At 61.4% G+C, this 56,130-nt stretch carries 53 protein-coding genes and 3 pseudogenes (1 of these 56 only partly in view); 22 read left to right on the forward strand and 34 right to left on the reverse strand.

Features of this window, described 5'->3' with window-relative positions; genetic code table 11:
• Window positions 1-183: 183 nt before the first annotated feature.
• Both N5D53_RS19515 and N5D53_RS19520 read right to left on the reverse strand, forming a co-directional pair.
• Window positions 184-2,610, reverse strand: coding sequence for a TonB-dependent receptor (locus tag N5D53_RS19515; RefSeq protein WP_279840629.1), 2,427 nt, complete (start codon window positions 2,608-2,610; stop codon window positions 184-186).
• A 227-nt stretch (window positions 2,611-2,837) separates the two neighbouring features.
• A complete protein-coding gene (locus N5D53_RS19520) occupies window positions 2,838-3,962 on the reverse strand; it encodes a sigma-70 family RNA polymerase sigma factor (protein ID WP_190869075.1) in 1,125 nt (374 codons plus the stop codon).
• Window positions 3,963-4,093: 131 nt separating this feature from the next.
• Between N5D53_RS19520 and N5D53_RS19525 the strand changes: the two genes are divergently transcribed.
• Window positions 4,094-4,573 carry an LEA type 2 family protein gene (locus tag N5D53_RS19525; RefSeq protein WP_020192401.1) on the forward strand — a complete coding sequence of 160 codons (480 nt, stop codon included), beginning with the start codon at window positions 4,094-4,096 and terminating at the stop codon, window positions 4,571-4,573.
• A gap of 20 nt (window positions 4,574-4,593) precedes the next feature.
• Here the strand turns inward: N5D53_RS19525 and N5D53_RS19530 are convergent, their stop codons facing one another.
• Complete coding sequence (locus N5D53_RS19530; protein WP_003248880.1) at window positions 4,594-4,857, reverse strand: hypothetical protein; 264 nt, start codon at window positions 4,855-4,857, stop codon at window positions 4,594-4,596.
• Window positions 4,858-4,879: 22 nt separating this feature from the next.
• Between N5D53_RS19530 and N5D53_RS19535 the strand changes: the two genes are divergently transcribed.
• The gene (locus N5D53_RS19535; protein WP_223843500.1) at window positions 4,880-5,305 is read left to right on the forward strand and encodes a DUF883 family protein; all 426 of its coding nucleotides are present in this window, start codon (window positions 4,880-4,882) and stop codon (window positions 5,303-5,305) included.
• 22 nt (window positions 5,306-5,327) lie between these two features.
• Here N5D53_RS19535 and miaE read toward each other — a convergent pair whose 3' ends face one another.
• Window positions 5,328-5,945 carry a tRNA isopentenyl-2-thiomethyl-A-37 hydroxylase MiaE gene (miaE, locus tag N5D53_RS19540; protein ID WP_003248869.1) on the reverse strand — a complete coding sequence of 206 codons (618 nt, stop codon included), beginning with the start codon at window positions 5,943-5,945 and terminating at the stop codon, window positions 5,328-5,330.
• Window positions 5,946-6,099: 154 nt separating this feature from the next.
• Here miaE and N5D53_RS19545 point away from each other — a divergent pair, with 154 nt between their 5' ends.
• Window positions 6,100-6,963 (forward strand): universal stress protein, encoded by an 864-nt coding sequence (locus tag N5D53_RS19545; RefSeq protein ID WP_010953172.1) that lies wholly within the window; start codon window positions 6,100-6,102, stop codon window positions 6,961-6,963.
• A 113-nt stretch (window positions 6,964-7,076) separates the two neighbouring features.
• Here N5D53_RS19545 and N5D53_RS19550 read toward each other — a convergent pair whose 3' ends face one another.
• The 10 genes from N5D53_RS19550 to N5D53_RS19595 form a co-directional block, all read right to left on the reverse strand.
• On the reverse strand, window positions 7,077-7,280 hold the full coding sequence (locus N5D53_RS19550; protein ID WP_010953171.1) for a formate dehydrogenase subunit delta: 204 nt from the start codon (window positions 7,278-7,280) through the stop codon (window positions 7,077-7,079).
• A complete protein-coding gene (fdhF, locus tag N5D53_RS19555) occupies window positions 7,277-10,159 on the reverse strand; it encodes a formate dehydrogenase subunit alpha (RefSeq protein WP_190869074.1) in 2,883 nt (960 codons plus the stop codon). The genes N5D53_RS19550 and fdhF overlap by 4 nt, the downstream gene beginning before the upstream one ends.
• Complete coding sequence (locus tag N5D53_RS19560) at window positions 10,156-11,715, reverse strand: formate dehydrogenase beta subunit (protein WP_190869073.1); 1,560 nt, start codon at window positions 11,713-11,715, stop codon at window positions 10,156-10,158. Before N5D53_RS19560 ends, fdhF begins: the two co-directional genes overlap by 4 nt.
• On the reverse strand, window positions 11,709-12,191 hold the full coding sequence (locus N5D53_RS19565; RefSeq protein ID WP_129933657.1) for a formate dehydrogenase subunit gamma: 483 nt from the start codon (window positions 12,189-12,191) through the stop codon (window positions 11,709-11,711). The genes N5D53_RS19560 and N5D53_RS19565 overlap by 7 nt, the downstream gene beginning before the upstream one ends.
• Window positions 12,192-12,593: 402 nt before the next feature.
• Entirely contained in the window at window positions 12,594-13,109 is a 516-nt protein-coding gene (locus N5D53_RS19570; protein WP_064493514.1) for a ProQ/FinO family protein, read from the reverse strand.
• Window positions 13,110-13,232: 123 nt separating this feature from the next.
• Window positions 13,233-13,787 carry an XRE family transcriptional regulator gene (locus tag N5D53_RS19575; protein ID WP_064493513.1) on the reverse strand — a complete coding sequence of 185 codons (555 nt, stop codon included), beginning with the start codon at window positions 13,785-13,787 and terminating at the stop codon, window positions 13,233-13,235.
• 173 nt (window positions 13,788-13,960) lie between these two features.
• Window positions 13,961-15,319 carry an aspartate aminotransferase family protein gene (locus tag N5D53_RS19580; RefSeq protein WP_014591751.1) on the reverse strand — a complete coding sequence of 453 codons (1,359 nt, stop codon included), beginning with the start codon at window positions 15,317-15,319 and terminating at the stop codon, window positions 13,961-13,963.
• A gap of 69 nt (window positions 15,320-15,388) precedes the next feature.
• Window positions 15,389-16,162, reverse strand: a complete 774-nt coding sequence (locus N5D53_RS19585) for a gamma-glutamyl-gamma-aminobutyrate hydrolase family protein (RefSeq protein ID WP_190869072.1) — start codon at window positions 16,160-16,162, stop codon at window positions 15,389-15,391.
• 84 nt (window positions 16,163-16,246) lie between these two features.
• Window positions 16,247-17,593 (reverse strand): glutamine synthetase family protein, encoded by a 1,347-nt coding sequence (locus N5D53_RS19590; RefSeq protein WP_104962187.1) that lies wholly within the window; start codon window positions 17,591-17,593, stop codon window positions 16,247-16,249.
• Window positions 17,594-17,620: 27 nt separating this feature from the next.
• A complete protein-coding gene (locus N5D53_RS19595) occupies window positions 17,621-18,175 on the reverse strand; it encodes an XRE family transcriptional regulator (RefSeq protein WP_014591753.1) in 555 nt (184 codons plus the stop codon).
• Window positions 18,176-18,387: 212 nt separating this feature from the next.
• Between N5D53_RS19595 and N5D53_RS19600 the strand changes: the two genes are divergently transcribed.
• Both N5D53_RS19600 and N5D53_RS19605 read left to right on the forward strand, forming a co-directional pair.
• A complete protein-coding gene (locus tag N5D53_RS19600; RefSeq protein ID WP_004576757.1) occupies window positions 18,388-19,281 on the forward strand; it encodes a LysR substrate-binding domain-containing protein in 894 nt (297 codons plus the stop codon).
• A gap of 99 nt (window positions 19,282-19,380) precedes the next feature.
• Window positions 19,381-20,085 carry an SDR family oxidoreductase gene (locus N5D53_RS19605; RefSeq protein WP_173880840.1) on the forward strand — a complete coding sequence of 235 codons (705 nt, stop codon included), beginning with the start codon at window positions 19,381-19,383 and terminating at the stop codon, window positions 20,083-20,085.
• A 94-nt stretch (window positions 20,086-20,179) separates the two neighbouring features.
• Here N5D53_RS19605 and N5D53_RS19610 read toward each other — a convergent pair whose 3' ends face one another.
• Window positions 20,180-20,665: a hypothetical protein gene (locus N5D53_RS19610; RefSeq protein WP_104962189.1), complete on the reverse strand. Its 486-nt coding sequence runs from the start codon at window positions 20,663-20,665 to the stop codon at window positions 20,180-20,182.
• Between the two features lie 376 nt (window positions 20,666-21,041).
• Entirely contained in the window at window positions 21,042-21,968 is a 927-nt protein-coding gene (locus N5D53_RS19615; protein ID WP_004576754.1) for a LysR substrate-binding domain-containing protein, read from the reverse strand.
• Between the two features lie 186 nt (window positions 21,969-22,154).
• Between N5D53_RS19615 and N5D53_RS19620 the strand changes: the two genes are divergently transcribed.
• The 4 genes from N5D53_RS19620 (at window position 22,155) to N5D53_RS19635 (ending at window position 26,024) form a co-directional block, all read left to right on the forward strand.
• Window positions 22,155-23,501 carry a dicarboxylate/amino acid:cation symporter gene (locus N5D53_RS19620; RefSeq protein ID WP_190869071.1) on the forward strand — a complete coding sequence of 449 codons (1,347 nt, stop codon included), beginning with the start codon at window positions 22,155-22,157 and terminating at the stop codon, window positions 23,499-23,501.
• 10 nt (window positions 23,502-23,511) lie between these two features.
• The gene (gene ttdA, locus N5D53_RS19625) at window positions 23,512-24,420 is read left to right on the forward strand and encodes a L(+)-tartrate dehydratase subunit alpha (RefSeq protein ID WP_104962192.1); all 909 of its coding nucleotides are present in this window, start codon (window positions 23,512-23,514) and stop codon (window positions 24,418-24,420) included.
• Window positions 24,417-25,025 carry a L(+)-tartrate dehydratase subunit beta gene (ttdB, locus tag N5D53_RS19630; protein WP_190869070.1) on the forward strand — a complete coding sequence of 203 codons (609 nt, stop codon included), beginning with the start codon at window positions 24,417-24,419 and terminating at the stop codon, window positions 25,023-25,025. The genes ttdA and ttdB overlap by 4 nt, the downstream gene beginning before the upstream one ends.
• Before the next feature lie 132 nt (window positions 25,026-25,157).
• Window positions 25,158-26,024 carry an isocitrate lyase/PEP mutase family protein gene (locus tag N5D53_RS19635; RefSeq protein WP_004576750.1) on the forward strand — a complete coding sequence of 289 codons (867 nt, stop codon included), beginning with the start codon at window positions 25,158-25,160 and terminating at the stop codon, window positions 26,022-26,024.
• 75 nt (window positions 26,025-26,099) lie between these two features.
• On the opposite strand, the gene N5D53_RS19640 is transcribed toward N5D53_RS19635, so the two are convergent.
• The 4 genes and pseudogenes from N5D53_RS19640 to N5D53_RS19655 form a co-directional block, all read right to left on the reverse strand.
• Window positions 26,100-27,077, reverse strand: coding sequence for a DMT family transporter (locus N5D53_RS19640; RefSeq protein ID WP_190869069.1), 978 nt, complete (start codon window positions 27,075-27,077; stop codon window positions 26,100-26,102).
• Window positions 27,074-27,637 carry a TetR/AcrR family transcriptional regulator gene (locus N5D53_RS19645; protein ID WP_190869068.1) on the reverse strand — a complete coding sequence of 188 codons (564 nt, stop codon included), beginning with the start codon at window positions 27,635-27,637 and terminating at the stop codon, window positions 27,074-27,076. Before N5D53_RS19645 ends, N5D53_RS19640 begins: the two co-directional genes overlap by 4 nt.
• Window positions 27,638-28,075: 438 nt before the next feature.
• Window positions 28,076-28,540: a hypothetical protein gene (locus N5D53_RS19650; RefSeq protein WP_190869067.1), complete on the reverse strand. Its 465-nt coding sequence runs from the start codon at window positions 28,538-28,540 to the stop codon at window positions 28,076-28,078.
• 186 nt (window positions 28,541-28,726) lie between these two features.
• Window positions 28,727-28,843: pseudogene (locus N5D53_RS19655) on the reverse strand (IS5/IS1182 family transposase); the annotation flags it as partial.
• Window positions 28,844-29,008: 165 nt separating this feature from the next.
• Between N5D53_RS19655 and N5D53_RS19660 the strand changes: the two are divergent.
• On the forward strand, window positions 29,009-29,635 hold the full coding sequence (locus tag N5D53_RS19660) for a LysE family translocator (protein ID WP_190869066.1): 627 nt from the start codon (window positions 29,009-29,011) through the stop codon (window positions 29,633-29,635).
• Window positions 29,636-29,680: 45 nt separating this feature from the next.
• Here N5D53_RS19660 and N5D53_RS19665 read toward each other — a convergent pair whose 3' ends face one another.
• Window positions 29,681-29,989, reverse strand: a complete 309-nt coding sequence (locus N5D53_RS19665) for a chorismate mutase (RefSeq protein WP_012053142.1) — start codon at window positions 29,987-29,989, stop codon at window positions 29,681-29,683.
• A gap of 306 nt (window positions 29,990-30,295) precedes the next feature.
• Here N5D53_RS19665 and N5D53_RS19670 point away from each other — a divergent pair, with 306 nt between their 5' ends.
• On the forward strand, window positions 30,296-31,087 hold the full coding sequence (locus tag N5D53_RS19670) for a PDZ domain-containing protein (protein ID WP_162996137.1): 792 nt from the start codon (window positions 30,296-30,298) through the stop codon (window positions 31,085-31,087).
• A 221-nt stretch (window positions 31,088-31,308) separates the two neighbouring features.
• Here the strand turns inward: N5D53_RS19670 and N5D53_RS19675 are convergent.
• A pseudogene (locus N5D53_RS19675) lies at window positions 31,309-31,581 on the reverse strand (transposase); the annotation flags it as partial.
• 123 nt (window positions 31,582-31,704) lie between these two features.
• Window positions 31,705-31,977 (reverse strand): annotated as a pseudogene (locus N5D53_RS19680) (site-specific integrase); the annotation flags it as partial.
• 98 nt (window positions 31,978-32,075) lie between these two features.
• On the opposite strand from N5D53_RS19680, the gene dusA reads away from it, so the two are divergent.
• From dusA to N5D53_RS19695, 3 genes are all read left to right on the forward strand, one after another.
• Entirely contained in the window at window positions 32,076-33,068 is a 993-nt protein-coding gene (gene dusA / locus N5D53_RS19685) for a tRNA dihydrouridine(20/20a) synthase DusA (protein ID WP_190870156.1), read from the forward strand.
• 156 nt (window positions 33,069-33,224) lie between these two features.
• On the forward strand, window positions 33,225-34,151 hold the full coding sequence (tal, locus tag N5D53_RS19690) for a transaldolase (protein WP_108190590.1): 927 nt from the start codon (window positions 33,225-33,227) through the stop codon (window positions 34,149-34,151).
• Between the two features lie 179 nt (window positions 34,152-34,330).
• Window positions 34,331-36,184, forward strand: coding sequence for an alkaline phosphatase D family protein (locus N5D53_RS19695; protein WP_279840622.1), 1,854 nt, complete (start codon window positions 34,331-34,333; stop codon window positions 36,182-36,184).
• Between the two features lie 145 nt (window positions 36,185-36,329).
• Here N5D53_RS19695 and rssC read toward each other — a convergent pair whose 3' ends face one another.
• Window positions 36,330-36,812, reverse strand: a complete 483-nt coding sequence (rssC, locus tag N5D53_RS19700) for an anti-sigma factor antagonist RssC (protein ID WP_010953152.1) — start codon at window positions 36,810-36,812, stop codon at window positions 36,330-36,332.
• A complete protein-coding gene (gene rssB, locus N5D53_RS19705) occupies window positions 36,809-37,990 on the reverse strand; it encodes a two-component system response regulator RssB (protein WP_010953151.1) in 1,182 nt (393 codons plus the stop codon). The genes rssC and rssB overlap by 4 nt, the downstream gene beginning before the upstream one ends.
• Before the next feature lie 270 nt (window positions 37,991-38,260).
• On the opposite strand from rssB, the gene N5D53_RS19710 reads away from it, so the two are divergent.
• The gene (locus N5D53_RS19710; protein WP_014859666.1) at window positions 38,261-38,560 is read left to right on the forward strand and encodes a PilZ domain-containing protein; all 300 of its coding nucleotides are present in this window, start codon (window positions 38,261-38,263) and stop codon (window positions 38,558-38,560) included.
• A 34-nt stretch (window positions 38,561-38,594) separates the two neighbouring features.
• Here the strand turns inward: N5D53_RS19710 and N5D53_RS19715 are convergent, their stop codons facing one another.
• Window positions 38,595-39,302, reverse strand: a complete 708-nt coding sequence (locus N5D53_RS19715; protein WP_064491079.1) for a VacJ family lipoprotein — start codon at window positions 39,300-39,302, stop codon at window positions 38,595-38,597.
• Between the two features lie 201 nt (window positions 39,303-39,503).
• Between N5D53_RS19715 and N5D53_RS19720 the strand changes: the two genes are divergently transcribed.
• Both N5D53_RS19720 and N5D53_RS19725 read left to right on the forward strand, forming a co-directional pair.
• A complete protein-coding gene (locus tag N5D53_RS19720; RefSeq protein ID WP_012053149.1) occupies window positions 39,504-40,067 on the forward strand; it encodes a hypothetical protein in 564 nt (187 codons plus the stop codon).
• A gap of 122 nt (window positions 40,068-40,189) precedes the next feature.
• Window positions 40,190-40,453 carry a DUF4404 family protein gene (locus N5D53_RS19725; protein WP_003248815.1) on the forward strand — a complete coding sequence of 88 codons (264 nt, stop codon included), beginning with the start codon at window positions 40,190-40,192 and terminating at the stop codon, window positions 40,451-40,453.
• Between the two features lie 35 nt (window positions 40,454-40,488).
• Here the strand turns inward: N5D53_RS19725 and queF are convergent, their stop codons facing one another.
• Window positions 40,489-41,319: an NADPH-dependent 7-cyano-7-deazaguanine reductase QueF gene (gene queF / locus N5D53_RS19730; protein ID WP_279840623.1), complete on the reverse strand. Its 831-nt coding sequence runs from the start codon at window positions 41,317-41,319 to the stop codon at window positions 40,489-40,491.
• Window positions 41,320-41,387: 68 nt separating this feature from the next.
• On the reverse strand, window positions 41,388-41,915 hold the full coding sequence (locus N5D53_RS19735) for a cupredoxin family protein (RefSeq protein WP_279840624.1): 528 nt from the start codon (window positions 41,913-41,915) through the stop codon (window positions 41,388-41,390).
• 200 nt (window positions 41,916-42,115) lie between these two features.
• Here N5D53_RS19735 and cinR point away from each other — a divergent pair, with 200 nt between their 5' ends.
• Together cinR and cinS are read left to right on the forward strand one after the other, a co-directional pair.
• Complete coding sequence (gene cinR, locus N5D53_RS19740) at window positions 42,116-42,796, forward strand: two-component system response regulator CinR (RefSeq protein ID WP_010953145.1); 681 nt, start codon at window positions 42,116-42,118, stop codon at window positions 42,794-42,796.
• Entirely contained in the window at window positions 42,793-44,145 is a 1,353-nt protein-coding gene (gene cinS / locus N5D53_RS19745) for a two-component system sensor histidine kinase CinS (RefSeq protein WP_198748145.1), read from the forward strand. Before cinR ends, cinS begins: the two co-directional genes overlap by 4 nt.
• 39 nt (window positions 44,146-44,184) lie before the next feature.
• Here cinS and N5D53_RS19750 read toward each other — a convergent pair whose 3' ends face one another.
• Genes N5D53_RS19750 through N5D53_RS19760 form a run of 3 tightly spaced genes read right to left on the reverse strand, consistent with a single transcriptional unit; the run spans window position 44,185 to window position 47,428 of the window.
• On the reverse strand, window positions 44,185-45,426 hold the full coding sequence (locus N5D53_RS19750; protein ID WP_026031816.1) for a lipoprotein-releasing ABC transporter permease subunit: 1,242 nt from the start codon (window positions 45,424-45,426) through the stop codon (window positions 44,185-44,187).
• Window positions 45,427-45,486: 60 nt separating this feature from the next.
• Window positions 45,487-46,170 carry a lipoprotein-releasing ABC transporter ATP-binding protein LolD gene (gene lolD / locus N5D53_RS19755; RefSeq protein ID WP_172830932.1) on the reverse strand — a complete coding sequence of 228 codons (684 nt, stop codon included), beginning with the start codon at window positions 46,168-46,170 and terminating at the stop codon, window positions 45,487-45,489.
• 7 nt (window positions 46,171-46,177) lie between these two features.
• On the reverse strand, window positions 46,178-47,428 hold the full coding sequence (locus N5D53_RS19760; protein ID WP_010953141.1) for a lipoprotein-releasing ABC transporter permease subunit: 1,251 nt from the start codon (window positions 47,426-47,428) through the stop codon (window positions 46,178-46,180).
• A 93-nt stretch (window positions 47,429-47,521) separates the two neighbouring features.
• Here N5D53_RS19760 and N5D53_RS19765 point away from each other — a divergent pair, with 93 nt between their 5' ends.
• On the forward strand, window positions 47,522-48,106 hold the full coding sequence (locus tag N5D53_RS19765; protein WP_064491085.1) for a PilZ domain-containing protein: 585 nt from the start codon (window positions 47,522-47,524) through the stop codon (window positions 48,104-48,106).
• A 31-nt stretch (window positions 48,107-48,137) separates the two neighbouring features.
• Entirely contained in the window at window positions 48,138-48,854 is a 717-nt protein-coding gene (locus N5D53_RS19770) for a glycerophosphodiester phosphodiesterase family protein (protein ID WP_003248799.1), read from the forward strand.
• 48 nt (window positions 48,855-48,902) lie between these two features.
• On the opposite strand, the gene sthA is transcribed toward N5D53_RS19770, so the two are convergent.
• From sthA to N5D53_RS19785, 3 genes are all read right to left on the reverse strand, one after another.
• Window positions 48,903-50,297, reverse strand: a complete 1,395-nt coding sequence (gene sthA / locus N5D53_RS19775) for a Si-specific NAD(P)(+) transhydrogenase (protein WP_010953139.1) — start codon at window positions 50,295-50,297, stop codon at window positions 48,903-48,905.
• A gap of 204 nt (window positions 50,298-50,501) precedes the next feature.
• Window positions 50,502-51,500 (reverse strand): FAD:protein FMN transferase, encoded by a 999-nt coding sequence (locus N5D53_RS19780; protein ID WP_279840627.1) that lies wholly within the window; start codon window positions 51,498-51,500, stop codon window positions 50,502-50,504.
• A 180-nt stretch (window positions 51,501-51,680) separates the two neighbouring features.
• Window positions 51,681-53,144: a glyceraldehyde-3-phosphate dehydrogenase gene (locus N5D53_RS19785; protein ID WP_279840628.1), complete on the reverse strand. Its 1,464-nt coding sequence runs from the start codon at window positions 53,142-53,144 to the stop codon at window positions 51,681-51,683.
• 167 nt (window positions 53,145-53,311) lie between these two features.
• Here N5D53_RS19785 and mfd point away from each other — a divergent pair, with 167 nt between their 5' ends.
• Window positions 53,312-56,130 carry the 5' portion of a transcription-repair coupling factor gene (mfd, locus tag N5D53_RS19790; RefSeq protein WP_010953136.1) on the forward strand. It continues 631 nt past the right edge of the window, so only the first 2,819 of its 3,450 coding nucleotides appear in the window; it begins with the start codon at window positions 53,312-53,314; its stop codon lies beyond the right edge, outside the window.

Consider the following 56,130-nt stretch of genomic DNA (forward strand, 5'->3'; position numbering starts at 1 on the left):
CGCTACCGTATTCGCGGGTAAACCCGCTCCTACGCCGGATCGGTGGTGGACACGCATCGGTGGCTGGGCACAGGCACCGTCGTGTAGGAGCGGGTTTACCCGCGAAGGGGCCGGCCCTGCTGGCCAATTTCCACCCGCCGTTCACCGTTGCCTCCGCGAACAGGCCCGTTCAGGCCACCACAATCAGTAAGCCATGCTCCAGCTCAGCGTATAGGTCCGCCCACGCCCCTGGTAGTCATACAGATACGCCGGCCCGTAGGTCGGCGAATAGAACAACGTCGCACGCTGTCCCCATACCGTGCTGTACTGCTTGTCCAGCAGGTTCTGGATACCGGCACTGAAGGTGCCGAAACCGGTGTCCTGGCTGCCCAGCAGGTCGAAGGTGGTGTAGCCGTCAATCTCGTGATCGGCATCGTCCTTCAGGCTGAAGGCATGGTTGGCCTGCAAGCGTGCACTGCGGCCATCGCCCTTCCAGCCGACAAACGCGGTGGCCTTGGACAACGAGGCATAACGGGCATCGCGCTTGATCCAGCCGCCGTCTTCGGCCTCTTCCTCGGAGCGTGTCATGTGCAATGTGCCGCCAGCTTCCCAGCCGGTCTGGAAGTGCCGGGTCAGTGCACCTTCAAAGCCGAAGTCGCGGCTTTTCTGCTCTTCCACGTCGATGGTCAGCGTTTGCGAATCGACGTTGATGATCTTGTCCGACCAGATGTAGTACAGCGCTGCCTGCGCATCCCAATCCAGGTCGGCATAGCGCCAGCCCAATTCCACCTGGCGGCTCTTGATACCGGCCAACGGGTTATCGGCCACGCTCAGGCCCGGCTTGCCGTAGTACTTGGCCGGGTCAGGCAGGTCGAAGCCTTCGCCATAGTTGCTCCACACCTGGTGGCCGTTCTTGAAGTCGTAGATGGCACCGACGTTGAACAGGTTGACCTGATAGTCGTTACTGCCACCTGGCACGCCCTTGAAGTCGCTGACATCCACGTCCATCTGCTGCCGCCGGGCACCACCGGACAATGTCAGGTTGTCGGTGGCATGCCAGTCCAGCTGGGCATACACCGACACACCATCCACCCGGTAGCTGGGGTAGCGTGCGGCCTTGCTGTCTTTTTCCAGTTCCAGGCCACCCGACTCGGACGAGGTCTGGGCGTTGAAGGTGGTCTGCTCTGCGTTGAAGCGCTCGCGGTCCAGGTCAACGCCGTAGGTCAGCTTCAGCGTATCCCACTGCTTGGCAAACAGACCCTTGAGGCTGGTGACTTCGAAGTTCTGCTGCGAGGCGGCAAAGTACACCCCGCGCGAGCCGGTGGGTGTGGCACGGTTGTAGTACGGGAACGGGTAGAAGTTGTCGTCTTCCTTGCGGTACGAAGCCTGCAGGTAGAAGTCCTGGCCCAGCACGTCGGTGTGGTGGTAATTGGCGTTGAGCAGCAAGCGCCGCGTACGCGGCTCCAGGTCCGATGAATAACCGCTGCGCAGCTCGGCGTCTTCCAGGTCGGATGGCGCGTTGTAGTTCAGGTTGGGGAAGTAGATACCCGTGCTGCCGTGGTTACCCGAGTCGTAGTACTGGGCCAACAGGTCGAGGCTATGCTGGTCGTTCAGTTGCAGGCCCAAGGTACCGAGTACGTCGATGGTGCGATTGTACTGCAGGTCGGTCTGGGTGTTGTCGATGAAGATCTGGTCGCCAGCACCATCGTAGAAGGCTTCGTTCTGCTCACCGGAAATACCCAACCGGGCATTGACCCGCTCGTTACCACCGCTGACGGACTGGGCGAAGCGGGTGGCCAGGTCGTCGCTGTTGTTGAAACCACTGCTGGCCCCCAACTGGGTCTCGAAGCGCGCCGGGCCAGGCTCGCCCTTCTTGGTCACGATGTTGATGATGCCGCCGGTGGCGCCACCGCCGTAGATGGCGCTGGCACCAGACAGTACTTCGACGCGTTCGACGTTGAACGGCGAAATGCTGTCGAACTGGCGCGACAGGCCGCGAGAGCTGTTCTGGCTGACCCCGTCGATCATCACAAGCACGTTGCGCCCACGCATGTTCTGGCCGTAATTGGTGCGCCCTTCCGGCGCCAGGTCAAGGCCCGGCACCAGCTTGCCGATGGCTTCCTTCAGGCTGACGCCGCTGTCGATCTGCTCGCGCAATTGCTGCTGGTCGACCACCCAGACGGTCCCGGGGATTTCGCTGATGGCGGTGCTGGTGCGCGAGGCTACGCTGACTTCGATCGGCTTGAGGTTGACCGCCTGCGGCGCGGCCTCGGCCTTGCGCAGGGTGACGGTGCGAGCCTCGCTGAACTGCCAGCTCATGCCGCTGCCGGCCAGCAACTGCTGCAAGGCCTGCTCGACACTGTAGTTGCCTTGCAACGCCGGGCTGACCTGGCCGACGACATCGCCTGTGGTGTACAGCAGGTGCAGGCCGGCCTGGTCGGCGAAGGTGGTCAGCGCCTGGTCCAGCGGTTGGGCTGGCAGGTCGAGCTGGACCTGGCGAGCTTGCATCTGGGTCTGTTCGGCAGTCGTCGCGGCCCCTGCGTGCAGGGGGCCGAGCAACAGGGCAACGGCACTGCAAGACATCAAGGCATGGTGAAAAGAACCGCGACGGCGGTGCAAGGGCTTGAGCATCAGAGGCACGAATGAGCTTCCTGACAAGTCGTAAATGAGAATGGGTTGCTGATCAGTCTCACTACGACGATCTGGCTTGCAGGAACTTGCAGTGCCAAATGGAAAATATTTTTATTTCTGTCCGGCCTCTTCGCGGGCAAGCCCGCTCCTACAACGACTGCGCCCGCCTGAAGATTGTGCGATCTGTGCAGGAACGGGCTTGCCGCTAAGAGGCCGGCACAGGCTGATCAATGCACCACGGCCAACCACGGCAGGTAAGTCACCTTCAGGCCATACCGCTGCTCCAACGTCCGCAACAGGGCCTCAGGTTCATCCAGGTCAAACACCCCGCTCACTTCCATCGCAGCCAGCTTGCTGTCGGACAACACAATGCGCCCATGCCGGTATCGCTCAAGCTCGGTCAGCACCTGCCCCAGCGGCTTGCCGTTGAAGATCAGCTTGCCACGCTGCCAGGCCATCTGCGTGCCGGCATCGGCCGCCACTGCCAGTTCATGTTCACCCACCTTGGCTTCACCGCGAGCCAACACGACGTGGCCATCGCGCTGCACGCTGAAGGTGGCAGCATTGCCCTGCACCTGCGCACCGGCCGTTTCGACCACAAACGGACGTGAATCATCGGCGGTCTCGAACAACGCCTCACCCGCATCGAGTACCACACGCCGCTCATGCTCGCTGAACGCCACGCTCAAGGCACTGGCGCTGTTCAGCGTCACCCGTGTGCCATCTGTCAGGGTAATGACCTGCCGCTCGCCCACGGCGGTGTGGTAATCGGCCAGCAGCATCGGGGCTTGCTGCCAACCCGCCACGGCGGCGACCAGCAACACCACCGAAGCCGCCACACCCGCCTGCTTCAGCCGGCCGCGGCAATGGCGCAAGGCCTGGCCGATATACTTTGCCACCATGCTCTCGGAAACCCCCAGGCGTTGAGCGACCTGCTTCTGGGTCAGGCCCTCGACACGGTTGAGCAACAGCGCCTGGCGGGCATTGTGGGGCAACTGCAACAGCGCCTGGTCAAGAATCTGCAAACGCTCGCGGGCCAGCAACGCCGCCTCAGGGGCGGGCGCCGGGCAGGCCACCTCACAGGCTCCGTCGCTGTCGTCGTGGCTGGCGGCGATGCGTTGCTCACGGCGCAAGGCGTCAATCGCCAGGTTGCCGGCGACGCGGAAGATGAAACTGCGTGCGTGCAACACCGGCACCGCCTGCTCGTCGATGTTCACCAGCTTCAGGTAGGTTTCCTGCGCCACATCGGCCGCGCGCTGGCGGTCGCTCATGCGCCGTGTCAGAAACTGCAGCAGGTCGTCGTAGTGCTCCTGGAAACTTGCCAGCAGGCCCGACATGGGTGAAGTCAGCATGATTGGGGAACAGCCAGTAAGAGAGGTTATCGAGCGTTAATGAGAAACAGTATCTTTCATATGAACCGATACTTTCAACGCCGACGCGCATTTGCCACACTGCCAGCTCCATTCCGGCAAGGTCACAGCCCATGACTGCCCGTCTTTACCGCTACACCCGCCTGTTCCTGGTCCTGCTGCTGGCCTGTGGCCTGGGGGCCTGTGCGCTGTTCCAGCCACGCGACCCGGTAAACATCAGCGTGATCGGCATCGAACCACTGCCCGGTCAGGAGCTGGAACTACGCATGGCGGTGAAAATGCGGGTGCAAAACCCCAATGAGGCGCCGATCGATTACAACGGCATCGCCTTGAACCTGGAAGTGAACGGCCAGCCGCTGGCCGCTGGGGTCAGTGACCAGCAGGGGCATATTGGCCGCTACGACGAAGCGGTGATCGTGGTGCCGGTAAGCATCACGGCATTTTCCTTCCTGCGCCAGGCCTATGGGCTGGGCAAGCTGGATTCGCTGCAGGGTCTACCCTACAAGCTGCGCGGCAAACTGGCCGGCGGGCCGCTGGGGACCGTGCGCTTTACCGATGAAGGCAAGCTGGACCTGCCCAAGGGCACCTACTGACAAGCGCCGGGCGGGTGTGCTCAGCGGTTGGCGCTGGCTGCGGCCATCAGCTTGTTGACTTCGCTGCGCACCATGCTGGCGTATTCAGGCGGCGTCATGCCGTCCAGTTCGGCGCGCACCCACTCGGCCCATTTGCCCTTGCGCCGTGGCTTTTCGGCAATCAGCCGGGCGGCTTCGCCCTTGGCTTTGCCCAGGTTGTTCTGCCACATCTCGAACAGCCGGGCCTTCTCTGCCTCGATCTGCGCCCGTTCCTCGAAGCTCATGTTGGCCAGATTGAAACTCATGAAGTTACCTGCAGGTTTGAAAATGGCCGCTATCTTACACCCAGGCAACCCATCATCGGAAAGCCGCCGCAACTTTCCCGACGTGGCGGCATCCATTGTTCACACCCCCATTGACGAGGACGAGTTCATGGCCCGGAAAAACGCCACGCTGGCTGACAGCGATCAGATCAAGGACCAGGTATTCAGCGAACTGCAATCGCTGATAGAAGAATCGGAAAAACTGCTGAACGACAGTGCCGCCCTGGTGGGCGAAGAAGCCGAGACGCTGCGCGCCCAGGTAAGCCTGAAACTTCGTCAGGCTCGCCAGGCGGCCAGCAACGTGCGCAGCAAGGCGCAACCGGTGGTGGACGCCACCCAGGACTACATCGGCGGCCACCCCTGGCAGACCGTTGCCATTTCCGCCGGCCTCGGGCTGGCGGTAGGCCTGCTACTGGGCCGGCGCAATTAAGGCCTGCGCCGCCTGGTGCCCATCAGGCGGCCAAAGCCTGCGGGATGCCGCTGTGGAAGCGCAGCTCCTGGTCTGGTGACTGGATCAGCTCCATTTCCGCCGCGCGTACCAGCTCGACGCGGCGAGCGATGTCCGCTTCATCACCGTAGTTGTGCGCCAGTTTCAGATAGCCCTGGTAGTGGCGCGCTTCGCTTTTCAGCAGTCCGTGGTAGAAGCGGCCCAGCTCTTCATCCAGATGCGGCACCAGCGCGGCAAAACGTTCGCAACTGCGCGCCTCGATGAACGCCCCCACCACCAGCGTATCCACCAGCTTGACCGGCTCGTGGGCGCGCACCAGCCGGCGCAACCCCGACGCATAACGCCCTGCCGACACCGGGCGCAACGGCACACCGCGGCGTTTCATGAGGCGTAACACCTGTTCGTGGTGCACCAGCTCCTCGCGGGCCAGGCGCGACATCATGTTGATCAGATCCAGGTGAGTGTTGTACTTGGCGATCAGGCTCAAGGCCGTGCTGGCGGCCTTGAACTCGCAGTTCTTGTGGTCGATCAGCAGGGTTTCCTGGTCGGCGAGCGCCGCTTCGATCCAGGCATCTGGCGTCGGGCAGCCAAGAAAGGCGTCGATTTCGGGGATCAGGGACATAAGCGTGCAACCACACAGAACAGGCAGGGTCGGCGATTATACCGGCGGCGGCTGGCGACGCCAGTGACTATGCTTGATGTACATCAAGCGCTGGAGGGTAAAGCGCCGACTATAGTCAGGCACTGGTCGCCATCATCGAAGGGAGTTTACGCCCATGCAAGCCGTCCGCAGCATCCTCGTCGTCCTCGACCCCGCGCACGCCCACAGCCGGGCGCTTACACGGGCCAAGCTGATTGCCGGCATCACCGGCGCGCGCCTGCACCTGCTGATGTGCGACAAACGGCATGATCACAGTGCGCTGCTGAGCCTGCTGAGCAGCCAGTTGCATGATGACGGCTTCGACAATGTCACCCATGAAGAGGGCTGGCGCGACAACCTGCACGACACCATCATCCATGTACAGCAGGCCGAAGGCTGCGAACTGGTGATCAAGGACCACCGCCCGGACAACCCGCTGAAAAAGGCCCTGCTCACCCCCAGCGACTGGAAGCTGCTGCGCCAATGCCCGTGTGCGGTGCTGATGGTCAAGAGCGAGCGGCCATGGACCGGAGGCAAGATCCTGGCAGCGGTGGACGTGGGCAACCAGGACGAAGACCACCGCCGCCTGCATGCCAGCATCATCGACCACGGCTTCGAGATTGCCAAACTGGCCAAGGGAGAACTGCACGTCATCAGTGCCCACCCGTCGCCGATGCTGTCAGCGTCGGACCCGGCGTTCCAGCTGAGCGATACGATCGAAAAGCGCTACCGTGAAGCGTGCAGCGCGTTCCAGGCTGAATACGGCATCAGGGAAGAATGCCTGCATGTGGCCGAAGGGCCGGCGGATGTGTTGATTCCACATACCGAACAGAAGCTCGATGCCGTGGTGACGGTGATGGGCACGGTGTGCCGCACGGGCATTTCCGGGGCGTTGATTGGTAATACCTCGGAAGTGGTGCTGGATGCGCTGCAGGGTGATGTGCTGGTGCTCAAGAGCGAGGAAGCCATCGCCCACCTGGCGGAGCTGGCCCGCGGCTGAGTAGGCAATATGCAGGCCCCTTGTAGGAGCGGGTTCACCCGCGAATGCGTCATTGATTTCAACGCCACATTCGCCGGCAAACCCGCCCCAAGGTTCCGTTGCCGCCCGGGAGTCTAGACCAACGCCTCCCGCACCTTCGGGTCAAGCCCTTCCCCCGCATGGGCCTCGCTCCATTCCGCCAGCTGCCGGCGCATCGCCGGCGTCCAGAAGCTCTGCAAATGCTGCCGCACCCCTTGCACCGCCAGCGCCCGGTCTGGTTCGCTGTCGAAGTAATGGGCAATCTGGTTGGCCATCTTGACCAGGTTTTCGCTGCTCATCGGCGAACCTCGGCTTTCTCCGCAGTGCGGCGCTCTTTCAGCAGCCGCTGCTGTTCATCACTGAAGTCCTGATAGCGCTTTTGCCATTGCGATGGCTGGAACACTTTCACCACTTCCACTGCCGTCACCTTGTACTCGGGGCAGTTGGTGGCCCAGTCGGAGTTGTCGGTGGTGATCACGTTGGCACCCGACTCCGGGAAGTGGAAGGTGGTGTACACCACTCCCGGCGCCACCCGCGTACTGACCTTGGCATGCAGCACAGTCTGCCCGGCGCGGCTGCCGATACCGACCCAGTCACCGTCGTGGATGCCACGGCTTTCAGCGTCGGTCGGGTGGATCTCCAGGCGGTCGGCGTCATGCCAGGCGACGTTGCCGGTACGCCGGGTCTGGGCGCCGACGTTGTACTGGCTGAGAATGCGCCCGGTGGTCAGCAGCAACGGGTAGCGGTTGTTGACCTTTTCGTCGGTGGGCACGTAGCCGGTGAGCATGAAGCGCCCCTTGCCACGCACGAACTGGTCGATGTGCATGGTCGGCGTGCCGTCTGGGGCAGCGTCGTTGCACGGCCACTGCAGGCTGCCATGGCGGTCGAGTTCAGCGTAGCTGACACGACGGAAGGTCGGCGTCAGGCGGGCGATCTCGTCCATGATCTCGGAAGGATGGCGGTAGTTCATCGGGTAGCCTAGGGCGTTGGCCAGGGCCACGGTAGCTTCCCAGTCGGCCTTGCCGGCCAGCGGCTCCATGACCTTGCGCACCCGCGAAATTCGCCGCTCGGCGTTGGTGAAGGTGCCGTCCTTTTCCAGGAAGGAACTGCCCGGCAGGAACACATGAGCGAACTTGGCAGTTTCGTTGAGGAAGATGTCCTGCACCACCACGCACTCCATGGCCAGCAAGGCCGCGGTGACGTGCTGGGTGTTGGGGTCGCTCTGGGCGATGTCCTCACCCTGGCAGTACAGCGCCTTGAAGCTGCCATCCAGCGCCGCCTCGAACATGTTGGGAATGCGCAGACCCGGGTCGGGCTGCAAGGTCACGCCCCACGCCTGTTCGAACTCGGCGCGCACGCCCTCGTTGGAGACATGCCGGTAGCCGGGCAGCTCGTGGGGGAACGAGCCCATGTCGCACGAGCCCTGCACGTTGTTCTGCCCGCGCAGCGGGTTCACCCCTACCCCTTCACGGCCGATGTTGCCAGTGGCCATGGCCAGGTTGGCGATGCCCATCACTGCGGTACTGCCTTGGCTGTGCTCGGTCACCCCCAGGCCGTAGTAGATGGCCGCGTTGCCGCCGGTGGCATACAGCCGGGCCGCAGCGCGGATCTGCTCGGCGGGCACGCCACAAACCGGGCCGAGCACCTCGGGGGCGTTGTCTGGCAGGCTGACGAAGTCGCGCCAACGGGCGAAGTCTTCGGTTTCGCAGCGGGCATCGATGAAGCTTTGGGCCAGCAGGCCCTCGGTAACGATCACGTGGGCCAGGGCGTTGAGCATGGCCACGTTGGTGCCCGGGCGCAGTTGCAGGTGCAGGTCGGCGCGGGCGTGCGGCGAGTCGACCAGGTCGATGCGCCGTGGGTCGATCACGATCAGCCGCGCCCCTTGGCGCAGGCGGCGCTTGAGTTGCGAGCCGAACACCGGGTGCGCATCGGTGGGGTTGGCGCCAATCACCAGCACAACGTCGGCCTGCATCACCGAGTCGAAGCTTTGCGTGCCGGCTGACTCACCCAGGGTCTGCTTCAGGCCATAACCGGTGGGCGAATGGCATACCCGTGCGCAGGTGTCGACGTTGTTGTTACCGAAGGCCGTGCGCACCAGCTTCTGCACCAGGTAGGCTTCTTCGTTGGTACAGCGGCTGGAGGTGATACCGCCGATGGAGTCGCGCCCGTATTTGAGCTGGATGCGGCGGAACTCGCTGGCAGCATAGGTCACGGCCTCGTCCCAGCTGACTTCCTGCCACGGGTCTTCCAGGCGCTTGCGGATCATCGGTTTGGTGATGCGGTCCGGGTGGGTGGCGTAGCCCCAGGCAAAGCGGCCCTTGACGCAGGCGTGGCCGTGGTTGGCGCCACCGTTCTTGTCCGGGACCATGCGCACCAGCTGGTCACCCTTGATTTCGGCGCGGAACGAGCAGCCAACGCCGCAGTAGGCGCAGGTGGTAATGACCGAACGCTCAGGCTGGCCAAGCTGCACCAGGCTCTTTTCCGTCAGGGTCGCGGTCGGACAGGCCTGCACGCAGGCGCCGCACGACACGCATTCGGAAGCCAGGAAGTTTTCGCCCCCCGCGGCCGCCACCCGCGATTCGAAACCGCGCCCGGTAATGGTCAGGGCGAACGTACCCTGGATGTCCTCGCAGGCGCGCACACAGCGGCTGCAGACGATGCACTTGCTCGGCTCGTAGTCGAAATACGGGTTGGAAACGTCTTTTTTCTCGTCCAGGTGGTTGGCGCCGTCATAGCCGTAGCGCACCTCACGCAGGCCCACCTGGCCGGCCACGGTCTGCAGCTCGCAGTTGCCGTTGGCCGAACAGGTCAGGCAGTCCAGCGGGTGGTCGGAAATGTACAGCTCCATCACGTTGCGGCGCAGGCCCGCCAGGCGCGGGGTTTCGGTGCGCACCACCATGCCTTCGCTGACTGGCGTGGTGCAGGATGCCGGGTAGCCGCGCATGCCTTCGATTTCCACCATGCACATGCGGCAGGAGCCGAAGGCTTCGAGGCTGTCGGTGGCGCACAGTTTGGGGATGCTGGTGCCCAGCATGGCGGCGGCGCGCATGACCGAGGTGCCAGCAGGCACGCTGATGGCGCGGCCGTCGATGCTTAGGCTGACCTGCACGTCGCTTTCGCGGGCCGGGGTGCCGAGGTCGCTGCTTTTATCAGAAGCGGGGTCGAAGAAATTGATCACTGTGCGGCCTCCGTGGTGGTCAGCCCAAAATCGGCGGGGAAGTACTTGAGCGCGCTGGCCACCGGATAGGCAGTCATACCGCCCATGGCGCACAGCGAACCGTACTGCAGGGTGTCGCACAGGTCGCGCAGCAACAGCGCCTGGTCATGGCGCTCGGTGATGTCGCTGCTGGCGATCAGCCGGTCGACCACTTCCATGCCCCGGGTGGAACCGATACGGCACGGGGTGCACTTGCCGCAGGACTCCTCGGCACAGAACTGCAGGGCGAAACGCGCCATGCTGGCCATGTTCAACGTATCGTCGGCCACCACCACACCGCCGTGGCCGAGCATCGCGCCCACGGCAGCAAACGCTTCATAGTCCAATGGGGTGTCGAAATGGCTGGGAGGTACCCAGGCACCGAGCGGGCCACCGACCTGCGCGGCCTTCAGCGGCCGGCCACTGGCCGTACCACCGCCATAGCCTTCCACCAGCTCGCGCAGGGTCAGGCCGAACGCGCGCTCGACCAGGCCACCCTGGCGAATGTTGCCGGCCAGCTGGAACGGCATGGTGCCCAGCGAGCGGCCCATGCCGAAATCGCGATAGAACGCTGCACCCTTGGCCAGAATGATGGGCACCGAAGCCAGGGTAAGCACGTTGTGCACCAGCGTCGGCAGGCCGAACAGCCCTTGCAGCGCAGGCAGCGGTGGCTTGGCGCGGACGATGCCACGCTTGCCTTCGATGGATTCGAGCAGCGCGGTTTCTTCGCCGCAAATATAGGCGCCGGCGCCCACCCGCACCTCCAGGTCGAACGCCTGGCCGCTGCCGGCTACGTCAGCACCCAGGTAGCCAGCGTCACGTGCGATGGCGAAGGCCTGGTCGAGTACCCGGATGGCATCGGGATACTCCGAGCGCACATAGATATAGCCCTTGTCGGCACCCACGGCGAGGCCGGCAATGATCATGCCCTCGATCAGCAGGAAGGGGTCGCCTTCCATCAGCATGCGATCAGCGAACGTGCCCGAGTCACCCTCGTCGGCGTTGCACACCACGTACTTCTGCCCGGCGCCAGCATCACGCACGGTGCGCCACTTGATGCCGGCCGGGAACGCCGCACCACCACGGCCACGCAGGCCGGAGTCGAGTACTGCGGCAACCACTTCGGCACCGTCCAGCGCCACGGCGGCCTCCAGGCCTGCGAAGCCGCCGTTGGCACGATAGTCGTCCAGCGACAATGGGCGGGTGATGCCAGCGCGAGCGAACAGCAAGCGTTGCTGAGTCTTGAGATAGGGTATTTCTTCGACCAGCCCCAGTGCCAGCGAGTGGCCACCGGGTTCCCCCGCCAGGGCATCAAGCAGTGACGGCACATCCTGTGGCGTAATCGGGCCGAAACCCAGGCGCCCTTGCGCACTGTCGCACTCGATCAGCGGCTCCAGCCAGTAAAGCCCGCGCGAGCTGGTGCGCTGGATGTCCAGCGGCAACTGGCGGCGCTCGGCCTCGCGCAGCAGGGCCTCGGCAACCTGGTCGGCACCCACGGCTCGGGCTACCGAATCACAGGGAATATACAGTTTCAGCATGCTGAGTCCTCCCGGCAACCGTTGACCAAGTCCCGCAGGCGCTCAGGGGTGAGTCGCGCGTGCACCTGGCCGTCCAGCTCCAGCGCTGGCGAGCAGGCACAGGCCCCCAGGCAGTAAACAGGGCGCAGGCTGATGGACCCGTCGGCGCTGGTGCCGTGGTCGTCCAGTGCCAACTGTTCACGCAATTGCGCGGCCAGGGCTTCGGCGCCACGGCTCTGGCACGACTCGGCACGGCACAGGCGCAGGGTGTGGCGCGCGGGCGGCGTGGTGCGGAAGTCGTGATAAAAGCTGATTACCCCACGCACTTCAGCCAGGCTGAGGTTCAGGGCATGGGCGATTTCGGGGACCGAGGCATCGGGGATGTAACCTATCTCGTGCTGGACGGCATGCAGGATCGGCAACAGGGCACCGGGGGTGTCCTTGTCGCGGGCCAGAATGCGCTGGATTACAGGCAGGTGGAGCAATTCATCAGGCATACAGCGGACCTCGGCATCACGGACCCTGCCTGATTGTTTTTAAAGGGCAGGTTTCCGGCGTGTTCTGCTGCGGCGCACCGTCCACGTCACAGTTGCATGGTACGGGTGGCCTCCTCGCCCACGGCCGCACGTCTGCGCGCACTGACCCTTGGGCATCCTGCTAGCATGGCACTTGTAGCGCCGAGGGGTTGTATGCGAGCGACCAGGCGCATTCTGAAACCGACGCACGTGATTACGCCCCGGCATCATCTGCCACGGCTTGCCGATCAGGTGGGTCTTGAAACCATCGTTGCATGCACCAGGCCCTCGAAACCGAACCTGGTCCATTGCCGGGCCTGCCAGACGGCAGCCCCGGCAATGGGCTGCCATCCAGCATGGCTACGGGGCAGAACGCGACTGAGCTCAGTCGGTAGACTGCACCGTTGCGGTGTCGGCGGCGGGGGCCGGAGCCTGGGCCTGGGCCTTTGACTTCGCACGATTGCGTCGGTCCTGGCTGCGTTGCCGCGCAGCTTGCTGCTTGGCATGCAGCGCCTGAGCGGCGGTCACAGTACCTGCGGCCTGTCCATTCAGGTCAAGGCGCGGTGCATTCTCCACCATGCTCGCCCAGTATCGAGCGCCCCGGCACCACGTGGAAATGCCCAGCTTGAGCTGTTCGCGGGTCAACCCAAGCAGCTCCAGGTGTTGCTCGGCATCCTTGAAAATGCCCTCCTTGAGCGGCACCTTGGGGGCCGGGTTGACCGGGAAAGCCAAGGGAAAATGCTTCTGCAGTGGCCAGATCGCTGCCACCGCCGGGTCCATCTCACGCGGCTTCGCCTGCGGGGGCGACTTGCGCTTGGGCGGTTTCGCGCTATCGGCCTTTACCTGCCCTTTTTCCGCCCGCAGGCGGTCTCGTAGCTCAGCTAGTTGTTCAAAACCCATTGTTCATTCACTGCTTCGAAGTTGATTGCGTGGTGCAAGGATACCCCATGCAGCCTGCACATTGCTTGCAGGCCAACTTTCCCGGCTAGCCGAAGCACAACGCGCATGCCCGTGCGACGGCCCTCAGCTGAACACCCAAAGCACACGTGTGGGCTTGTCGGTCAGGTTGGCGTAACGGAAACGGGCGTGGGGTTGCAACTGAAAACTGTCATTGGCGTGCAGCGTGACCGGCTCAGCATCGCCCAACCACACCGTCAGTTCGCCTTCGAGCACGAAGCAACCCTGCTCCGAGCTGTCGTCCAGGTACTCCTCGCCACTGCTGGCCCCCGGCTGCAAATGGCTGTCGAGCATGGAAAACGCGCCCGTTATGGAGGGCGATGCCAGCACATCGGTGATACCACCCGCCAGGTGCAGCGTGCGACGCTCGTGCGGGCGGGTCACCCAGTCGAGCTCACGGGGTTTTTCCAGCTTGTAGAAGTAGGCTGTGGATACACCGAGCTCTTCACTGATGGCTGTGAGATCGGCCACGGTCGGGCGTGATACGCCGCGTTCGACCTGGGACAGAAAGCCCACCGAACGGCCGATGCGCTGTGCCAGCTCGCCCAGTGTCAGGCCCTTGAACTTGCGCAGGTCGCGAATCAGTACTGCCAGGCCTTCGATTTCTTCGTGCACTTTCATGGTTGAATCGCGACTTTCAGACGGGAAATGGATGCCCAGAAAAGTACAGGATTCATTTCACAAAGCAAAATGCTTTGCGGGTGGTGCCTGACGTGAAATGTACGATTGCGGCACCGATCGAGCACCGCGCAGGCGGTGCTTGATCTCACAGGTGCTGAGAACAGCTTCTGCCGCTACCGAACAGCCTCATAAGTCAGGTCCAGGCACTTGCGGGCTTTCTCCACCAATTCGTCGATCTCTTCGATACTGATCACCAGCGGTGGCGCGATGATCATGGTGTCGCCTACAGCGCGCATGATCAGGCCGTTGTCGAAGCAGTGCTGGCGACAGATCATGCCGACACCTTTGCCTTCATGACGGGCACGGGTGGCCTTGTCTTTCACCAACTCGATCGCACCGAGCATGCCCAGGCCGCGCACTTCGCCTACCAGCGGGTGGTCGGCCAGTTCGCGCAGGCGTTGTTGCAGATACGGCGCGGTTTTATCGTGCACCTGCTGGATGATCTGCTCGTCACGCAGGATCCGCAGGTTCTCCAGGCCCACCGCCGCCGCTACAGGGTGGCCGGAATAGGTGAAGCCGTGGTTGAAGTCGCCGCCTTCGCTGATGACCTTGGCCACCTCGTCACGCACAATCACCCCGCCCATGGGGATGTAACCGGAGGTCAGGCCCTTGGCGATGGTCATCAGGTCAGGCTTGAGGTCGTAGTAATCGGTGCCGAACCACTCACCGGTACGGCCGAACCCACAGATCACTTCGTCGGCGACGAAGAGGATGTCGTACCTGGCCAGGATTTCCTTGATCTTCGGCCAATAGGTCTGCGGTGGAATGATCACGCCACCGGCGCCCTGGATCGGCTCGGCGATGAAGGCAGCAACGTTGTCCACGCCAACTTCGAGGATCTTCTTCTCCAGTTGCTCGGCCGCCCACACGCCGAAGTCGGCCTCGGTCATGTCGCCGCCTTCGCCGAACCAGTATGGCTGCGGGATGTGCACGACATCCGGGATCACCCCGCCCTGCTGGTGCATGCCACTCATGCCGCCCAAGGCCGCGCCCGCCACGGTAGAGCCGTGGTAGCCGTTGATGCGGCCAATGATGACCTTCTTGTTCTTCTGGCCCTTCAGTGCCCAGTAATGGCGAACCATGCGCAGCACGGTGTCGTTGCCTTCGGAGCCGGAGCCGGTGAAGAACACGTGGTTCATGCCTTGCGGGGCCACCTCGGCGATCGCCTTGGCCAGCTCCAGCGCGGGCGGGTGCGCGGTCTGGAAGAACAGGTTGTAGTAAGGCAACTGCTTCATCTGCTGGCTGGCGACCTCGGCCAGCTCATCGCGACCATAGCCGACCGCCACGCACCACAGGCCGGCCATGCCATCGAGAATCTTGTTGCCCTCGCTGTCCCACAGGTACACGCCCTTGGCCGAGGTGATGATGCGTGGGCCTTTCTCGGCCAGTTGCCTGACATCGCTGAACGGGGCCAGGTGATGGTCGCGGCTCATGGTTTGCCAGGCAAGGGTCTGCGAATTCTGTTCACTCATTGACTTCACTCCATCAAGTTGCGCAGCCGCGCTGCGAGGGTATTTTCTACAGGTGGGAAAGGTGGCTGCTCAGGCAGACAGCAACAGCCTCTGGCGCAATACCGAGCGGTGCCGGCAGGCCTTGCCAAAGGACTGGAAGATGGCCAGGTAATGGGGGTTATCCATGACCTGGAACTCGGGGTGCCATTGCACGCCCAGGGCAAAGCCCTTGCTGCTCTCTACCGAAATCGCTTCCACCAGGCCATCGGGTGCCAGCGCCTCCACCCTCAGCCCGGGGGCCAGTACGTCGATGCCTTGGCCGTGGATGGAATTGACGTCGAATATCGCCGGCAAACCCATGCGGTCGAGCATGCCGCCAGGCTCTACATGCAGGGTGTGGCGCGGCCCGTATTGCTTGTCGAGGGGCTCATCCTTGCCTTCGCGGTGGTCCATGAACATGCCGGTCTCGTGGACCTTCTGATGCAGGGTGCCACCCAACGCCACGTTCATTTCCTGGAAGCCACGGCAAATGCCGAGTACCGGTACGCCGGCGGCAATGGCGGCGCGCATCAGCGGCAACGTGGTGGCATCGCGCAGAGGGTCGTGATGGGTGCCCGTGGCACTGGCCGGGCCGTTGTAGTGGTACGGCTCGATGTTGGACGGCGAACCGGTGAAGATCAGCCCATCCACCACGTCGAGAATATCGGCGCTGTCCATCAACTCACCGAGGCTGGGAATGACGATGGGCAGCCCACACGCCGCCTTGGCTGCCGCGCGCGCGTACTTCTCGCTGATGGTCTGGGTTGCATGCAGCTCAATCATGCTGGTGCATGCGGTAATGCCGATCACGGGCACACGTGGCATATCTTCCTCCGGCAAATCCATATTGCGCGTTGTATTGAAACGGTAGAAAGGGAGGGTGCAGCGTCGCTGTTCCAACCTCGGCACCTACAGGAACCAGCGGTATTCGCGGGCATCGATGTGGTGCATGAAGTCCAGTTGCTCCTGGTATTTGTTTTCGCAATAGACCATCACGAACTCGCTGCCCAGGCCTTGGTTGACCACCGGGTGATGACGCATGGCGGCCAAGGCGCTGAGGGCATCCTTGGGGAAGTCGATGCCGCTCTGGCGGTTTTCGTTCAGCGGGGCGATGGGCTCCACGCCGCGATCCAGGCCATGCTCCATCCCGGTCAAAATGGCCGCCAGTACCAGATACGGATTGGCGTCGGCACCAGCGAGGCGGTGCTCGATGCGCAGGTTGCGCGGGTCGGACTCGGGGATGCGGATGCACGCGTCACGGTCTTCGAAACCCCAGCTGGCCTTGCTCGCCGCATTGACCATGGCGCCATAACGTCGGTAGGCATTGTGGTTGGGGGCAAAGATCGGCATGCAATGCGGCAGCAGTTCCAGGCAGCCTGCCACCGCATGGCGCAGCTTGCGCTGTTCGCTTCCCGCCAGGATGTTATTGCCGGCGGCGTCGTACAGGCTGACGTGCACATGCATGCCGCTGCCTGGCGCGTCCAGGTAGGGTTTGCTCATGAAGCTGGCACGGTAGCCATGCTTCATCGCGATACCGCGGGTACTGCGGCAGAACAGTGCCGACCAGTCCGCCGCACTGAGGGCATCGTCGCTGTGGGAGAAGTTGATCTCGAACTGGCCTGGGCCCAGCTCTGCGGTGATGACGTTCGCCGGCACGCCCTGCTCGTTGGCGCCATCGACCATCTCGTGCAGGACCGACGAGAAGCGCGACAGCCGCTCGATGTGCATGTTCGGCTGATCGTCTTCATCCTCGGTTGCCGTGTCACGTGGGTACTGTGGCAGGCCGTTATCAAGCTTGCGGTCGAACAGGTAGAACTCCAGTTCAAACGCCACCACCGGGCGGATGCCACGCTTGGCCAGACGCTGAAGCACACGCGCCAGCACTTCACGAGGCTCGAATTCGATCGGCTTTGCAGTGCCGTCGGACGTGATCAGCATCTGGGCGATCACTTCCTTTTCCCAGCGCACCGGCTTCAGCGTACCCGGCACCAGGCGCCGGGCAGCATCCGGGTCGCCGTCGGCGAAGCAATAGTCACCAATCGGGTAAAGGCCGCCCTGGGTACCCAGCAGCACGCAGTTCTGCGGCAGCTTCAGAGGCGCACCGGCTGCGACTTTTTCCAGCATGTCCATGGGGTAGCGCTTGCCGTAGAAGTGCCCGGGGATGTCCAGCGCAATCAGGTCGACATAGCGAACTGCCGGGTGTTCTGCTCGGAACGAGCGCACTTCAGCCAGCAGATCCGGAAAGATGACACTCATCTTCTTATCCTTGTGAGGTGAACGAATTCAATTGAAGACCCAGAGCACGCGGGTGGTTTTATCCGTCAGGTTGGCGTAACGGAACGGCGCATGGGGTTGCAGCTGGAAGCAGTCGTTGGCTTGCAGGGTCACGGCATCGCCCTGGTCCAGCCACACCGTGAGTTCGCCCTCGAGTACGAAACAGCCCTGCTCGGAACGGTCGCTCAAGTACGCCTCCCCACTGGTGGCGCCCGGCTCGAGAAGGCTGTCGAGCATGGAGAAGGCGCCTGCGATGGTCGGCGAAGCCAGCACGTCGGTGATGCCCGACTCCAGGTACAACGTGCGCCGCTCGTGGGGGCGCGTGACCCAGCCAATGCTGCGGGGCTTGCTCAGGTTGTAGAAGTACGCGGTTGATACGCCGAGCGCTTCGCTGATAGCGGTGAGGTCTGCCACGGTCGGGCGCGAAACGCCGCGTTCGACCTGGGAGAGGAAACCCACCGAGCGGTTGATGCGCTCGGCCAGTTCACCCAAGGTCAGGTTCTTGAATTTGCGCAGGTCGTGAATAAGGATCGCGAGGGCTTCAACCTCTTCGTGCATCTTCATCGTTTCGGACTGCCGTGAAATTTTTAGACTTATTTTTCATGAAAATTTACATGAAAAATTTCACGCGTCAAGCCGAACGATGGAAATGTGCAGCGCCAACAGAGGGCTTGCTGCGCAGCGTGGCGGATTGGCTGCGGCGGCGCGGGTTTCTTTACAGGCGCTCGGCGAGTAGCCTCGTGGCTGAATCCTCCAGCCCGAACCTGTCCATCGCCATGCCAAACGGTTTCCCTGATTTGCCCTCACTCAATGCGCTACGTGTGTTCGAAGTGGTTGCCCGCCACCTGAACTTTCGCCTGGCCGCCGACGAGCTGGGGGTGACCCAGGCGGCAGTTGCACAACAGATACGCGGGCTGGAAGCGAGCCTGAACCTACGTTTGTTCGAGCGCCTGCCCCGGGGCCTGGCACTGACCGATGCAGGGCTGGGCTACAGCGGCAGCATTCGCAACGCCTTGGCGATGATCGATGAGGCAACCCGCCTGCTGCGGCCGCAGGCGTCTCACCTGACGGTCAGCGTGACACCGACCTTTGCCTCCAAATGGCTCATTCCCCGGCTGGGCCGCTTTGCGCACAGCCATCCGGACATCGATTTACGTGTACTGGCCACAGATCGGCTGTCCCACTTCAATACCGACGGCGTGGATCTCGCAGTCCGCTATGGCAAGCCCGACATCGGCGCGGGTTTGAACAGCGAACTGTTGATGGAACAGCGTATCGTCGCCGTGGCCAGCCCAACGTTGTTCGAAGCCAGCAAAGTCCCCACCAGCTTCGAGCAGCTTCAAGCGTTCACCCTGCTCCACGATGCCCATGATTTCTGGCCTCGGTTCCTTGCACAACTGTTCCCGCAACACGGGCAAGCGACTGCCAAAAACCTGCGGTTCAACCAGACTTCATTGGCCATCGATGCCGCCATCAGTGGTCAGGGTATTGCGTTGGCAAGCCTGGCGTTCGTCAGTGATGACCTCGTCGCGGGCAGGCTGACCCAGGTCTTCGCTCAGCAACTCAGGCTCGATAAGTCGTTCTATCTGGTGTGGCCGCGAAAGTTGCAGCAGCCGGAGTCGCTAGGCATTGTCCAGCGCTGGCTCAAGCAACAAGCAGGCAATAGTTAATCTACTGCCTTGGTGAAGTTTAGCTGTCTCCCTCGCGGCCACGACTGCTGCTAATTTTTGTGCGCCTAAGCATTCAGCCATTAACGTTCCGGAGGCAGCATGTCAGTAGAAAAAGTTGCGATCATCACAGCAGGTGGCAGTGGTATGGGCGCGGCAGCGGCACGGCGCCTGGCCGCTGACGGGTTCAAGGTTGGCATCCTGTCCTCCTCGGGCAAGGGCGAAGCACTGGCTGCCGAGCTTGGTGGAATTGGCGTAACAGGTAGCAACCAGTCGGTTGAGGACCTGAAACACCTGGTCGATGCCGTGGTGGAGAAGTGGGGGCGCATCGACGTGCTGGTCAATAGCGCCGGCCATGGTCCGCGCGCGCCAATTCTGGAAATCAGCGACGAAGACTGGCACAAGGGCATGGACACCTATCTGCTCAATGTCATTCGCCCGACTCGCCTGGTGACGCCCTACATGCAGCGCCAGAAAGGGGGCGTGATCATCAACATTTCCACCGCCTGGGCGTTCGAGCCGAGCGAGCTGTTCCCGACGTCTGCAGTGTTCCGCTCGGGCCTGGCCGCATTCACCAAAATCTTCGCCGACCAATTCGCCGGGGACAACGTGAGGATCAACAACGTCCTCCCCGGCTGGATCGACAGCCTGCCGGCCACCGAACAGCGCCGCGACAGCGTGCCGCTCAAACGCTATGGCACCCGCGAGGAAATCGCCGCCACCATCGCGTTCCTCGCCAGCGAAGGCGCTGCCTACATCACCGGGCAGAACATCAAAGTCGATGGCGGCGTCACACGTAGCGTTTGATTGCCCGTTGGCCGCAGCATACGCAACGGCGACCCCCACCTCCTTCGAAGCTATCGGTCAGCGTCACCCTTGCTGGCCGGCGGCGGGTATTAGGTTAGCGAGACGGCGTGCCCATCTGCTGCTGATGCTGCATCATCTGATCCATCATCATCTGTTGCATTCCCATGTATCTGTCCATCATGTATTGGTGCTGCCTCATCTGCTCAGGCGTCATTCCGGCGTAATGGCTGCCCATCTGCCCCCAGCCCATCATGTGGCCGCTCCCCATCATGCGACCGCCCATCATGCCGCCGCAGCACCCCATCATTCCCTTCATCATGAGCATTCCTTGCTGCATCATCGCCTGGTGATCTTGCATGAGTTTCTGGCGCTGGACTGGATCGGTAGTTTTGTGGATAAGGCTCATTTGATCCTGCATTTTTTTCAGATTTTCTTGAGCCTTCGCCATCTCCTGATCAAATTGCTCAATGTTCATCGACTGTTGAGTCGGCTCGGCGGCGCTGGAGGCCTGCTGGGCAAGGGTTAGAGCAGGAAAAAGAACACCCGCCAAAGCCAGGGCGACGAGTTTGGATGCTGTCATGGTTCAGATCCTTATAGGGAATGGCGGGCAGGGAATGGAACGTTGCTGTTAAGTATAGGCCTCGATTAAGGACGCAAACTGGTGCACGTTGAAAGGTGTCGCTGACACCTAAGCAAGTCGTGAGGGGCGCGCGCAAACATTCATGGGCTACCGGCGCAAAGTTAAATAATGCGCCATCACCCAAACACTGTGTGTCGACAAGGGTTGTGCCGGCGGCGCCGATGGCAATCCAAACCGCCTCTTCGCGTGGAACGGCCCAACCTTCTGCCGTTCATGCTCGCCCCTGGCTTCATTTTTTAACGCGGGAGGATCGCCAAGAAGACCTCATGCGCATCATCAGGCGTAACTCAACCAAGCCGATGCGGCTTCGCCAGCGTCATTTCCACGCATCAAGACCGCCAGTAGGGTTCTCAGCTTTGCTTTTGAAAAACTCTCGTAAATGATCAACAAAATAAGCGACTTTCGCAGATAAATTCAGGCGTTCTAAATAGACAGCGTAAATGTCTGCCGGCTCGGTCTCATAATCGTTCAAGACTTCCACAAGCTGACCTGTACGTAGATAACCGGCCAGGTTCCATTCCGCTCGCATCAATATCCCATGCCCGTCCAGCGCCCAAGTCAACGCTACCTCTCCATCGTTAGTACTCAAGCTCCCGTGGACCTTGATGGCGTCGAACTGTTTGCCTTTAGACATACGCCATATCCCGAATGCGGATTCATTTTGACGCAACACGATACAGTTGTGCCGGACCAGGTCTTTTGCCGTCTCAGGAGTTCCGTGGGTACGTAAGTACTCAGGGCTTGCACACAAACGTCGGCGATTAACCGCTATTTTCCTGGCAATGAGCCTTGAATCAGGCAGCTCACCAAAACGGATCGCCACGTCAATTGCGTCATCAGGGAGATGGATAGGCCGGTCCGTCAGGTGAAGCTGAACTTCAACCTCTGGATAGCGCTTGGCGAAGAGTGAGATGGCTGGCCCTACATGGGTGCGGCCGAAGCCCAGCGGTGCATTCACGCGCAACAAACCCTTTGGCTCGGCCCTGCTGCTGGATACCTGCCGCTCCATCTCCTCGATCTCACCGAGAATGCGTTTTGCATTGATCAGGTACGTCTCACCTTCGGCCGTGAGGCTGATGCTGCGCGTCGTTCGGTTCAACAAACGAACGCCAAGACGCTTCTCCAATTGCGCAAGCCGCTTGGTTACAGCGGGGGGAGTGAGGTTCAGCTCACGGGCTGTCGCTGCCAGGCTGCCAGCCGCCACCAACTGGCTGAAAAAAGCAAGTTCCGACACAGGATTCATAATTAACCTCAAGGAAATAATGTCTTGAATCTGAGTCTATTACACCACTCAGAAAAAACCATTACCTTAGGCCTGCCTGATTAACCACAAAAACGCTGGGCTATTTAGCTTTGCCGGTCTTGCCTGTCTGCCGCTTAGCCCAGTCGCCACATAAATCCGACTCACAACAATAATTCGGAGACGGCAATGGCCAAACGATGGATAAGTAAGCTGTATGTGCAGGTACTGATTGGCGTCTCAATTGGGGTACTGCTAGGCGTGCTCTGGCCGGAGGTCGGCGCAGACATGAAGCCACTGGGTGATGCCTTCATCAAACTGATCAAGATGGTTTTTGCACCGATCATCTTTGCAACCGTGGTTCTCGGCATCGCCAAAATGGAAAACATGAAGGAGCTCGGCCGTGTCGGTGCCCGGGCCCTGATCTACTTCGAGGTTCTCTCCTCTTTCGCATTGGTGCTGGGCCTGATCGTTGTGAACCTGGTGCAACCTGGCCAAGGCATGAACATCGACCCTGCCACCCTGGATAGCAATGCCATCTCTACCTACACCGCTGCTGCCGTTAGCGGATCGGGCGGCTTCACCGACTTCTTGTTGCATGTAATCCCCGGCAGCGTAGTGGATGCCTTTGCCAAGAACGAAATCCTGCAGATTCTGCTGTTCTCGACCTTACTCGGCATTGCGCTGGCCAATCTAGGAGAACGCGGCAAGCCCGTAGTCGATGTGCTCGAGTCGTTTTCTCACGGCATGTTCTACATCGTCGGCATGGTGATGCGCATTGCTCCGCTGGCAGCCTGTGGCGCCATGGCTTTCACCGTCGGCAAATATGGCCTGGGCTCCATCGTTTCGCTGGGCAAGCTGATGGCAACTATGTACGTGACCTGCTTCCTGTTCGTGGTGATCGTTCTCGGCTCAATCGCTCGGATGTCTGGGTTCAGCTTGTGGAAGTTCCTCAAGTACCTGCGGGAGGAGCTGTTCACCGTATTGGGCACCAGCTCATCGGAGTCTGTTGTGCCACAAATGATGAACAAACTGGAGAAGGTCGGCGTCTCGAAACCGGTAGTAGGCCTGGTCATTCCTTCGGGGCTGACTTTCAACCCTGACGGCCAATGCATCTACTACACAATGGCGGCGATATTCATCGCGCAGGCAACCAATACCCCACTGACCCTCATGGACCAGCTGATCGTCCTGGGCGTGCTCCTGCTCACATCCAAAGGCTCTGCAGGCGTCACGGGTTCGGGCTTCATCACCCTGGCCGCAACCCTGGCCACCATGGACAACATCCCTGTAGCCGGCATGGTTCTGCTTCTTGGCGTAGACCGCTTCATGTCTGAGGCTCGCGCCATTACCAACACCATCGGCAACGCCGTGGGCACCATGGCCATCGCCAAATGGGTCGGCGCCCTCGATAGCACCAGGATGAATCAGGTCTTGGATGGCCAAGCGGTGGGCGAGCCAGAAAAAAACGAATCACTGCCTTCGGCTACCAAGCCTGCCATTGACTCTGACCCAAAAAACCTTGTGATGCACTGAGGAAGTAAACATGGAAACCGTAGACAAAGAAGCCGCTGTGGAATCGCTGACCGACGTCTTGGCGAAGTTCACCGCCTACATCGGCAAGCGCCTGCCCAAGGATGTAAAAGAAAAGACCGCCAAGCTGCGCGCAGCGGAAACCAACCCGCTGGCCATCGCCGTCTACGACTCGATGGCCGACAACCAGGATTACGCTGACAAGTTGAACCGCCCCAGCTGTCAGGATACCGGTGTGATCCAGTATTTCATTTCCGCCGGTGCACGCTTCCCGCTGCTGGGCGAAATGGAGGGCATCCTCGAGAACGCCACCAAGGAGGCGACCATCAAGGGCCCGCTACGCCACAACGCAGTTGAAACCTTCATCGAAAAGAACACCGGCACCAACACCGGCTCGAAGATCCCGTGGCTGGACTGGGAAATCATCCCCGATGCCGACTACGCCATTGTCGATGTGTACATGGCGGGTGGTGGCTGTACGTTGCCGGGCTCGGCCAAGGTGCTGATGCCAGGGCAAGGCTACGAAGGGGTCACAGAGTTCGTCTTCGATGTCATCACCTCCCGCGGTGTCAACGCTTGCCCGCCTTTGCTGGTAGGCGTGGGTGTATCGACCTCGGTCGAGACCGCGGCACGCCTTTCGAAAAAGGCCATCCTGCGCGAAGTGGATTCCAGCCATCCCAACGAAAGTGCAGCGATGATGGAGAAGCTGCTGGAGGAAGGCCTGAACGAAATCGGCATTGGCCCCCAGGGTTTGACGGGCAACAGCAGCGTGATGGGCGTGAACATCGAATCGTCGGCCCGACACCCCTCGACCATCGGCGTCGCGGTATCGACAGGTTGCTGGGCGCACCGCCGCGGCAAGATCCGCATCAATGCCGACCTCACTTATGACATCCTCTCCCATGAAGGCGTAGCACTGTGAAAAAGATCCTGACCACTCCAATAAGTGACGAAGATTTGGCAAGCCTGAACGTTGGCGACGTGGTTTACCTCACTGGCCAGTTGGTGACTTGCCGAGACGTTGCACATCGCCGGCTTATCGAATTAGGCCGGGAGCTTCCTGTAAATCTTCGCGGCGGCGCGATCTTTCACGCAGGCCCCATCGTCAAGAGAAAGGACGATGGCAGCTTTGAAATGGTGTCGATCGGCCCGACGACTAGCATGCGCATGGAAAAGTTCGAGAAACAGTTCATTGAGCAAACTGGGGTAAAGCTGATCGTCGGCAAAGGCGGCATGGGCCCGGAAACCACCACGGGCTGCCTTGAGAACAAGGCGGTGCATGCAGTGTTTCCAGGCGGCTGTGCAGTCTTGGCAGCGACCCAGGTGGAAGAGATCGAACGCGCCGAATGGCAGGACTTGGGCATGCCGGAAACGCTATGGGTCAACCGTGTACGAGAGTTCGGCCCGCTGATCATTTCTATCGACACCAAGGGCAATAACCTGTTCGAGCAGAACAGAGCCCGGTTCAATGAACGCAAAGGCGCGGTGATCGAGAAGATCAATAGCCAAGTACGGTTCATCAAATAAGCGAATGGGCGGTGAAGGTGATCAACTCCACCGCCCAACACCGCCATCCCCTGCCCTCTCAACGTACTCGCTGAACGTCCAAAGTAGTGGAACGCGACGCGTCATACATCCCAAATACGCCCAGAGACAGCCATGCACAACCGCAGTCATCATCAATTGCGAAATGACTTCCGTGTTCTTCTCAACGGTCACGCTTGCCTGAGTACCGCTTCGGTTTTTGACCCTTTATCCGCACGCATCGCTTCGGATCTCGGCTTCGAAGTTGGCATACTGGGCGGCTCTGTTGCCTCCCTGCAAGTGTTGGGTGCTCCTGACATCGCTTTAATCACCCTTAGTGAATTCGCCGAACAGGCCACCCGAATTGGCCGCGTGGCTAGCCTTCCGATAATTGCTGACGCTGATCATGGATATGGTAACGCCCTTAACGCCATGAGGACTGTTGTCGAGCTAGAACGGGCTGGGGTTGCAGCACTCACCATCGAAGATACCCTCCTGCCTGCCCGTTTTGGCAGCGGTGCCCTGGAGCTGATCAGCACCGAAGAAGCCACCGGTAAACTGCGCGCGGCGCAAGAAGCAAGGATTGATAGCTCACTCGCCATCATCGCCAGAACCCACGCTGGTGTGCAGCCGCTACAGGACGTTATCCGTAGAACCAGGGAATTCGAGCGATCGGGTGCCGATGCGGTGTGCCTCGTTGGTGTGAAGGATGTTCATGAACTCGCCGCCATCGCCGATGGATTGACCCTTCCAGTGATGCTAATCACCTATGGCAACAGCGAGCTTCGGGATGCACCTGGCCTGGCAGAACTCGGCGTGCGCATCGTGGTGGATGGCCATCAAGCATACTTTGCCTCGGTTCAGGCCACCTATGAAAGCCTGCGCATACAGCGCCGTCGCCAGGTTAACGCTGACAAATCGGCCTCAACGCTCGTTGCTGGCTATTGCTTGCAAAACGAATATAAAGACTGGGCAGCAGAGTTCATGCTTTTCTCAAAGTAACAACTCAGCACTGTTGAACGCCCCTTTCCGATCCAGGCGACGGATCAATCAAGGGATGATCGCAAACCAGTCCCATCAGTGTCGGCCAAGGTCAGTTATCCCGCCATGCGTCTGGAGGCGTGTTTGCTTGCGATAAAAGGCGTGAATAGCCCACACCACCCCTACGAACAACAAGGCTGTACCAAGCGCTTCCATAGGAGACGGCCAGCGCTGGTTGATGAGCAGGCCCATCGTAGTTGCATAAATGGTCCCGCTGGCGATCAATTGCCCGCTCAGCGCCAGCGGAAGACGCCGCGTTGCGATTGACCATGCCCAGGCACCTGCAAGGGTGGCCCCTAACCCCTGAATCAGCCCACAGACGATCAGCGCCTGAGTACCTGCCAATCCGCTCGGATAGCTAGCGAAATGAGACAGTTTCAAGTACAGCCCAACCGGGATGAACGCCAGCATTTCGACGCTGCACATGAAGATCAACATGGCTGACCACAACATGGGAGACATGCTTGGGCGTCGAGCCAAAGCACTTTCATTCAACAGACCAAAACCGGTCCAGAATGCGATTGCCAACAACGATGCAAGCAACCCAAGCAGTAACGACGCGGTCGGGAGCACTACCGCCGCACGGCTAGCATCAAACACGCTCAGATTGACCAGGCTGATGCCCAGGGCCGCCACCATCAGTGGCCCGGCAATGGCGCGCCAAGGCACGCTGGCGCTGCGCATGTTGCCGGCAATCGCGAGCACGATCGGTACTGACCCCATCATCACAGGGGGGATCACCGGCCCGGCTGCTAAAACCGCAGTGGTGATCAGGAAGAAGTAGCCAATGTATCCCAAGAAGCCCAGCAGTGCGGCACAGGCCCAGTCACTCAGTCGCAATTGCCGCACTTCGCTGCGGTAAACGAACAGCACCAGCAGGCTACCTAACCCGGCAAAGGCATAGCTCACCACCGCCAGGTCAAAAAGGCTGTAATCACCGACCAGCCCAGGAAAAATGTAGAGCAGTGACCAGGAAAAGGTGGCGGCAATGGCCGCTAACAGGCCCAGGGTCATACGCTCTGCTCCTGCCTCTGAATCCAGCAATGAGCTATTTGCCGGGCAGTGTCGAATACCCGCATGTCCTGGCCCATCGCGCCGCTGACAAAACTGCCTTCCAACAAGATAAACAACCCTTGGGCAACTGCGTCGAGGTCGTTTATACCGGCGCTTATGGCCAAGGCAGCAAGGTTTTCGCGTATCCCTTGCTTATGCCTGCTCACTGCTAAATGCACGGGGTGGCTAAACTGGGGGAACTCAGCCGCACTGTTAACGAACAGGCACCCGCGCTCGCTATCTTTCAAAAGAAAGCGTTCATACAGATCGAAAAAAGCGAGCATGCCACTGACTGGCTCAGGATGCCTGGCCAGGGTGCGCGCTACCTCTTCACGCCAACGTCGGTCACGCTCCTCAAGGCAAGCCACTATCAGCGCATCCTTGGAGGGGAAATGACTGTAGAGCGTCATTTTGGTAACACCCGCCATCGCGGCAATGGCCGTTACCCCCGTCACGTACAAACCTTGCGACAGAAACAGCTTCAGCGCGGCATCAATCAAACGCTCACGGGTATTGTCCAATTCAAGGCACTCCGGCAAAGGGACGGAGCTGACTATACTGACCGGTAAGATTCAGGCCGCATCCAGATACGACCTGAAGCATGGCCGCTACGACACAGAGCGCAGCAGCAAAACGCAGGCCTGGCCAATCAGAGACTTGCTACGCCAGCTAAGCGCCCCCTGTACTTGGGATGCGAATCTGGGCTGTGTGGCTGATCGTGCCGTCTACCCGCTTGCGAAACACCGCTTGGCCCAACGTGTCTTGGCCATGCCGGTGGCAACTGTGTTTACCGAGATCGATCCCGACCCGTGCTGACTCGCTCGTGATGATGGCCTCCAAAACAAAACACCCTGCGAAAGCTTAGCCCTCGCAGGGTGTGGGGGTGACCCGTTCATTTAGCCCGGCCTACGCTGGGCTTTCGTGCACGCTAAAGCCGGTACAGCATGGATGCGGTCAAATCATCGATCATTTTTTGAAGAAGACCCGACAGCGTTGCTGAGGCCTTTCGAATTATGATCGCCTGGCGTCGTTCCAGAGATGGCCGTGGACTTGGCCAAACCGCGAGTGTCCTTGGAGTGAGCGACACCCGAGGTGGTGGTGCCATGACCGTTGTCGCTGTTGCGCGAGCTTCCGTAATGATTGCCGCTTACCCCATGATCGCGTGTCGCCTTTCCGGCGTGATCACTTCCAAGGCCCTTCCCGCTTCCACTATGCCCTCCCATGCCACCGCCATGTCCGGCGCCGTTTCCACCGCCATGTCCGCCGCCACCGCCATGACCACCGCCGCCACCACCACCGCCACCGCCACCGCCACCGCCACCCTTGGCATAGGCGGAACTGATCGGGGAGATATCGGCGGGCAAGAATGCCGTCATCCCGAGTGCCAATGCACAAGCAAAGACAGCAACCAAAGGTTTTTTCATTTTTTGTTCGGCTCCGGAGGCGCGAGTGGGTGGCTAAAGTGCGGATTGGACCTGACACAGACACCAAAGTTCTCGCATTCCGACAGACTGCCAGGTAAACGCCGATCACGTTCTCCCGAGCGCGTAATGAGCAACATCTCGACCGCGCCAGGCCCATTTTTCGGCCGATAGCGCGGCGTTCAACAACTACCGGCGCCCCATCCACAGGTCCGACAGCGCAAACAACGTGGTCCGTTGTGCAGTGTTCTTGGCCAAGCCACGAAAGCGAGCCTTCACATAACCGAACTGGCGCTTGAGCGGACGACTGTGTCAGCACAGGTAGTCTGCCCCGTCCTGACGTGTTCGGAGAATCCTCGACCAACCAAGCAGGGCCGAGCCCGCCAGTGCTGACAGCCCTTGAGGTTCCGCCTTGCTATTGGCGTACCCCGCCGTCAGGATGGATGCTTCATCAGGCTTAAGGAGAGAGCCGTGTTTCCCATGAACGTGTGGTTCGCCTATACCGCCGCCTGCGTGCTGTTGGTGCTGGCACCGGGCCCTGACAACTTGTTGGCCATTGGCCGCGGTCTCAGCCAGGGTAAAGTCGCAGCGGCCGTATCCGGCATGGCGTCAGGCGCAGGCATTCTGTTTCACGTTGCAGCCGCTTCGTTAGGGTTGACCCTGCTAATGCAAACCTCGGTGCTCGCATTTTGGGTGATCAAGCTCATGGGTGCCGGCTATCTGCTCTGGCTAGGGATCAAGGTGCTGCGCGCTCGTAACCTCATAAGCTTTCAGCCGGCCTCCAGGCAATCGCTGCCCAGCATTTTTCTGACCGGTCTGCTTTCGGCTGCGCTCAACCCCAAGCCAGGTTTGTTCGTGCTGGCGTTCATTCCCCAGTTCGTCGACCCCGCACGCGGGTCGGTCAGCGTGCAGATGTTGGTTTACGGCGTATGGTTCGCTGCACTCACGGCATTGGGGTTTGCCTTGATGGGCATTTTCGCCACGGGACTGTCTCGCTACCTGTACCGGCGGCCACGGCTGGTGAATGGGCTGAACGTGGGCGCAGGCCTCACCTTCGTCGCGTCTGGCGTCTCGATTGCGGCGTTGAGCCAGAGATAGCAAGCAGGAGAAAGCGGCGGGGCTGCGTATGAGCCCCGCGTTTCATCACGATGCTGAAGCCTCATCGGCCAGCTTCGCATGGGTGTTGAGCTCCTCGGCGATGAAGGCCGAAATCATCGCCCGATAGACCTGTTCCACCACCTCAGCCGAGGCACCGGTTTCGTCAGCCATCTCACGAACCTTCTTGATCACTTGCTCGACCCGAGCGGGTGCACGCACATCATCGGTGGTTTTCTTGAAACCCGCTGCTTGCGTTACGAGCCTTCCACGTTTGGCGAGAAGCGAAACGAGGCTGCGGTCGATTTCATCGATCCGTTGACGGACTTCGTCCAGAGAGGTGCAAGGTACATCCATTTGCTTGACTTCCTTTTCATGAGCCTGCGATGGATTGGAGCAGGCTGTCGTGGGTGATCGGGGCGTGCAGTGTAGCTTCTATGCTAGGTTCGCTTCACGCTCCTCAGAGGGGTGTAACGCCGCAGCGAGTGGCCCGCCACGATGACCGGAAATACTCGATACACCCAGGCACTATCGACTGGCAATACCTATAGATCGCAATCTGTGCAGGCCCCTCCAGCAGGCAGGGGATTTTCTTGTCAATGGGCTAGACAACGTTCTACGCTGCACCTGCTGCCGACCAAGCATTTTCAAAAGGTAACTGGCGTGATTAGAAACGTACTGCTCATGAGTGGGCTCCTGGTTTTAGCCGGCTGCGCAAACCCGTACGCCACCAGCTATAAATCTCTTTCTGATTCGGAATATATCGCCGCTAATCGAACAGCTCCCGCTCCGGCCTTACCGGTTGTGGCGTATGGTTCAAATCCCGTCCAAGATGTTCAGTCATACTATGAAAATGGCTATGAAGCACTTGGCTTCAGTATGTTCAGCGATAAATTATCGAACCAGCAAAAAGCTGTTCAACAAGGGCAGACGGTTGGTGCTGACTTAGTGGTCTACTATCAGCCCATTTATCAGCGCACGGATACAACAGCTGTCCCCTTATCACTTCCGACTCAACAAACCGTAAGCAGTTATAGCCAAGCGACCGCCTACAATAACTCTGGAGGATCTGCTACCGCTTACGGTTCCTCTTACGGAACGATTTCAGGTCAGCAATGGACTGTAGTTCCAGTCAGCCGTGACACCTATTTCCAGACTGCAACATATTACGTCAAGACAAACCAGCCGTTAGGGCTCCATTTCCGCGCGCCCACTGCTACGGAAGCTCAGGCTCTTGGTACTCAAAGGGCTGTTGTGATCACTGCGATAGTGCGCGGTTCAGCTGCTTACCAGTCAGACTTCCTTCCTGGCGATGTAATTCTTAAAGCAGATAACCTGACTGTTGACCAAATTCCAGACGCTGCAGAATTTGCACGAGCACGACGAGGAAAAACAGTTGACGTCCTGATGGTTCGTAATGGCAGTCCCATGGTGAAAAAACTCACGATGCCGTAGCTCACGCCCAGAAACTTTCCAGTCAAATAAAATTCGAAAAACCCTGAATCCCTCTCATGGAGGAATTTCAGTAGCCACTAGTGAACATTCGCAAAACGCACTGCAAAACCACTGTCACTGACTGCGAACTCACTCCCACAATTTGCGAAACTCGCACTCCAGCAGGTCGTGTCCCAGGAAGTTGTGTAACTCATCATAGCTCTGACCACTGAGTTTGCCGTTTAGCTGATCACGGCCGATAGCTTGACCTGTGGATTATCGCTGACTGCCTCAAAGGCCTCCGACTGCATGTAACGCCGCTGCAGGCACCACTCGTCGTTCTGCTCCAGCAGCATCGCGCCTACCAGTCGCGTAATCGCTGGATCGTTGGGAAAAATCCCTACGACATCGGTGCGACGCTTGATCTCGGCGTTGAGCCGCTCAAGCGGGTTGGTGCTGTGCAACTGCTGTCGATGCGCCTTGGGAAACGCCATGTGCGCCAACACTTCATCCTCGCATGGCTCATACGCCATACGCCATAGGGCATAGGGCATAGGGCATAGGGCATAGGGCATAGTCCACCAGCACCTGCTGAGAGATGTCGGAATGGACCTACTCACCCAAGTAGTTGTTCTGCGTCGCTTGGTCTCGCCCAGAGGCCGAGCTTTCTCTGCCTCCACTAGGTAATGACCGATCATCTCCTTGACCGTGTGCCATACCTGGGTGGCACGCTCGATAGCACCAGGTTCAGCCAACTTGGTTTCCCGTCGCTTCGCCCAAGCCACTGCAGCCTGTTTGCGGGCGAACGTTTGGCTCTCTTGGTAGACTGTCACCTTCTCGCGATAAATGCGGATCTGGACGAGGTAGCCAGTGCTGCCATCGGCCTTTTTACGCGTTCTGATCGTTGCCATCTGAGATTGGTACGTTGTACCAAGCGCTTGGTACAAACGCCCCAAAACCCCGAAAATTGGTACAAAACACGTTGAACGAAATGACCGCAAAATCAGGCTTGAAGCCACAACCCACGCGCCCTGAGCCGTCACGCCGCTTCAGCATTGCCCCCATGATGGACTGGACCGACAGACATTGCCGGTTCTTCCTGCGCCTGCTCTCCCGGCAAACCCTGCTCTACACCGAAATGGTCACCACCGGTGCCCTGCTGCACAACGACGCCCACCGTTTCCTGCGCCACGATGCTTCTGAGCACCCGCTGGCCCTGCAACTGGGCGGCAGTGTGCCGGCCGACCTGGCCGCTTGTGCGCGCCTGGCTGAGGAAGCGGGCTACGATGAGGTCAACCTCAACGTTGGCTGCCCGAGCGACCGGGTGCAGAACAACATGATCGGCGCGTGCCTGATGGCTCACCCGGCGCTGGTGGCCGACTGCGTGAAGGCCATGCGTGATGCCGTATCGACGCCTGTGACAGTGAAGCACCGCATTGGTATCAACGGCCGCGACAGCTACGCCGAACTGAGCGACTTCGTCGGCCAGGTGCGTGAGGCCGGCTGCCGGAGTTTTACCGTGCATGCACGCATCGCGATTCTGGAAGGGCTGTCGCCGAAAGAGAACCGCGAGATTCCGCCGCTGCGCTATGACATCGCAGCGCAGTTGAAGAGGGACTTCCCGGACCTGGAGATCGTGCTCAACGGCGGGATCAAGACCCTGGACGAATGCCAGGCACACCTTGAAACCTTCGATGGCGTGATGCTGGGGCGCGAGGCGTATCACAACCCTTATCTGCTGGCCGAGGTAGACCAGCAACTGTTTGGCAGCGATGCGCCGGTGGTCAGCCGTAGCGAGGCATTGGCGCAACTGCGGCCTTACATCGTGACGCATATGGAAAGTGGCGGTGCGATGCACCACGTTACCCGGCATATTCTGGGGCTGGCCCAAGGATTCAAAGGGGCGCGGCGCTTCCGCCAGTTGCTGTCGGCAGACATTCACAAGGCGGCCGAACCCTTGGCGGTGTTTGACCAGGCCGTGGAGTTGTTGCAGGGGCGGTGACCTCAGAGGGAGGGAACCTCGGGCTTGCTTGCGACTCGAATCTTCACCTTTCGTACAGCCCCGTGCGGGCCAGCGGGTCCGCAGGGTTTCGGCGGCCCTTGAGCGGCTGCCGGGGCTCGGGTAATGTCGAGTAAATGCACAGGACAGAGCACGCCCATGACCTCCAAGCTGGAACAACTCAAGCAGTTCACCACCGTGGTCGCCGACACCGGGGACCTGGACGCCATCACCCGCCTGAAGCCGGTCGATGCCACCACCAACCCGTCGCTGCTGCTCAAGGCTGCTGCCATCCCGGGCTACGCCGACCTGCTTAAACAGGTGAAGGCCGACGCCAAGGGTAATGTCGACCTGGCCTGCGACAAGTTTGCGGTGGCGGTAGGCTCGGGCATTCTCAAGGTCATCCCGGGGCGTATCTCCACCGAGGTGGATGCTCGCCTGTCGTTCGATGAGCCAGCCCTGCTGAACAAGGCTCGTCAGCTAATCGCCCTGTACGAGGCGGCCGGAGTGGCAAAAGAGCGCGTGCTGATCAAGCTGGCCTCCACCTGGGAAGGCATTCGCGCCGCCGAAAAGCTGGAGAAGGAAGGCATTCAGACCAACCTGACCCTGCTGTTCTCCTTCGCCCAGGCCCAGGCTTGCGCCGATGCCGGGGTGTTTTTGATTTCGCCGTTCGTGGGCCGTATCTACGACTGGTACAAGAAGAGCACCGGCCAGGAATACGTGGGCGCCGAGGACCCAGGCGTGCAGTCGGTCACCCGCATCTACAACTACTACAAGGCCAATGGTTACAACACTGTGGTGATGGGCGCCAGCTTCCGCAATATCGGCCAGATCGAACAACTGGCCGGCTGTGACCGCCTGACCATCAGCCCCGAGCTGCTGCAGCAGCTCAGCGATGACCAGGGTGAGTTGCCGCAGGTGCTGAAACCGGGCAACGCCGGTGAAGCCAAGCAGCACCTGAACGAAAGCCAGTTCCGCTGGGCGATGAACGAAGACGCCATGGGCACCGAGAAACTGGCCGAAGGTATCCGCCAGTTTGCGCGGGACCAGGAAAAGCTGGAGAAGTTGATGGCTGAAAAGGCCTGATACAGTTCGTGTTTGCCTGACGGGCGGGAAGTGTTCAGTATTTTCCGCCCGTTTTGTTTGCCACGCCTTAGTTGTGTATTGAATTCTCGGGCCTGTTCGCGGGCAAGCCCGCTCCTACACCGATCGATGTAAGGGCGGGCTTGCCCGCGAACAGGCCGCCATAGCCACCCGAGCTGTCGATGACCTCCCCTAACCCGTTGCCCCTCGTTCTCGCCGGCCCGGTACTGCGCCGCCTGGAACCCCAGCGTCTGGCCGTCTGGCTGGTCACTACCCAACCACTGCAGCCCGAGTTCGTCTGCCTGGCAAGCGAGGCCCAAGTCGATTGCCAAGTGGTGCCGATTGGCCGGCATGCCTACGTTCACCTGCTGGACATCCAATTCGCCAGCCCCCTGCCCTGCAACCAGCTGCTCGACTACGACCTGCTGATCAATGGCCAGGGTATTGCCGACTGGGCCCCACACCTGCTCTACCCCGGCAACCCACGCCCGAGCCTGGTGCTGCGTGAGCGCCTCGACCATTTGCTGCACGGCTCCTGCCGCAAGCCGCACCACCCTGCTGCCGACGGCCTGTTGTGCGCCGACCGGCTGCTGCAGGGGTGCAAGAAGCCCGAAGACCGCCCCGCCGTGCTAGTGATGACGGGCGACCAGGTTTACGCCGACGATGTCGCGGGCCCCATGCTGCGCGCCATCCATAGCCTGATCTCGCGCCTGGGCTTGTCCGACGAGCAACTGGAAGGTGCGGTGGTAGCCGACAGCCAGGCGCTGTACCAGCACCCGGCCAGCTACTACCACCGCGCCGACCTGCTGCCGGCGCTGGAACGCAACGATACCCTGCGCGAGCGTTTTTTCGGCGGCAAGCGCAAGCCGATCTTCTCGTCCAGCAACGCCGACAACCATCTGGTGACCTTCGCCGAAGTCATGGCCATGTACCTGTTGGTGTGGTCGCCGGTGCCCTGGCAGCTGGTGGACCTGGGCATCCCCAGCGGGCTCAGCGACGAGCATCAAGCCCGATACCGGCAAGAGCTGCCGCTGATCCAGGGGTTTGCCGACAATCTCGGTCAGGTGGCGCGGGTGATGGCCCACCTGCCCTGCCTGATGATCTTCGACGACCACGACATCACCGACGACTGGAACCTCTCGGCGCAGTGGGAGGAAACGGCCTACGGCCACCCATTCTCGCGAAGGATCATCGGCAACGCCTTGCTCGGCTACCTGCTCTGCCAGGCCTGGGGCAACAGCCCGGACGATTGCAATCCGCTGATCGAACAGTGCCAGGTGCTGACCCGCCAGAACCAGGATGAGTTGATAGGCGAGCTGCTGCGCTTCCAGGGCTGGCAGTTCAGCCTGCCTACAGAACCACCGCTGCTGGTATTGGACACCCGCACCCGCCGCTGGCGCAGCGAAAGCAACCTGGCCAAGCCGTCCGGCCTGCTGGACTGGGAAGCGCTGAGTGAATTGCAGCAAGCACTGCTCGATCATCCTTCGGCGGTCATCGTGTCACCTGCGCCGATTTTCGGGGTGAAGCTGATCGAGACGGTGCAGAAGGTGTTCAGCTGGCTGCGCTACCCCCTGCTGGTGGATGCCGAAAACTGGATGGCCCACCGCGGTGCAGCACAGGTCATCCTCAATATCTTCCGCCACTCGCGCACGCCGGGGCACTACGTGGTGCTGTCGGGGGATGTGCATTACTCGTTCGTGTATGAGGTGCTGATTCGCCACCGCCAGCGCAGCCCGCACTTGTGGCAGGTGACTAGTAGCGGAATCAAGAACGAGTTCCCCCGGCGCTTGCTGGATGTGCTCGACCGGCTCAACCGCTGGCTGTATGCGCCACGCTCGCCGCTCAACTGGTTTACCAAGCGCCGAGAAATGGAGGTGATGCCGCGTACGCCCAGCCACAGCAAGGCCGGGGAACGGCTGTGGAATGGTGCCGGGCTGGGACAGGTGTTCTTTGATGAACAGGGGCGGCCGGCGCGGGTGTATCAGCTGGATGCGGGCGGGGGTGAGGCTACAGAGTTTAAAAACCGGGAGCAGTGAGATTCAGAATTTTTACAGCCTGTGCCGGCCTCTTCGCGGGTAAACCCGCTCCTACACCTGATTGGGGGTGGACACACATTGGTGTTTGGGCGCAGGCCGTCGTAGGAGCGGGTTTACCCGCGAAGAGGCCGGCACAGGCTATAGATCAGCTCCGCTCCAGCGCATTGACCAGATCATGGAAGGCTTCGCGGTTGGAGTCATTCAGGCCCATGAGGATCTTGTGCGCCTCCAGCACCTTGGAGCGCACCACATCTTCATTCTGGTCCTGCGACGGCAAGTCGGTCAGGCAATCGGTGCAGGGTATCGGCCGATCGACGATGTTGAACACCTGATCGAAGCCCATCGACTGCAATAGCCGTGAAATGTCCGGATTGGTAGTCACCACCGTCGGCAGCAGGCCCACCTTCTGCCGCGACAGGATCGACAGCTTCGCCAGCAGGCCCAGCGTGGTGCTGTCGATACTCTCGGTTTCAGTCAGGTCGATGACAATCGCCGAGAAGTTCAGCGCAGTGAAAATTTTCTCGATCGTCGCATCCAGCGCCGAACACAGGGTCAGGCGCACTTCACCAACGAATTTCAGTACGAAGGTACCGCTCTGCTCGGCGAACTGAATTCTACCGGTACTCATTGAAGGTTCCTGCTCAACACCAATAGGGCGATATCATCCGGCATCTCCCCAAGCGTAGCCAATCCAAATCGTTGACGCAGCCCATCCAGACTGCCACCTGCTGCCTTGACGATCTCCGGCAAGGCGGCTTCTTTATCTTTGAGCGTATCACCCGGCAAAAGGTCCAGAATGCCATCGGACATCAGGCTGAGGCTGAACTGCGGGGGTAGCTCCACCACCAGGTCCTGGTAGGTGGCCTCATCGAACAACCCCACCGGCAGGCCGCGGCCTTCCAGGTAGCGGCAATGTTCGGGGGTGTACAGTACCGGCAACGGCAAATGGCCGCCGACAGCGTAGGTCAGCAGGCCGGACTCTTCGTCGATCACCCCGCCGACCATGGTGACGTGCTTGCCCAGCTTGCTGTTGATCAGACCGCGGTTGATGTGGCTGAGCACTTCAGACGGCTTGAACTCACGCATTCTGCTGCGCTTGAGCTCGAACATGAGGCGCGTGGTCATGAATTTCAACAGCACGGTGACAAAGGCCGACGACGCCCCATGCCCGGATACATCGGCGAGGTAGAAAGCAATGCGCCGCTCGTCCACGCGGAAATAATCGACAAAATCACCCGAAAGATACAACGACGGGATGATCTGGTGCTCGAAGGCGAACTCGCCGGCCACCCAGGGGCTTTCCGGCAACATGTTCATCTGCACCTGGCGACCGGCGGTCTGGTCCTCCTGCAACAGGTGCAGGCTGGCCTCCAGTTCGCGGTTGGCGGCTTCGAGCTTGTCGCGGTAGCGCTGGTTTTCCAGCACAAGGCGCGAGCGGTCGAGGGCGCGGCGCACCGAATGCTCGAGTACGGCCAGGTCTTCCAGCGGCTTGATGAGGTAGTCGGCGGCGCCCAGGCGCAACGCTTCCACCGCATCACTCATGACGCCGGCACCGGACACCACGATCACCGGCAACTGCGGCGCACGCTCGCTGACCTGACGGATCAGTTCGAGGCCGCCCATCTGCGGCATGCGCAGATCGCAGATCACGAGGTCGGGCTGGTGTTCTTCGAAGACCTGAAGCCCCTGCTGGCCATTACCGGCCTGGAGGACGCTGAAACCACTGTCTTCAAGATAGGCGGCGAGGCTGGCACGGACCACGTCGTCGTCATCGATGATCAGCAGCGTTGCACTGGTTTTCTGCATGTGGGCGAACGGCGCCGATTTAGGTTGGTGCAGCGGTGTCGGCAAGGCAGACGGCCAGCTACGGGAATTCTTTATGGTCACACTCTACTTGAGTTGTAGGACAAGAACACCTGCCCGGCAACTGTCAGAGGTACCTTGTAAGGCGCAGACGGTACTCCCATCCGGCAGGGGTTTCAAGCATGCTGGGGTCGACCTCGCCGCTCTTTACAGGGCAAATCACCGGGAGTTATAAGAAAGTCGACCAGCGCAACCCGACGGGAAGGATGCAGCATGCCCCACACGCCCTCCAGCCATAGCGAGAAACGCGACTTCATTCGCATGCGCATCGACACCGAGGTCAGCCTTTTGCACGAAGGCCAGGTGATTGCGGCGGTGTGCCTGGACCTGTCCAGCGGCGGCATGCAGGTGCAGGCGCCACAGCGCTTTCTGGTGGGTGATCAGATCGAGGTACGGATCGACTCCGACCATCCGGCGCTGAAGGGGCTGCATGCCAGCACCGAAGTGGTATGGATTGCCGACCAGCCGGGCGGGCAGCAGAAGTTCGGGCTGCGGATTCTGGCCATGCATTGAACTAGGGGCCGCTTTACGGCCCCAGGTTCACAGATCAGAAGTCGTCTTCGACCTCGCCATCCTTCACCTTGAACTCGCGGTTTTGCAGGTAGGCATTGCGAATGAAGATGTACTTGTCACCCTGAATCAGCTTTTCGGCCGAGAGCAGGCTGGCGCGGGTGTCGATCAGGTCCAGCGCGAAGATCGAATTGCGCGTAGGCACGTGGTCGATGTAGCGATAGGGTTTGGTGTAGGTGTCCGGGTACTTGGCCACACCATCACGCACAGTGCTTGGGCCCAGCAGCGGGATGACCACATACGGCCCGCTCGGCACACCCCAGTAACCCAGGGTCTGGCCAAAGTCCTCGTCGTTGCGCTGCAGGCCCATCTTGGTACCCACATCGAAGAAGCCACCCAGGCCGAAGGTGGTGTTGACGATCAACCGCGCCGTATCCACGCCCGCCGCATGCGGCTTGAGCTGCAACACGTTGTTGGCCAGGTTGGTCACGTCCCCCAGGTTGCGAAAGATGTTGTGGATGCCATCTTCGAGGAACTGTGGAGTGACCGCCTGGTAGCCCTTGGCCAATGGTTTGAGGGCATAGGTGTCGAGGGTGTCGTTGAAGCGGAAGATCGGGCGGTTGACCGCTTCCCAGGGATCTTCCTCGGTGGCGGCCTGGGTGGCTGCCGCGGGCGCCAGCAGCATGCTGGCGCAGACACAGGCCTGGGTGACTCGTTCGATCACACTGGCACCGATCCTACGCATAGATGTTTCTCCATCGAATTTCTTGGCCGCAAGCGCAACACGTCGCGCTGCTATCAAGGCGGCAGTATAGAGACTTGCGGGCTGATAAACAGCCTTACACATTTTTGCTCAATATTTTGTGAACAACTGTTGCGCAGCGGGCGATGTCACAGGACGGTAACAATCAACGCATAGCCTTCGAACCATTTGGGGGAAGTTGCCATGGACACTGCGCCCGCCTTCACTGCTGTACTGTTCGGCTTGCGCGGCTGCCTGGTGCAGGCTACCCATGGCGCGCCATCACCCGCCCCCGGCGCCCTGGCCACCCTTGCCAGCCTGCGTCAGCGCCAAGTGCCGTGCATCTGGCTGGATGACCTCAATACCGCGCAAAGCGAGCGCCTGGCCCATGTACTGCCCGACTGGCTGCCAGGGCATGCGGTCAATGGCGTGCGCTGGCCAGCGCCGAACGCTTGCTGGCAGGCACTGATGGCGCTGGACAGCGAGCGCCTGGATGGCTGCGTATTGGTCAGCGGCGACCCGCGCCTGCTGCAGTCTGGCCTTAACGCCGGCTTGTGGACAGTAGGCCTGGCCGCCTGCAGCCCGTTATGCGACCGCACTTCTGCGCAATGGCAAGCCATGAGCCCGCAAGAGCAGGATCTGGCGCGCAGCAAGGCGACGCTGGCGCTGTTCAGCCTGGGCGTACACTCGGTGATCGACCATCTGGAAGCGCTGGACACCTGCCTGGTGGACATCGCCCAGCGCCGGCGCAAGGGTGAAAAACCCTGATACAGCCGTCTTGACGCGGATCATGCAAATCGGCAGCAGGTAGATTACCCTGAAGACAGGCCAGAACCTTTGCCACGTCGCCGAGGTCCATGGCTTGCCAAGCCATTGATGGAGAATAGCCAATGCCTGCCCGCGAATTGCAAGAGCGCCTGAACAGCTTGCGCGAGCAACTGGACCGCAACGTACCGCTTTCGGAAGAAGAGCTGGCCGCCCTGCACGAAGAGGCGCGCCAGATCGAGGCGCAACTGAAACTTGAGGAAGCCACGCCAGACAACAACCTGGTGGACGGCGTGAACCTGGCGATCGAACGCTTCGAGGCCGACCACCCCGACCTCACAGCCACCCTGCGCAGCATTGCCAACTCGCTGCACAGCATGGGGATCTGAAATAGCGGGGGCCGCAAAGCGGCCCCCCCCCTGTATTACTGCCGGACCAGCCGTTTGTTATCCGGGCTGATCGGCCCGGTGCTGCGATACGGGTTGATGTCCAGCCCACCGCGGCGCACATAGCGCGCATAGACCGTCAGGTGCTCCGGCTGCAGCAGATTCTTCAGGTCCAGATAAATCCGTTCCACACACTGCTCATGGAAGTCGGCATGCTGGCGGAAGCTGATCAGATAGGTCAGCAGGCTGGCGTGGTCCAGCGCCCTGCCCTTGTACTCGACCACCACGCTGCCCCAATCCGGCTGGCCGGTGACTGGGCAGTTGGACTTCAGCAGATGGCTGTGCAGGGTTTCTTCCACCACCCGCTCCGGGTTGCAGCGCAACAGCTCTGGTTGCGGCTGCTCGTAGTTGCTGATGGCCACGTCCAGTGCATCGATGCACTGCCCCGGCAAAGCCACCACACCCTGGGCTTCAACCTCGGCCAGGGTGCGCACCGTCACCCCCACCGGCTTGCCGGCAGCGGCGGACAGGTCTTTTTCCAGGCAAGCCTGCAACGCGCCCAGCGAGGTGAACACCGTCTGGTTCAGCGAGTTGAGGTACAGCTTGAATGACTTGGACTCGATGATGTTTGGCGAATCAGCCGGGATGGCGAACTCGCCGATCGCTACCACCGGCTTGCCCGAAGGCAGCAGCCAGCTCAGCTCGAAGCAGTTCCAGTAATCCACCCCCTGCCAGGGCAAGGTCAGTGCAGTGACGCCCAGCTCGGCCCACTTGGCAGTGCGCGGGATCGGGAACAGCTGCTCCGGGGAGTAGGTGGCGATGTATTCGCTGGACTTGCCCAGCGGGGAATGTTCGGCAGCGGGATGCATGGAAACTGACCTAGAGGTTCGAAATTGCCCCTAGTCTACCGGTTTTGCACTCCGCCTTGCAGGGCCAGTCACTCAATGGTCAATGCCCCGACCATACCCGCCTGGTAATGCCCCGGCACGTTGCAGGCAAACTCGATGGGCGCCGATTGGCGGAAGGTCCAGGTCAGTTCGGCGCGCTGGCCGGGCATGACCATCACAGTGTTGCCACCCCCGTGACCATGGCCGTCACCATGGTCCATCATTTGGCCGTGGTTCATCATCTTGCCGTGATCCATACCTTCGTGGTTCATCGCCTCGGTGAACATCTTGCCTTGCATGGCGACCATTTCCTTCTGGTGTTCGGCATGCATGGCCTTGTCGCCCAGGTTGAATTCGTGCGGCAGCTTGCCCTCGTTGACCAGCACGAAGCGCACCGTCTCGCCGGCTTTTACCTGCAGGCTTTTTGGCTCGAAGGCGATGTCCTTGAGCACCACGTTGACCGTACGGGTGGCCTTGGCCGCCGGGGCAGGCTCGCCAAAGGCGAAGCTCTGCGCCTGGCCAGCGAAAGCCGGCAGGCTGCCCAGGGCAAGGGTGGCGGCAATGAACAGGTGTTTCATGATGGCTCCGGGAATACACAGCAGGATGAGGCCACATTAGCCGGGGACGACTGGCAGCTACCTGACAGGCACATTACAACTTTGTCAGCTTGGGCGAGCGGGCACATCGTCACGTATCATTTCAGCCATCCCATTGCCCCTGTGCTAGCGGTAAAGCGGCGCCATAGGCTACGCACAATCTTTCAGAATATGGACAGCGCATGAAACTGCTGATCGTCGAAGACCAGGCCCGCACCGGCCAGTACCTGAGCCAAGGCCTGAGCGAGGCCGGCTTTGCCACCGAGCTGGCCACCGATGGCGAGACCGGCCAGTTCCTCGCCCTGACCGGCGACCACGACCTGCTGATCCTCGACGTGATGCTGCCCGGCCGCGACGGCTGGCAGATCCTTCAGGCCGTGCGCCAGGCTGGCCTGGATACGCCAGTGCTGTTCCTGACCGCCCGCGACGCCGTCGAGGATCGCGTGCATGGCCTGGAACTGGGCGCCGACGACTACCTGGTCAAGCCGTTCGCCTTTTCCGAGCTGCTGGCCCGGGTACGCAGCCTGCTGCGCCGTGGCACCAGCCCGAGCCAGGACACGATCCTGAGCCTGGCTGACCTGCGCCTGGACCTGATCCGCCGCCGCGCCGAGCGTGCCGGGCTGCGCATCGACCTGACCGCCAAGGAGTTCTCACTCCTTGAGCTGCTGCTGCGCCGCCAGGGTGAGGTGCTGCCAAAATCGCTGATCGCCTCGCAGGTGTGGGACATGAACTTCGACAGCGACACCAATGTGATCGAAGTGGCCATCCGCCGCCTGCGCCTGAAGATCGACGACCCGCACCCCAACAAGCTGATCCACACCGTCCGCGGCATGGGTTACGTACTCGAAGAGCGCACCGAGTGATGCGCCGGGTTTCCCTCGGCAGCCGCCTGGCCATGCTGTTCGCCGCCTGCACCGCCACCGTCTCGCTGGGCGCTGGCCTGCTGTTCAGCCGGGCCAGCGAGCAGCACTTCGTCGAACTCGACCAACAACTGCTGGACTCGCGCCTGTCATTGTTTCGTACGCAACTGGCTGGCGTCAGCACGGCTGATGAGCTCCAGGCCCGCCTGCCTGCCCTGCGCGATGAACTGAGTCACCAGGCCGACCTGGCCCTGCGTATCAGTGCCAGCAATGGCGCCACCTGGTTCGAAAGCCGCAGCGGGCTGCCGCATGCAGCGCAGGCCACCGGGCTGGCCACGCTGCATGCGCCAGGCATCGACTACCGCAGCCTGTCCGTGCCCCTGACACAGGGCGCCATGCAGTCGCCGCGACTGACCCTGTACCTCGACATCACCCACCACCAGCACTTCCTGCAGGGCATGCAACGGCTGATCTGGCTGACGGTCGGCCTGTCGGCGCTAATCACCGCACTATTGGGTGCCTGGGCCGCCCGCAGCGGCCTGCGCCCATTGCGGCAGATGGGCCAGGTGGCCGCCAGCGTGTCAGCGCGCTCCCTCACCACCCGTCTGCCGGTGGCGCAGATGCCCGAAGAGTTGGCCGAGCTGGCCAGCAGCATGAACGCGATGCTGCAGCGCCTGGATGATGCCTTCCAGCGCCTGTCAGCGTTTTCCGCCGATATCGCCCACGAGTTACGTACGCCGCTGTCCAACCTGCTGACGCACACCCAGGTCACCCTCACCCGCCCACGCAGCCTCGAAGAATACCGAGAGGCGCTGCATGGCAACCTGGAAGAACTGCAATGGATGGCGCAGATGATCAACGACATGCTGTTTCTGGCCAAGGCCGACCACGGCCTGCTGGTACCAGGGGACGCGCCTTTGGCGCTGCATGACGAGGTGGATGCGCTGCTGGAGTACTACGCGCCCCTGGCAGAAGACAGCGACGTGCAGATGCTGCGCGAGGGTGAAGCCGTACTGCACGGTGACCGGCATATGCTGCGCCGGGCACTGTCCAACCTGCTGGACAACGCCATGCGCTTTACCCCGGCTGGAGGACAGATCAAGGTGACCCTGGGGCCGGGGCCGACGATCAACGTGGCCAATACCGGGCTGGCTATCGACCCGGCCGCGCTACCGCGGCTTTTCGACCGCTTCTACCGGGTGGACCCGGCTCGACGGGAAGGCAGCAGCGAGCATGCGGGGCTGGGCCTGGCGATTACCCGGTCGATCGTGCAGGCCCATGGCGGATGCATACGGGCGGAGTGCGAGGATGGGTGGACCCGATTCGTGATCGAGTTCACTCAAGACCGGTAACCCTGAGGGGCTTCACGCCCCCAGGATCTCAGGCAGACATCAAACCGCCAGGCCAATCGCCGGCTGCACCTGCGACGCCCGGTAGGCCGGGTAAATGGTCGCCAGGAAACTCATCACCAGGCCGGCGGTGCAGATGATCGCCACATCCCCCCACTGCAACTGCGACGGCAAGCTGCTGACGAAGTACACATCCGAGGTAAAGATGTGCTGCCCGCTCACCCGCTCCAGCCAGCCGACGATTTGGCTGACATTGAACGCCGCAATCACGCCCAGTACGCCACCAATCAGCGTGCCGACAATGCCGATCAGGCTGCCCTGGACCATGAACGTGCCCATGATCTGCGCCGGCGTGGCGCCCAAGGTACGCAGGATGGCAATGTCCGGCCCCTTGTCGTTCACCACCATCACCAGGGTGGCGATGATATTGAACGCCGCGACCGCGATGATCATCATCAGCAACAGGCCGATCATGGTCTTTTCCATCTTCATGGCGCTGAACAGGCTGCCCTGGGTATGCGACCAGTCATCGGCCCGGTAGGCGTCACCAAGCCCGGCAGCAATTGCCTTGGACACCTGCGGAGCGGCATACAGGTCGTGCAGCTTCAGGCGCACACCTTGCACCTGGCCTGGCGCCCAGCGCTGCATCTCGGCTGCATCAGCAACATGGATATAGGCCTGCGACCCATCCAGCTCGGCGCCGACCTTGAAGATGCCAACCACGGTGAGGCGCTGCATGCGCGGGGTGATGCCACCCGGTTCCTTGCTGATTTCCGGCACGATCAAGGTCAGCTTGTCGCCGGTGTTCAGGCGGAAGCGGCGTGCGGTCAGCTCACCGATGACCACGCCGAATTCACCGGGCTGCAAGCCCTGCAGGCGGCCCTGGACGATGTGCTGGCCAACGATGGAAACCTTGCCCTCCTCGGCCGGGTCGATACCACCCACCTGGATCGGCTGCATGGCGCCCTTGTACGACAGCATGCCTTCCATCTCGGTAATCGGCGCCACCGCCATCACCGCCGGATTCTTCATGGCTGCGTCGGCCACCTTGTGCCAATCGTCCAGCGGCTGCACGCCCAGGATGGCGGCATGCGGTACCAGGCCGAGAATGCGCGAGCTCATTTCGCGCTGGAAGCCGTTCATTACCGACAGCACCACGATCATCGCCAGCACGCCCAGCGACAGGCCGATCATCGAAGTCATCGAAATGAACGAGATGAAGTGGTTGCGACGCTTGGCTCGGGTGTAGCGCGCGCCGATAAAGATGGGCAAGGGTCTGAACATGTACGAAATCACCCAATGGAAACAGGAAAACGGGGCAGCACCTGCCACCCCGGCAGTCGATCAGATGGCCACCAGGTGGCCATCGTCGAGCTTCAGCACACGGTCCATCTGCCGCGCCAGGTTGAGGTCGTGGGTGACCACCAGGAATGCCGTGCGCGAAGCGCTGGACAGCTCCTGCATCAGCTCCTGGATGCCTTGGGCGGTATGGTGGTCGAGGTTACCGGTTGGCTCGTCGAGCATCACCAGGCCGGGGCGGTTGACCAGCGCCCGGGCAATCGCCACGCGCTGGCGTTCGCCGCCGGAAAGCTCGGCCGGCTTGTGGTTCAAGCGGTGGCCCAGGCCTACCCGCTTGAGCAGCGCCTCGGCACGCTCCCGTGCCTCGGGGATGGGCGTCCGGCCGATCAGCAGCGGCATGCACACGTTCTCGATGGCGGTGAATTCCGGCAGCAGATGGTGGAACTGGTAGACAAAGCCCAACTCGCGGTTGCGTAGCAGGCCACGGGCACGCTCGCCCAATGCCGACAACTCTTCGCCAGCCAGCCACACGCTGCCCTGGGTCGGCCGGTCGAGGCCGCCCAGCAGGTTGAGCAAGGTACTCTTGCCCGAGCCGGAACTGCCAACGATGGCCACCCGCTCACCGGCCCGCAGTTCCAGGTTGAGCCCGGACAGCACCTGCACCGACTCCGGGCCCTCGTCGTAGGACTTGCCCAGGTTGCGGCAACTCAGAACGGCTTTATCACTCATGCGCGACTCACTCATAACGTAGCGCCTCTGCAGGCTGGGTGCGGGCCGCACGCCAGGCCGGATACAGGGTGGCGAAGAAACTCAGGACCAGTGCCGCTCCACAGACCATGTACACGTCCTGGGCCAGGATCTGCGACGGCAGGTAATCGATGAAGTACACGTCGGCGTTGAGGAACTTGTGGCCGATCAGTGTCTCGATGCCGGCGATCGCCGCGCTCACGTTCAGCGCCGCGAAGATCCCGACCACGGCGCCGATCAGCGTACCGATCACCCCGATCACCGTGCCCTGGACCATGAAGATGAGCATGATCTGCCCGGGCGTGGCGCCCAGGGTGCGCAGGATGGCGATGTCGCCGCGCTTGTCGTTGACCACCATCACCAGGGTGGAAATGATGTTGAACGCCGCTACCGCCACGATCAGCAGCAACAGCAGGCCGATCATGGCCTTTTCCATACGGATCGCCTGGTACAGGTTGCCGTGGGTACGGGTCCAGTCACGGCTATAGAATTCCTGGTCGCCCAGCTGCTGGGCGATGCTCCAGGCTACGCGCGGCGCCTGGAACAGGTCGTCGAACTTCAGGCGCAGGCCCTGGACCTGGTCGGGCTTCCAGCGGTGCAGGCGGGACAGGTCGCTGATGTTGGTCAGGCCCAGGTAGCCGTCGATCTCCCCCGCGCCAACGTGGAAGGTGCCAACCACGGTGAAGCGCTTCATGCGCGGGAACATGCCGGCGGGCGTCACGCTGACCTCGGGGGCGACGAAGGTGAGCTTGTCGCCGATGGCAACGCCCAGCTTGGCCGCCGCCTTGTCGCCGATCATGATGCCCCACTCGCCCGGCGCCAACTGGTCCAGGCGGCCTTGCAGGACGAAGTTGTCGATGATCGACACCTCGCGCTCGCGAGCGGGGTCGATGCCATTGAGCAGCACCTTCTGCACCTTGCCATCATGGGTCAGCAGGCCCTGCATCTGGGTGAACGGCGCAACCGCTACCACCTGCGGATTCTGCTTTACTTGTTGGGCAAGGGCCTGCCAGTCGGCAATGGGCTGGCCGCTCTCCAGCGTGGCATGGGGAATCATCCCCAACACGCGGGTGCGCATCTCATGGTCGAAACCGTTCATCACCGACAGCACCACGATCATTACCACCACGCCCAGGGCGAGGCCGATCATCGAGGTCAGGGAAATGAACGAGACGAAGTGATTGCGACGTTTGGCACGGGTATAACGCGTGCCGATGAATGCGAAAAGAGGTCTGAACATGTCGGGGCTTGTTCGGATGAAAGGGAACGTCCTTGTGGCGAGGCGCCTACGGCGGCTTTACACTCGGACCACCGCCGCTACCTTGGGTTCGCCATGACGACATTAGACGAAGAAGATCGCCGCGAATACTACCGCATCGAAGATCGGATCGCACTTCAAATAAGCCCCCTTAGCGCGGCCGAAGCCCTTGAACCAGATGTGTTGCAAGATGATTCGCCGCTGTTCAACCTGCTCAGCGAGCTGCACCTGGCCGACTTCGAGTCGCAACACCTGTTGCGCCAGTTAAGCGACAAGGACCGCACCCTCGCCGCGTTCCTGCGGGCACAGAACAAGCGCCTCGACTTGCTCAGCGCGGTGGTTGGGCAAACCCTGCTTGGCGAGGTCGGCGAACCACTGCCGGTGGTCATTTCCGAAGGCGGCGTCGAATCCGTCCACGCCACACAGATTGCCCCCGGTACCCGGGTGAAAGTGAAAATGGTGCTGATGCCGCGCGCCCACGGCCTGCTGCTGCGCGGCAAGGTTACCCATTGCGACCCTCGCCCGGAGGGCGGCTTCGAGGTCGGTACCGAGTTCATCGACATGACCGACGCCCAACGACAACTGCTGGCCCGATACATCCTGCAGCGCCAGCAACAACAACGGCGCCAGCAGCTGGAACTGAACGACCCCGCCTCCTGAGCCAATTTTTCCCTGATTTGAAGGAACGAACGTGACCCTGATCTACGGCCATCGCGGCGCCAAGGGCGAAGCACCCGAGAACACCCTGAAGAGCTTTCAGCAATGCCTGTCCCATGGCGTGACCCGCTGCGAGCTGGACCTGCACTTGTCATCCGACAACGAACTGATGGTCATCCACGACCCCACCCTCAAGCGCACCACGGGCCGGCGCGGCAAAGTGGTCGAGCACCCGGCCGCCGAACTGGTCAAGATCGATGCCCGCAAAGGCGGCCCGGGCCATGTGCAGCCCTGCCCGATCCCGAAACTGGAAGAGCTGTTCGAAAAATGCCCGTTCGAACACTGGCAACTGGAGGTGAAAAGCGCCTCGCGCACCCGCGCGGCCACCACCGTCCTGGCGATCCGTGAACTGGCCCAGCAATATGGCCTGCTGGACAAGGTGACCATCACCTCCAGTTCACGCGAAGTACTGGGCGCCGCCCTGGAACTGGTGCCAGACGTGAAGCGCGGGCTGGTGGCCGAATACGCCTGGCTCGACCCGCTGAAGGTGGCACAGAACTACGGCTGCGAACTGCTGGCATTGAACTGGACGCTGTGCACCCCCGAGCGCCTGCTCAAAGCACAGGGCCAGGGTTTGCATGTGTCGGTGTGGACGGTCAACGAGCCGGCACTGATGCGCCGGCTGGCTGACTTTGGTGTGGACAGCCTGATTACAGACTTTCCCGGTTTGGCCAAGACCACCCTCGGGTAGGGTTGAAATCGGTCTCTCCGACCGGCTCAGGCCACCGGTCGGAGCCGCTCAAAAAAGCCGGTTCAGGCCGTCATAGGCAGCTACCCGATAGGCTTCAGCCATGGTCGGGTAGTTGAACGTCGTGTTGACGAAGTACTTCAGGTTGTTCTGCTCACCTGGCTGGTTCATGATCGCCTGTCCAATGTGGACGATTTCCGAAGCCTGGTAGCCGAAGCAATGCACGCCGAGGATTTCCAGGGTTTCGCGGTGGAACAGGATCTTCAGCATGCCCTGCGGCTCGCCGGCGATCTGCGCACGCGCCATGCTCTTGAAGAAGGCCTTGCCCACTTCGTACGGCACCTTGGCCTGGGTCAGCTCCTGCTCGTTCTTGCCGATCGAGCTGATCTCGGGAATGGTGTAGATACCCGTCGGCACGTCGTTGACGAAGCGCCAGCTGCCGTTATCGACAATGCTGCCAGCGGCCGACCGGCCCTGGTCATGAGCGGCACTGGCCAGGCTTGGCCAGCCGATCACGTCGCCGGCACCGTAGATGTTCGGCACGGTGGTACGGTAGGCCTCGTCGACCTCGATCTGGCCGCGGCTGTTCACCTTGATGCCGATGTTTTCCAGGCCCAGCTTGTCAGTGTTGCCGGTACGGCCGTTGCACCACAGCAAGGCGTCGGCCTTGATCTTCTTGCCCGACTTGAGGTGCAGGATCACCCCGTTGTCCAGGCCTTCGACGCGCTCGTACTCTTCGTTGTGGCGCACGGTGATGTTGTTGTTGCTGAAGTGGTAGCTCAGCGCCTGGGAAATTTCCGAATCGAGGAAGCTCAGCAGCTGGCCACGGTTGTCAACCAGCTCGACCAATACGCCCAGGCCACTGAAGATCGAAGCGTATTCGCAACCGATCACGCCGGCGCCGTACACGATCAGCTTGCGCGGGGTATGGCTGAGGCTGAGGATGGTGTCGCTGTCGTACACGCGCGGGTGGTGGAAGTCGATGTCGGCCGGGCGGTAGGGGCGCGAGCCGGTCGCGATGATGATGTGCTTGGCGTTGAGCTTCTCGACCACGCCATTCGGGCACACCACTTCCACGGTTTGCTCGTCGGCAAAGCTGCCGGTGCCGACGAACACGTCGACGCGGTTACGGGCATAGTAGCCGGTGCGCGATGCGACCTGCTTGGCGATGACCTTCTCGGCGCTTTTCAGCACGTCCGGGAACGAGAACCAGCGCGGCTCGCCGATGGCACGAAACATCGGGTTGGTGTTGAACTGCATGATCTGCCGCACCGAGTGACGCAGTGCCTTGGACGGAATGGTACCCAAGTGGGTGCAGTTGCCACCGACCTGGCGACGGTCATCGACCATCGCTACCTTGCGCCCTGCTTTGGCGGCGTTCATTGCCGCGCCTTCACCGGCCGGGCCGGAACCCAGCACCACTACGTCGTAGTTGTAGACAGCCATGCGTACTCCTTCAGAACTGGCCCGCAAGCCACGGTCGCTCGCGGGGCACGATCATGCCGCCGGGGCGCCATGAGAAAATTCGGGTGCAGTCTAATCAACCCTGAACGCCGCGCACATTAACCCTTGGTCGCGTCGTAGGCCAATTTTGCCCGCACTACATATGCTTCACCCATTCCCTGGCGGCAATCATCCCTGCTTGTGCTTTCACTGGCCTTTCACTGCCCGTTCGAACGCGGGCGTAGCTCGGGAGACGAAGCCTCCCTCTGCTCGAGTCACCAAAACCGCAGCCAGATCATGCGCCACGGCAAAATCCCAGCCTCGCTGTGGGCCCAGGATGAGCAGCAGCGTCGAATAGCCATCGGCCAGCAGTGCTGAGGCGTCCAGCACCGTAACGGCAGCCAGGTCATGTTCGACCGGGCGCCCGAGGCGGGCATCGAAGGTGTGCGAATAGCGCCGGCCATTCTGCTCGAAATAGTGCCGATAGTCACCCGAGGTTGATACTGAAAGGCTATTGACCGGAATGATCTGGCGGGCGATCTGACGGTCTTCGCGGGGCAGTTCCAGGGCAATACGCCAAGGGCTGCCGTCAGGCTTGCGGCCAACCGCCTTCAGCTCGCCAGTGGCCTCGGCGACAAAACTACTGATACCCATGGCCTGCAGGCGCGCAGCGATCAAGTCGACAGCATGACCGGCGACGATGCTGTTGAAGTCGAGTTGCACCGGGGCATCCTTGCACAGGGCTCGACCTTTGACGCGCAAGTGCTGGTAACCCACGCGCTGGCGTACCTGGGCCAGTGCCTGTGGTTCGGGTACCTGCTCGTGACGGGCCTGAGGGCCGAAGCCCCACAAGTCGAGCAATGGCTCTACCGTTAGATCGAAAGCGCCATCGCTCTGCTCGGCAAGGTGCTGGCCCAGGCTGACCAACGCGAGCATGTCAGGCGGCAGGGCCAGGCACTGGCCCGCAGGCAAGCGGTTGAACTGGCTTACGATGGAATCGCCGCGGTAGGTCGAGTAGTGGTGGTCGATTTCGTGCAGGATGGTTTCCACCGCCATCTGCACCTGGGCCGGCAGCGGGCCACCAGGCTCGCGGACGTACTGGATGCTGTAGCTGCTGCCCATGGTCGGGCCACCCAGGCGCTCCAGGGTGGGGCCTTGGTTGCAGGCGGTGAGTAGCAGCAGAATGAACAGTAGGGCTGTGCGCACAGTAGGGTTTCTCGGTTGCCGGTGCTGGCCTCTTCGCGGGTAAACCCACTCCTACAGGGGCAGTCCATAATCCTGTAGGAGCGGGTTTACCCGCGAAAGGGCCGGCACTGACAACACACATTCAGAATAAAAAAAACGGGAACCCGAAGGTTCCCGTTTTTTCATTGCCTTACAAGCGAATCAGCGTGGAAACGCTGGCGGGTTCACACCAGCCATGTCTTCCATCACACGAACCACCTGGCAGCTATAACCGAATTCGTTGTCGTACCAGACGTACAGAACAACGCGGTTGTCGTTGGCGATGGTCGCTTCTGCGTCAACCACACCGGCGTGGCGCGAGCCGACGAAGTCGGTCGAAACCACTTCCTGGGAGGCCACGTAGTCGATCTGCTTATGCAGCTCCGAGTGCATGGCGGCCTGGCGCAGGTACTCGTTGATCTCGTCGCGGGTGGTGGCCTTTTCCAGGTTCAGGTTCAGGATGGCCATCGAAACGTTCGGCGTCGGGACACGAATGGCGTTGCCGGTCAGCTTGCCCTTGAGCACTGGCAGTGCCTTGGCAGCAGCGGTGGCGGCGCCGGTTTCGGTGATTACCATGTTCAGCGGCGCGGCACGGCCACGGCGGCTGCCCTTGTGGAAGTTGTCGATCAGGTTCTGGTCGTTGGTGAACGAGTGAACGGTTTCGACGTGGCCGTTGACGATGCCGTACTGGTCGTTGATGGCCTTGAGCACCGGCACGATGGCGTTGGTGGTGCAGGAGGCCGCCGAGATGATCTTGTCATCGGCAGTGATATCACCGTGGTTGATACCGTGCACGATGTTCTTCAGCGCGCCCTTGCCAGGTGCGGTGAGGATCACGCGGGCAGCACCCGGGCAGGCCAGGTGCTGGCCCAGGCCGTCGGCGTCACGCCATACGCCGGTGTTGTCGACGATGAGCGCATTGTCGATGCCGTACTGGGTGTAGTCGACTTCGCTCGGGCTCTTGGCGTAGATAACCTGGATCAGGTTGCCGTTGGCAGTGATGGTGTTGTTGGCTTCGTCGATGGTGATGGTGCCATCGAACGGACCATGCACCGAGTCACGGCGCAGCAGGCTGGCACGCTTGACCAGGTCGTTTTCGGCGCCTTTGCGCACGACGATGGCACGCAGACGCAGGCCGTCACCACCACCGGTCTTCTCGATCAGGATGCGCGCCAGCAGGCGGCCGATGCGACCGAAGCCGTACAGGACAACGTCGGTGCCTTTGCGCGCCGAAGCGTTCTGCTGACCGACCACGTCGGCCAGCTCTTCACGGACGAACTGCTCGGCAGTGCGGCCATTGCCTTCCTGCTTGAACTTGTTGGCCAGCTTGCCCAGGTCGACCGATGCGGCGCCCAGTTTCAGCTCGCTCATGGCCTTGAGCAGGGGGAATGTCTCGTGGACGGACAGTTCGGTTTCGTCGGTTTGGCGGTGGCGCGCAAAGCGGTGCGCCTTGAGAATCGAGATAACCGAACGGTTGATCAGGCTGCGGCCATAAATCGAGCTCACCACATTGTTATTGCGGTAGAGCTGACCGATAAGCGGGATCATCGCTTCAGCCAGGGCTTCACGATCAATCCACTCACCAAGACACTGGTCGGGCTTCTGAGTCACGGGAACCTTCCACATGTAGGGACAGAAAAAAGGGGCTACATTATGACGCCCCAACGCGGAACCGGCAATGAGTGCCTGTCGCAGTGACGCAAGCCAGTGTTCATGCCCTTTCGAGCCTGACAGCCGGCACTGTCACCGGTACAATCGGTCTCTTTGCCGCAACGCTTGGAGTGCAATCTCCCGTGTCAGTTCTGCGCCTACCGCAAATGTCGGCCACGGCCGGCAAACAAACCTGGGGCAACCTGCCCGGTGCCGCCCTCAGCCTTGCCATCGCCGAAGCCGCCAGCAGCGCTGGCCGCTTCACCCTGCTGCTGACGGCCGACAGCCAGGCCGCCGACCGTCTGGAGCAGGAGCTGCGCTTCTTTGCCCCGGACCTGCCCGTGCTGCCGTTCCCCGACTGGGAAACCCTGCCCTACGACCTGTTCTCGCCGCACCAGGACATCATCTCCCAGCGCATCGCCAGCCTGTACCGCCTGCCGGAGCTGAGCCACGGCATCCTCGTGGTGCCGATCACCACCGCCCTGCACCGCCTGGCGCCCACGCGTTTTCTGCTGGGCAGCAGCCTGGTGCTGGATGTGGGCCAGACCATCGACGTGGAACAGATGCGCCTGCGCCTGGAGGCCAGCGGTTATCGTTGTGTCGACACCGTCTACGAGCATGGCGAGTTCGCCGTGCGCGGCGCGCTGATCGACCTGTTCCCGATGGGCAGCAAACTGCCCTACCGCATCGACCTGTTCGATAACGAGATCGAGACGCTGCGCACCTTCGACCCCGAGACCCAGCGCTCGATCGACAAGGTGGATTCGGTGCGCCTGCTGCCAGCACGCGAATTCCCGATGCAGAAGGAAGAAGTGACCCGCTTCAAGGCACGCTTTCGCGAGCGCTTCGACGTCGACTTCCGCCGCAGTGCAATCTTCCAGGACCTGGCCAGCGGCATCATCCCCGCCGGTATCGAGTACTACCTGCCGCTGTTCTTCGAAGAAACCTCGACCCTGTTCGACTACCTGCCGACCGACACCCAGGTGTTCTCGCTACCCGGTGTGGAACAGGCCGCCGAGCACTTCTGGAACGACGTGCGCGGGCGTTATGAAGACCGCCGCGGCGACCTCAGCCGGCCGCTGTTGCCGCCGGCCGAGCTGTTCCTGCCGGTGGAAGATTGCTTCGCCCGGCTCAAGCAGTGGCCCCGGGTGGTGGTCAGCAGCGAAGAGCTGGAGCCTGGCGTGGGCCGCGAGCGCTTCCCGGCGCGCGCCCTGCCCAACCTGGCCATCGAGGCCAAGGCCAACCAGCCGCTGGCCGAGCTGGCCAACTTCCTCGACCAGTTCCCCGGCCGCGTGCTCTTCACTGCCGAATCAGCGGGCCGCCGGGAAGTGCTGCTGGAACTGCTCGAACGGCTGAAGCTGCGCCCGCATACCGTCGAAGGCTGGGACGACTTCATTACCGGTGCCGAGCGCCTGGCGATCACCATCGCCCCGCTGGACGACGGCCTGCTGCTGGACGATCCAGGGTTGGCCCTGATTGCCGAAAGCCCACTGTTCGGCCAGCGGGTGATGCAGCGCCGGCGCCGTGACAAGCGCGGCGAAACCGCCAACGACGCGGTCATCAAGAACCTCACCGAGCTGCGCGAAGGCGCGCCGGTGGTGCACATCGACCATGGTGTCGGCCGCTACCTTGGCCTGGCCACCCTGGAAATCGACGGCCAGGCCGCCGAATTCCTGACGCTGGAATACGCCGAGAACGCCAAGCTGTATGTGCCGGTGGCCAACCTGCACCTGATCGCCCGCTACACCGGCAGCGATGACGCCCTGGCACCGCTGCACCGGCTAGGTTCGGAGGCCTGGCAGAAGGCCAAGCGCAAGGCCGCCGAACAGGTCCGCGACGTGGCCGCCGAACTGCTCGACATCTATGCTCGCCGCGCCGCGCGCAAGGGCTACGCGTTTGCCGACCCGTCGGCTGACTACGCCACCTTCAGCGCCGGCTTCCCGTTCGAGGAGACCCCGGACCAGCAGGCCGCCATCGAGGCCGTGCGCGCCGACATGCTGGCACCCAAGCCAATGGACCGCCTGGTCTGTGGCGACGTGGGCTTCGGCAAGACCGAAGTGGCCATGCGCGCGGCGTTCATCGCCGTGCACAGTGGCCGCCAGGTGGCCGTGCTGGTGCCCACCACCCTGCTTGCCCAGCAGCATTACAACAGCTTCCGCGACCGCTTTGCCGACTGGCCAGTGACCGTGGAAGTGATGAGCCGCTTCAAGTCGGCCAAGGAAGTGGCCGCCGCCGCCGCGGACCTTGCCGAAGGCAAGATCGACATCCTCATCGGCACCCACAAGCTGCTGCAGGACGACGTGCGCTTCAAGGACCTGGGCCTGGCCATCATCGATGAAGAGCACCGCTTTGGCGTGCGCCAGAAAGAACAGCTGAAGGCGCTGCGCAGCGAGGTCGATATCCTCACCCTGACCGCCACGCCGATTCCGCGCACGCTGAACATGGCGGTGGCGGGCATGCGCGACCTGTCGATCATCGCCACGCCGCCAGCACGCCGCCTGTCGGTGCGCACCTTCGTCATGGAACAGAACAAGAGCACGGTCAAGGAGGCGCTGCTGCGCGAACTGCTGCGCGGTGGCCAGGTGTATTACCTGCACAACGATGTGAAAACCATCGAAAAATGCGCCGCCGACCTTGCCGAGCTGGTGCCCGAGGCACGCATCGGCATCGGCCACGGGCAAATGCGCGAACGCGAGCTGGAACAGGTGATGAGCGATTTCTACCACAAGCGCTTCAACGTGCTGGTGGCCTCGACCATTATCGAAACCGGTATCGACGTGCCCAGCGCCAACACCATCGTCATCGAGCGCGCCGACAAGTTCGGCCTGGCCCAGCTGCACCAGCTGCGTGGCCGGGTTGGCCGTAGCCACCACCAGGCCTACGCCTACCTGCTTACACCTACCCGTCAGAAGGTGAGCGCCGACGCCGAAAAGCGTCTGGAGGCGATCGCCAACACGCAAGA

This window comes from Pseudomonas sp. GD03862 (genome assembly GCF_029840855.1).
GTDB lineage: Bacteria > Pseudomonadota > Gammaproteobacteria > Pseudomonadales > Pseudomonadaceae > Aquipseudomonas > Aquipseudomonas alloputida.

Excerpts from the sequence above, each read along its gene's own strand:
- N5D53_RS19515 (WP_279840629.1), bottom strand. The coding sequence starts at position 2,610 with ATGCTCAAGCCCTTGCACCGCCGTCGCGGTTCTTTTCACCATGCCTTG.
- N5D53_RS19520 (WP_190869075.1), bottom strand. The coding sequence starts at position 3,962 with ATGCTGACTTCACCCATGTCGGGCCTGCTGGCAAGTTTCCAGGAGCAC.
- N5D53_RS19525 (WP_020192401.1), top strand. The coding sequence starts at position 4,094 with ATGACTGCCCGTCTTTACCGCTACACCCGCCTGTTCCTGGTCCTGCTG.
- N5D53_RS19530 (WP_003248880.1), bottom strand. The coding sequence starts at position 4,857 with ATGAGTTTCAATCTGGCCAACATGAGCTTCGAGGAACGGGCGCAGATC.
- N5D53_RS19535 (WP_223843500.1), top strand. The coding sequence starts at position 4,880 with ATGGCCGCTATCTTACACCCAGGCAACCCATCATCGGAAAGCCGCCGC.
- miaE (WP_003248869.1), bottom strand. The coding sequence starts at position 5,945 with ATGTCCCTGATCCCCGAAATCGACGCCTTTCTTGGCTGCCCGACGCCA.
- N5D53_RS19545 (WP_010953172.1), top strand. The coding sequence starts at position 6,100 with ATGCAAGCCGTCCGCAGCATCCTCGTCGTCCTCGACCCCGCGCACGCC.
- N5D53_RS19550 (WP_010953171.1), bottom strand. The coding sequence starts at position 7,280 with ATGAGCAGCGAAAACCTGGTCAAGATGGCCAACCAGATTGCCCATTAC.
- N5D53_RS19560 (WP_190869073.1), bottom strand. The coding sequence starts at position 11,715 with ATGCTGAAACTGTATATTCCCTGTGATTCGGTAGCCCGAGCCGTGGGT.
- N5D53_RS19565 (WP_129933657.1), bottom strand. The coding sequence starts at position 12,191 with ATGCCTGATGAATTGCTCCACCTGCCTGTAATCCAGCGCATTCTGGCC.
- N5D53_RS19570 (WP_064493514.1), bottom strand. The coding sequence starts at position 13,109 with ATGGGTTTTGAACAACTAGCTGAGCTACGAGACCGCCTGCGGGCGGAA.
- N5D53_RS19575 (WP_064493513.1), bottom strand. The coding sequence starts at position 13,787 with ATGAAAGTGCACGAAGAAATCGAAGGCCTGGCAGTACTGATTCGCGAC.
- N5D53_RS19580 (WP_014591751.1), bottom strand. The coding sequence starts at position 15,319 with ATGAGTGAACAGAATTCGCAGACCCTTGCCTGGCAAACCATGAGCCGC.
- N5D53_RS19585 (WP_190869072.1), bottom strand. The coding sequence starts at position 16,162 with ATGCCACGTGTGCCCGTGATCGGCATTACCGCATGCACCAGCATGATT.
- N5D53_RS19590 (WP_104962187.1), bottom strand. The coding sequence starts at position 17,593 with ATGAGTGTCATCTTTCCGGATCTGCTGGCTGAAGTGCGCTCGTTCCGA.
- N5D53_RS19595 (WP_014591753.1), bottom strand. The coding sequence starts at position 18,175 with ATGAAGATGCACGAAGAGGTTGAAGCCCTCGCGATCCTTATTCACGAC.
- N5D53_RS19600 (WP_004576757.1), top strand. The coding sequence starts at position 18,388 with ATGCCAAACGGTTTCCCTGATTTGCCCTCACTCAATGCGCTACGTGTG.
- N5D53_RS19605 (WP_173880840.1), top strand. The coding sequence starts at position 19,381 with ATGTCAGTAGAAAAAGTTGCGATCATCACAGCAGGTGGCAGTGGTATG.
- N5D53_RS19610 (WP_104962189.1), bottom strand. The coding sequence starts at position 20,665 with ATGACAGCATCCAAACTCGTCGCCCTGGCTTTGGCGGGTGTTCTTTTT.
- N5D53_RS19615 (WP_004576754.1), bottom strand. The coding sequence starts at position 21,968 with ATGAATCCTGTGTCGGAACTTGCTTTTTTCAGCCAGTTGGTGGCGGCT.
- N5D53_RS19620 (WP_190869071.1), top strand. The coding sequence starts at position 22,155 with ATGGCCAAACGATGGATAAGTAAGCTGTATGTGCAGGTACTGATTGGC.
- ttdA (WP_104962192.1), top strand. The coding sequence starts at position 23,512 with ATGGAAACCGTAGACAAAGAAGCCGCTGTGGAATCGCTGACCGACGTC.
- N5D53_RS19635 (WP_004576750.1), top strand. The coding sequence starts at position 25,158 with ATGCACAACCGCAGTCATCATCAATTGCGAAATGACTTCCGTGTTCTT.
- N5D53_RS19640 (WP_190869069.1), bottom strand. The coding sequence starts at position 27,077 with ATGACCCTGGGCCTGTTAGCGGCCATTGCCGCCACCTTTTCCTGGTCA.
- N5D53_RS19650 (WP_190869067.1), bottom strand. The coding sequence starts at position 28,540 with ATGAAAAAACCTTTGGTTGCTGTCTTTGCTTGTGCATTGGCACTCGGG.
- N5D53_RS19665 (WP_012053142.1), bottom strand. The coding sequence starts at position 29,989 with ATGGATGTACCTTGCACCTCTCTGGACGAAGTCCGTCAACGGATCGAT.
- tal (WP_108190590.1), top strand. The coding sequence starts at position 33,225 with ATGACCTCCAAGCTGGAACAACTCAAGCAGTTCACCACCGTGGTCGCC.
- N5D53_RS19695 (WP_279840622.1), top strand. The coding sequence starts at position 34,331 with ATGACCTCCCCTAACCCGTTGCCCCTCGTTCTCGCCGGCCCGGTACTG.
- rssC (WP_010953152.1), bottom strand. The coding sequence starts at position 36,812 with ATGAGTACCGGTAGAATTCAGTTCGCCGAGCAGAGCGGTACCTTCGTA.
- rssB (WP_010953151.1), bottom strand. The coding sequence starts at position 37,990 with ATGCAGAAAACCAGTGCAACGCTGCTGATCATCGATGACGACGACGTG.
- N5D53_RS19710 (WP_014859666.1), top strand. The coding sequence starts at position 38,261 with ATGCCCCACACGCCCTCCAGCCATAGCGAGAAACGCGACTTCATTCGC.
- N5D53_RS19715 (WP_064491079.1), bottom strand. The coding sequence starts at position 39,302 with ATGCGTAGGATCGGTGCCAGTGTGATCGAACGAGTCACCCAGGCCTGT.
- N5D53_RS19720 (WP_012053149.1), top strand. The coding sequence starts at position 39,504 with ATGGACACTGCGCCCGCCTTCACTGCTGTACTGTTCGGCTTGCGCGGC.
- N5D53_RS19725 (WP_003248815.1), top strand. The coding sequence starts at position 40,190 with ATGCCTGCCCGCGAATTGCAAGAGCGCCTGAACAGCTTGCGCGAGCAA.
- queF (WP_279840623.1), bottom strand. The coding sequence starts at position 41,319 with ATGCATCCCGCTGCCGAACATTCCCCGCTGGGCAAGTCCAGCGAATAC.
- N5D53_RS19735 (WP_279840624.1), bottom strand. The coding sequence starts at position 41,915 with ATGAAACACCTGTTCATTGCCGCCACCCTTGCCCTGGGCAGCCTGCCG.
- cinR (WP_010953145.1), top strand. The coding sequence starts at position 42,116 with ATGAAACTGCTGATCGTCGAAGACCAGGCCCGCACCGGCCAGTACCTG.
- N5D53_RS19750 (WP_026031816.1), bottom strand. The coding sequence starts at position 45,426 with ATGTTCAGACCCTTGCCCATCTTTATCGGCGCGCGCTACACCCGAGCC.
- lolD (WP_172830932.1), bottom strand. The coding sequence starts at position 46,170 with ATGAGTGATAAAGCCGTTCTGAGTTGCCGCAACCTGGGCAAGTCCTAC.
- N5D53_RS19760 (WP_010953141.1), bottom strand. The coding sequence starts at position 47,428 with ATGTTCAGACCTCTTTTCGCATTCATCGGCACGCGTTATACCCGTGCC.
- N5D53_RS19765 (WP_064491085.1), top strand. The coding sequence starts at position 47,522 with ATGACGACATTAGACGAAGAAGATCGCCGCGAATACTACCGCATCGAA.
- sthA (WP_010953139.1), bottom strand. The coding sequence starts at position 50,297 with ATGGCTGTCTACAACTACGACGTAGTGGTGCTGGGTTCCGGCCCGGCC.
- N5D53_RS19785 (WP_279840628.1), bottom strand. The coding sequence starts at position 53,144 with ATGTGGAAGGTTCCCGTGACTCAGAAGCCCGACCAGTGTCTTGGTGAG.